Genomic DNA, 54,444 nt, shown 5'->3' on the forward strand with positions numbered 1-54,444 from the left:
TCGAGCTACGTACCAGACGTCCGGGCGATCGGGACCCTCCTTGCCGTACGGACGGAAGAACGGCTGCCGCAACGACTTACCGAGAACGAAGCGAAAGGTGCACTGATACTCCTTCGGCTTCACCGTCACCAGGTCCTCCGCACAGGGGCTGAAGACACCCACTTCGACGCCGAACGAGTACGTGGTGCAGCCGACCCCATCCGCGACATAGCGACTCATCGAGCCCACGACAAAGTGATCGATACCGTTGTCGTGCCGCCGCCACGCCCGCCGCCCGATGAAGCTATGGAATCCAGCAGCACGCAACAGGGGCCGAACATGCTCTCGAACCGCCTGGTCCACCCGCTTGCTATCCATCAGCTCTGTGTAGCGGGTCCGCGTAACAGATGGCCGTAAACGGCGAAATGGCCAAACCGCCGACGCTCGTACGCACCTCAGCATTTGACGGCGACCCCGCCGTACATGTGGACGTGTTCGTCGGGACGGCTCGGGCGGCTGCTGGGCCGGTGGGCGCTATGATCTGCGGGCTGGATCGTGGCATCTATGGGGAAGTCCATGTGCACGTGCTCGACGACCTGGATGGTTTGTCGCCGAGAGCGCAGGCGTTTCTGAGGCGTAGCGGTGACCGGCATCCCGTCGACACCGATCGATTGTCCACCGACTACCTGCGCGTGCAGGACCGGTCGGGGCGACTGATCACCGCACCGGTGGAGTTGATCGTCCGCCGGGAAGGATTCGCCCAGCGCTTCGGCGGGTTGCGGTACTGGGTGCGACACGCCGTGCGGTGGGACGGGGAACCGTACGAGACGGCCCGTCGGTGGGATTTCGTCCTGGAGGACTGGATCCGCTGGGAGCCGGGAGGCTGGTCGTTCGGCTGGGCCGGTGAGCATGTGTCGTCGCCGGTGCGGTACCTGGTGCACACCGACGGCCGGTTCGGAGTGACGCTCGGCGGCTCGTTCCTGGAGGTCAGTCCGTCGATCTACCACCTGATCGAATCCCATGCCCTGATGGATGAGACAGCTGCGTGGGAACCGGTGACCGGGAGCGCCCTGGAGCCGTGGACCGCCAGCTGCGTCGACGGCAGGCTCCTTGAGCAGTTCGGCGACCTGCGGCTACTGCCGGAAGCGTCCGGACCGTGCGAGCGGTGGCTGCGTTCGGACGCCGTGACCGTGCGCCAGATCCGCCGATGGACCGAGGACCACCCTCGTCCGGCCAGCGTCCAGGTGTGGACGCGCAGCACTCATTGACCTCAGCGTTTGAGGGCTACCCCGCCGTACATGTGGACGTGTTCGTCGGGGACCGCGCGGGCGGTGGCGTCCGGGCGCCAGTGGTTTACCAGGACCACGCCCGGGTCGATCAGGTCCAGGCCGCGGAACAGGTCCTGGCACTCGGCCAGGTTGCGGGCCTTCTCGTTGATGCCTCGGGCCACGTACGCCGCTACGCCCTTGTTCACCTCGTCCGGTGCGCTGTCGGCGGTCACCGTCGACATGGCCAGGACGCTTCCCGGCGGCAGTGGGGCCATCAGGGTGTCGATGATGTGGTGCGCTCGGTCGTCGTCGACTACGAACTGCAGGATCGCTATCAGGCTCAGGGCGACCGGCTGGGACAGGTCGAACGTCTGGCGGAACTCGGTCGAGGCGAGGATCGCGGCCGGGTCGTGCAGGTCGGCGTCCAGGTAAGCGGTGTGGCCTCCCGGCGCGCTGGTCAGCAGCGCCCGCGCGTGCACCAGAACGATCGGGTCGTTGTCGACATACATCACCCGGGACTCCGGGGCCACCTCCTGCACCACCTCGTGCAGGTTGGGGGCGGTCGGCAGGCCGGCGCCGATGTCCAGGAACTGCCGGATGCCCAGCTCGGCCGCGATGAAGCGGGCCTGCCGGGCCATGTAGTTGCGGTTGGCGCGCATCGAGATGGCCAGGTGCGGCCAGTCGGCGGTGATGAACGCCGCGGCGTCCCGGTCGGCCTCGAAGTTGTCCTTGCCGCCCAGCAGGTGATCGTAGATGCGGGCGGAGTGCGGGACGTCGGTGTTCAACTCGGAGGGAGACACGCGATCACCATATCGAAGCGCGCCTCCCTCCGAGGGGGTCAGACGGTGCGGGCCCCGGGCCGCAGGTAGACCGCCCACGTCACCAGGACGCACAGGGCGTAGAAGGCGATGAAGCCGAGGTACGCGGCGTCAGCGCTCTTGGTTTCCAGGAAGGACTGGCGGAAGGCCAGGTTGACCAGGACGCCGCCGAGGGCGCCGATCGCGCCGGCGATGCCGATCACCGCGCCGGACAACCGGCGGGCGGTGGGCTCGTCGGCCGGGTGTTTGGACTTGAAGATGGCCGGGATCATCTTGTACGTCGAGCCGTTGCCGAGGCCGCTCAGCACGAACAGCGCGACGAAACCGGCGATATACAGCGGCAAGGACTTCTGCTGGGCGGCAAGCAGCACCAGGGCGGCGCCCAGGGCCATCGCGATGAAATTGACGAACGTGACCCGGGCACCGCCGAACCGGTCGGCCAGGAAACCGCCCACCGGGCGAATCAACGACCCGAGAAGCGGGCCCATGAAGGTCAGATAAGCGGCCTGTACGGGTGTGGAGAACTCGGTGTGGAACTGCACCTGCAGCACCTGGCCGAACGCGAAGCCGAAACCGATGAACGAGCCGAACGTGCCGATGTACAGCAACGACATGATCCAGGTGTGCGGTTCGCGGGTCGCGTCGCGCATGGCGCGTTTCTCGCTGCGAGCCTGGGTCAGGTTGTCCATGTAGAAGGCCGAGCACAACGCCGCGATGACGATCAGCGGGATGTAGATGCCGGCCACGATCCCGGGATGCCCGGCGCCGAAAACCGCAAGAACAAACAGACCCACCAGTTGTACGGCGGCCACGCCCAGATTTCCGCCACCCGCATTGATTCCCAGAGCCCAGCCCTTGAGCCTGTTCGGGTAGAACGCATTGATGTTGGTCATCGAGGAGGCGAAGTTGCCGCCGCCGACACCGGCGACGGCGGCCAGCACGATCAGCGTCGAGTAGGACACCCCGGGCTTGATCAGGAAGGCCGCCAGCACCGCCGGGACCAGCAGCAGCGTGGCACTGAAAATGGTCCAGTTACGGCCGCCGAACCGGGACACCGCGAAGCTGTACGGAATACGCAGCGCCGCCCCGACGAGCGTCGGCACCGCGGTGAGGAGGAATTTTCCGGCCGGGTCGATGCCGTACGCCGGGCCCAGGAAAAGGACGAGCACCGACCAGAGTGACCAGACCGAGAAGCCGATGTGTTCCGAAAGAATGGAGAAAATCAGGTTGCGCCGGGCGATCGGCGCGCCGGTCTCGGCCCAGAACGCCGGGTCCTCGGGGCGCCAGTCGTCGATCCAATGTCCGCGTACCGAAATCGAGGGGCGTTCAAGAGTGGCAGTCATCTCACACCTCTACAAAGAGCTGGTCGTCATCAATACGGACCGGAAAGGAGGTGACCGGCTCCTGGCCGCTCAATGAGCAACCGGTGGAGAGGTCCCAGGCGTACAGGTGCAGCGGGCAGACGACCTGTTTGAGGTCGATCTGACCGTCGGCGAGCGGGCCGCCCTTGTGCGGGCAGACGGCGGAAAGCGCGCGCACCGAACCGTCGCGCAGCCGGAAGACGGCAATCATCCGGCCATCGATTGCGAAGGTCCGGCCCTCGCCGAGCGGAATGTCGTGTACCGATCCGATGGGTTTCATGCCCGCACCGGAACCTGCGGCAGCACGGTCAGCGGGAGCGAGGTGCGGAACTGTCCGGGAGTGGCCGGCTCGGCCCGTTCTTTCCACGGGTCCTTGTAGGCGCCGACCGCCGCGTCCATCGCCGCGTCGAGCGCGGCGGCTTTGCCCTCGGCGTCGTCCACCACCACCGCGCGAATGTGTTCGATGCCGACTCGCGGCACCCACGCATAGGTGCGCTCGAGCCAGTTCCCGCTCTCCCGGTAGTACTGCAGGAATCGGCCGGTCAGCACGATCACTTCCTCGGGCGAGGACACCGTGGCCAGCAGATCACCCTTGCGGACGTGGGCGCCGGCCGCCCCACCGACATAGAGCTCCCATTTGCCACCATCAATGGCAACAACACCGAGGTCTTTGACGTACGCCTCGGCGCAGTTACGCGGGCAGCCGGTGACCGCCAATTTCATCTTGCCCGGCCCCTCGATGCCCTGATAACGCTCCTCCAGCGCGATCCCGAGAGCCGTCGAATCGCCGACCCCGAACCGGCAGAAATCCGATCCGACGCAGGTCTTCACGGTGCGGAAGCTCTTCGCGTACGCGTACCCGCTGGGCATGTCCAGGTCGGCCCAGACCTGCGGCAGCTTCTCCTTCGGGATGCCGAGCAGGTCTATGCGCTGCCCGCCGGTGAGCTTCACCATCGGCACCCCGTGCCGTTCGGCCACCTCGGCGATCCGCTTGAGGTCGGCGGGCGTGGTGACCCCGCCCTTCATCTGCGGAACCACCGAGAACGTGCCGTCGCGCTGGATGTTCGCGTGCACCCGGTCGTTGATGAATCGGGCGTCGCGCTCGTCGATGTAGTCGGCGCCCCACATCATCTTCAGCAGCGACGCGAGGCCCATCTTGCTCTTGGCGTCCTCGTCCCCGCCGAGCGTGGCGAAGACCGACGACACCGACTTCAGCTCGTGCTGCCGGATCGCCGCCATCAGCTCCGACTTGGGCATCGGCACCCCGGGCACGTAGTAGGACGCGGCCGGGTCCTCCTCGACCGAGCCGCCGTTGGCCCACTCGACGATCCGCTGGACGAGCGGCTTGCAGGTGCCGCAGCCCTTGCCGGCCCGGGTGGCGTCCATGCAGCCGCTGACGGTCTTGCAGCCGCCGTCGACGCAGGCCTTGAGGTCGCCCTTGGAGACGCCGTTGCAGTTGCAGACCTGCTCGTCGTCGGGCATGTCGGCGACGCTCTCCTCGGTAGCTGGCCCGCCCAGGTCGAACAGCAGCTCGGCCCGGTTGTCCGGCAGCGGCAGGCCCTTCTCGAACGCCTTGATCAGGGCGAGGGCCTTGCCGTTGTCGCCGACCAGGGTGGCCCCGACGAGGCGGCCGTCGCGGACGATGACGTTCTTGTAGATGCCGCGCTTGGGCTCAGCGAACTCGAGCAGCTCGTCGTCGTCGCGCTCTGGCGCCGACAGCCCCATCGACGCGACGTCGACGCCCGCCACCTTGAGCTTGGTAGCCACTTGCGACCCGTGGTAGGTCGCCCCAACGTTCGTCTCACTAACGTTAGGGCCACTAACGTTAGTCCCGCCAACGTTCGGGCCGCCAACGTTCGTCGGGCTAACGTTCGGGGCGCTAACGTTCGGGGCGCAAACGTTCGTGGCCAGCACCTTTGCCTGCTCCCACAGTGGGGCTACCAGGCCGTACACCTGACCTCGGTGCTGGGCGCACTCCCCCACCACGTAGATGTCCTCTTCGTCCTGGGCGCGCATGTAGTCGTCGACGACGATGCCCCGCTCGACGACGAGCCCGCTCACCGCCGCGACCTCGGTGTTCGGCCGAATCCCGGCCGCCACCACCACCACGTCACAGTCGATCACGGTGCCGTCGGCCAGCTTCACCCCGGCGACCGCGTGCTTACCGAGGATCTCGGTGGTCATGCCGTTGACCACCACGTCGATGCCGAGCTTCTGCTCGATCGTCGTCTGCAGCGTCCGCCCGGCCGCCGCGTTGAGCTGGGTATTCATGAGATGTCCGGCGGCGTGCACGAGGGTCACGTGCCCGAGGTGGTTCTGCAGCCCGCGGGCGGCTTCGAGCCCGAGCAGCCCGCCACCGATGACGACCGCACGCGAGTGCTCCCGCGCATACCGGATCATGGCCCGGGTGTCGTCGAGCGTGCGGAACACGAAGACGCCCTGGTGGTAGCCGCGGCCCGGGACGTGCGCGCCCTTGATCGGCGGCACGAACGCGGAGCTGCCGGTGGCGATGACCAGCTTGTCGTAGCCGGTCGCGCTGCCGTCCGAGCCGTACACCATCCGGGCGTAGCGGTCGATGCGGTTGATGCGTACGCCGGTGTGCAGGGTTACGCCGTTCTCGGCGTACCAGGAAAGGTCGTTGAGAAAGATCCCGGATTCGTCCTCGATGCCGGCCAGCACGTTGGACAGCATGATCCGGTTGTAGTTGCCGTAGGGCTCGTCGCCGAACATCGTGATGTCGAAATCGCCGTTGCGGGCGAGGATTTCCTCGACGGTTCGGGCGCCGGCCATCCCGTTGCCGATGACCACCAGTCGTTGCCGCATCAGACCTCCACCAGTCCCAGGTCGACGATCACCGTTCCGGTGACGCCGGCCGGCGCGGACAGCCACAATTCGACGGTCGTGCCGGCCGGCAGGTCCTCGACGACCCGCAGGGACACGTGCACGTCGCTCTTGGCGCCGATCGGGAAGTAGCGCATCGGCCGCCCGTCGCGGGTCAGCACCGCGCAGACGAGTTCGTCGGCCGCATTGCCGCCCCGAAAGTAGACGGCCTGCGCGGACGCGCCGTCGGGCACCAGATAGGACAGTTCCGGTCCGAGCGGGGCCGGCTGGTCGAGACCCTTGCCCTCGAAGGGAAAGACGCCTTGCAGAAATCGCGGTGTCGAATGCACCTGTCAGTCCCTCCGGTGAGCGGTCGCTGTCTCACCGGGAATGATTCAGGGGCATTGTTTAGCGAATTGACCGGCGCGATTGCGCGAACGTTCGGAAAACCCTACATACCCGCGTGGGCGGTTGTGAGGAGTGCCGATTCATAGCGGCGCAGCACGAGCGGCACGATGGCCGGGTCGAGCGCGAGCGGCGGGGTGACCGAGTCGGCGCCGGCCCGGTGCAGGGTGCGGTAGAACAGGCCCTCGGCGAGCAGGTAGGCGGCGATCGCGACCCGGCGCGCGCCCTGCCGCCGCAGCCCGGCGACCACGTCGGCGACCTTCGGCTCGCTGCCGGAGACAAACCCGACGTGCGCACCCAAATCGGCCGCAAGCGCTTGAACAGAAGCCCGCCAGACCGGATCCGAGGATCCGGCGGCGGCCAGGACCACCGCGTCAGCGCCGGGCAGGTGCCGGGTCAGGCTTTCGGTGAGTACGGGGTCAGGGCCGAGTGGCCTGGTAACCGGGAAGCTGGTCCCGGCGACAGCGTCGGCGATGTCCACCCGCACGTGATATCCGGCCGACAGCAGCAGCGGCACCACCACGGCGTCGCGGACGGCCGGCACGACCGCGCCGATCCGGGGCTGCTGCACGTCGGCGTAGGAGAGCCGGATGTCCAGCCCGGGCCGGCTCCGGGCGACCGCCGCGACCAGGTCGCGGATCTGCTTCTGGCCGGTGGCCGAGCGGGTGCCGTGGGCCACCGCGAGCAAAGTAGGCATGACGGTTCCTCCGATGATGCGAAGAGGGACCCGGCGGCAGTGCCGGTAAAAACGGCCGGTAAAAACGGCCGGTAAAGAGGTCAGACAGCTTCGTCGACCCGCAGGCGGTAGCCGCGCTTGATGACCGTCTCGATCAGCAGGCCGGAGCCGAGCGCGGTGCGCAGCCGGGCCACCGCCACGTCGACGGCGTGCCCGTCGTTGCCGCGCGGCAGCGACGCGATCAGCTGATCCTTGGACACCACCACGCCGGGCCGGGCGGCCAGCGAGGCGAGGATCGACATGGCGGCCGGGGCGAGCGCCCGCGGTTCCCCGTCGATGAGGACGGCGTGCCCGCGTACCTCCAGGGTGCCGCCGGCCACCCGCAGCTTGACCGACCGCTGCGGCAGCTCGTCGGCCACGGTTTTGATCAGCGCGCCGAGCCGGAACCGTTCCGGCATCACCACCGGCACGTCCAGTTCGACCAGCGGGGCGGCGGTGACCGGCCCGACGCAGGCGGCCAGGGTGCCGGACCGGAACCGGTCCAGCACGCAGCCGAGGTCGTCGCCGGCCAGCCGCAGGAACGACTTGACCGCGGGCGCGCTGGTGAAGGTGACCGCGTCGATCTGCCCGGCGGTGACCTGGTCGACCAGGCGGCGCACCGGCGTGGTGTCCAGCGGCGGCACCCAGCGGTAGACCGGCACCTCGACCACGGCGGCGCCGGCCGCGCGCAGGGCGGCCACGAACTCGGTCTGCGGCTCGCCGTGTTCCTGCACGGTGATCCGCCGGCCGGAGACACCGTCGGCGAGCAGCCGTTCCAGGACCTCCTCGGAGGCCTCGGTCTTGGCCGCCCACTCCTCGGTGAGCCCGGCCGCCCGGACCGCGCCGCACGGTTTCGGGCCGCGCGCGATGATCCGGGCCCGGCCGAGCACCTCGCGCAGTTTCTCGCCCAGGCCCCAGCCCTCGGCCGCCTCCAGCCAGCCCCGGAACCCGAAGCCGGTGGTCGCGATGACCAGGTCGGGGGCGAGCCCGATGCAGGCCGCGGTGGCCGCGTGCAGCGCGTCGTCGTCGGCGAGCTGCACGATGCTGATGGTGGACGCGGTGACCACCCGCGCGCCGCGCCGATGCAGCAGGGCGGCCATTTCGTCGCGGCGCCGCTCGGCGGTCACCGCGACGGTGAAGCCGGTCAACACGCCGCCGTCAGTCATTCCGCAAGCGTTCCGACATGTGGTTTCCACCAGAGCGTCATGGGGTTTCGGTGCGGTCAACGCGCTTTCACAACCCGGTTACCGAGGTTGTGAGGATCAAGACCTAGTCGTCATCTTCGACGATCTTGCGGACCCCGGCCAGCATCCGGAACACCTCGAGGCGGCCGTCGAGGAAGCCGATGCGGTAGTCCCGGCCGAACGCCGGGTCGGTGGCCCGGCCGGCGTCGCGGCGCGCGGCCAGACCGTCGGCACGGCCCACCGCGTACGCCTCAAATTCCTGGTCCATCGCTCTTCTTGTCATCGAGCGCCTTGCGGATCGCGGCGACGAGCGCTTGCTCGAACGCGGCGATCTGGCCGTCGACCACGCCGACCTGATAGTCGGCACCGGTCGTCGGATCGCCGGCGCGCTCGCCGTCGTGCAGGCCGGCCATGCCGTCGGAGTGCCCGGAGCCGTAGGCCACCAGTGCGTCGTCCATGCCTGCCTCCCGAGGTGCGTATCGGGTGCAAATCTGTCACGCACCGGGGGCATCGCCCACCGTCCGATCGGGCGGTCCGAAATCCTCAAGTACGAGGTCAACCCCGCATTCAGCCAATCCGGTGTGACCGCCCTCCCCCTCGAAGGGCGGTCACACCATCAGGCCGGCAGGAGACCGGAACGGCGCCAGAGAGGCCGGCCCGGGCCGGCGATCAAATCAAGATCATCGAGGTACGCCACCACGCGCTCGCCCGACCACCGCAGCGTCTCCCGGAAGTGCGGGTTGGCCATCGCCGCCCGATATCCGTCGGCCGGCCGGATGCCCACCGACTTGTAGACGGCCGGGTGGATCAGGCGGCGGCCGCACAGGTACGCGGCGCGGGCGATCACCAGCCTGTCGAAGTGCAGCCGGCCCTTTCCGGCGGTGCGCACCTGCCGGGCCAGTTCCTCGCGGGCGTACCGGACGTGCCGGGCCTCCTCGACCACGTGGATCCGCGACACCATCCGGACCAGGGGCTGGACTTGCTCGTGGGACATCGCCTCGCGCTGCAGCGTGTCGAGGATTTCCTCGCAGATCAGGATCGCGGCGAACATCCGCGGGCCGGTGCCGGTGGCGGCGATCCACTTGCCGAGGAACTCGTTGATGCCCTCGGGCCGGTAGACCGGGGTGCCCAGCTTGTCGATCATCCGGCCGAACATGACCGAGTGCCGGCACTCGTCGGCGACCTCGGTGAGCGCGTACTGCGCGTGCGCGGCGGTCGGGTCCTGCTTGTAGTAGCCGCGCAGCAGCAACTGCATGAGGATCGTCTCGAACCAGACGCCGAGGCCGGCGATGCTGGCCACCTCGTGCCGGGTGAGAGTGATCCGCTGTTGTTCGGACAGCCCGGCCCACAGCTCGGTGCCGTAGAGGCTGCACCGCTCCGGCGGCACGAACCAGAGGCCGTCGACGAACGGCGCGTCCCAGTCGATCTCGACCTCGGGATCGTACGAATGCTCGGCGGACGAGCGCAGCAGGCGGGCGGCGGTGCGATCGCGGTCGGCGGGAGTCACGGTGGTCATGGGGGACGCCTCCTCGGAACGGCCGGTGAGTGTGATGCACTTGACGTTACCCGAGGTAACAGTTACTTCTAATAACATGCCCCGTGAACAAGAGCCGGTCAATACCGATGGTCGTAAAGGTCGCTGGGCCGGCCATCGTGCGCAGCGCCGGGCCGAGCTGACCGCGGCGGCCATCGAGGCGATCCGCGAGCTCGGCCCCGAGGTCGGGATGGACGCGATCGCGGCCCGGGCCGGGGTGACCAAGCCGGTGCTCTACCGCTACTTCGCCGACAAGTCGGAGCTGTGGCTGGCGGTCGGGCAGGAGGCCGCGGGCATGGTGCTCGACGCGATCGTCCCGGCGGTGGCCGCGGTCCGCGAGGAACGCGACGTGATCGCCGCGGCCATCGACGCCTACCTCGCGCACATCGCCGCCGACACCAACCTCTACCAGTTCGTGGTGCACCAGCCCGACATCGCCCGCGGCCGGGACGTGGTGGCCGACGTGGTCGACACCGTCGCGAGCGGCCTGGCCCGGATCTTCGGCGACCGGCTGCGGGCCCGCGGCCTCGACTCCGGGGCGGCCCTGCCGTGGGCGTACGGGGTGGTCGGTTACGTGCAGTCGGTCGGTGACTGGTGGCTGCGCCAGCAGCAGCCGATCAGCCGGGAGGCGCTCGGCGACTACCTGACGACGTTCCTGTGGACCGGGGTGGCCGGCATCCGCCAGGCCGCCGACATCCCCGGCGGCCTGGCCGCCCACCACGAGGAGGTGCGCGGTGCCGGAAACTGACGAGTACGAGGTCGGGAACCTCCCCGACGAGGAATACCGCGGGCCGGCCACGCTGCGGATCGGCGACGACGACCTGGCGGTGGAGATCCGGATGTCGGCGCGGTTCGAGCCGGTCGAGGGCCGTTTCCGGTGGGCCGGCCGCACCAACCCCGACCCGGTGCTGCGCGAGCGGGTCTCCGGCGGCCTGCGCGAGGGCCGGTTGACCATCCCCGGCTTCGCGACCCAGAAGGTCCGGCTCAGCGAGCCCGATCCGTGGGCCGGCGTGCGGTTGTCCGGCACCGGGACGCCGCCGTGGTTTCAGTGACCGGGCCCGCGGCGCAGGTCACGCGGGGAGGTGCCGAACCAGCGGCGCACCGCGCGGCTCAGCGCCGACTGCTCGGTCAGCCCGACCATCGCGGTGACCTGCGTGAACGGCAGATCCGTGGTGGTGATGAGGCGGTGGGCGCGCTCACGGCGTACCTCGTCCAGGATCTGATCGAAGGTCGTGCCCGCCGCCGACAGACGGCGCTGGAGGGTCCGCGGGTGGGTTTGCAGCCGGCGGCCGACGGCGGCGATGTCGGCCGGCGCCGAGCCGAGCGACTGGGTGATCAGCTGCCGCACCTGCTGTTCGAGGGTCTGCTCGGGCGCCGGGAAGTGGGTGCGCATGTAGTCGAGCGCGACCTCGCGCAGCACCCGATTGCCGCCGGCCAGCCGGGTCTGGTGCAGGGCGGCCGGCACCCGCAGCACCGCCGCTTCCTGCGCGAAGCGCACATCCGCTCCGAAGAACTCGGTGTAACGGGCCACCGGCGCGAGCGGACGATGCGTGAGGTGCACCGACCGCAGACCGTAACGGCCGCCGGCCAGCAGCACGATGATCCGGTGCAGCAGGCCGAGGCCGTTGTCGCAGATCTGCGGCGGCAGCGGGTCGAGCTCGGTGCTGGCATAGCGCAGGCCGACCACGCCGGCCCGCCCGGCCGGGTCGGGAACCTGCGCGACGGTGAGCGCCGGCGAGTGCACGAACAGGAACCGGGTCGCGCAGTCGAGGGCCTCGCCCAGGGTGGCCGAGTTCTCGATCGCGATGGCGAGCGGTCCGAGGACCGCGATGTCCTGCCGGGCGGCGAGGCGCAGCCCCAGGTCGGGGCAGTCCAGCGAGGCCGCCGCGGTCTCCAGGGCACGGCCGGCGGACAGCGTCGGGATCACCGCGTCGTCGGTGTCGAGGGCCGCCGCGTCCACCCCGAACCGGGCCATCAGGGCCGGACCGTCACCGCCGAGTTCGCCGATGAGGCCGGGGAGTCCCCGCAGCCCGGCCGCTCTGACCATCGATCCCATGTCGCGAAAGGATAAATGAGTGTCGCGCTCAGGCAAGTCCCTCGCGGGCAAAGATGGCGAGACTGGCGGCATGGCCGAACATTTCGACGTTGTCATCATCGGCGCCGGCCTGTCCGGGATCGGCGCGGCGTGGCGGCTGCAGGAACAGCTGCCCGGCAAGAGTTACGCGATCCTGGAGGCGCGCGACGCGATCGGCGGAACGTGGGATCTGTTCCGTTACCCCGGGGTGCGGTCGGACTCGGACATGTTCACCCTCAGCTATCCGTTCCGGCCGTGGCGGGATGCCGAGTCGATCGCGCCCGGCGAGAAGATCCGGCGCTACATCGAGGAGACGGCGGCGGAGGGCGGCATCCTCCCGCACATCCGCTTCGGCACGAAGGTCGTCTCGGCCGACTGGTCCTCGCTGCTGAGCCGATGGACGCTGCGGTTGGCCGGCGGCACCACGATGACCTGCGATTTTGTGTATGCCTGCGCCGGCTACTACTCCTACGACACCGCGTACCAGCCAGATTTTCCGGGTTTGGAAGAATTTTCCGGGCAACTCGTGCACCCGCAGTTCTGGCCGGAAGACCTGTCGTATGCCGGCAAGAAGGTCGTCGTGATCGGCAGCGGCGCGACCGCCGTCACGCTCGTCCCCGCCATGGCCGCCGACGCCGCGCACGTGACCATGCTGCAGCGGTCACCCACCTACATGACCGTGCTTCCGCCGCGCGACATCGTGGCCGACGCGGCCCGCCGGGTGCTGCCGGCCAAGGCCGCGAACCGGGTCGCCCGGGCCAAGAACCTGCTGATCACGCAGGGTTTCTACCAGCTGGCCCGGCGGCGGCCGAAGCGGGTGCGGCAGATCCTGCGGGCCTTCGCGGTGCATGCGCTGAAGGATCCGGCCTACGTGGACGAGCATTTCAACCCGGCCTACGAGCCGTGGGACCAGCGCCTCTGCGTGATCCCCGACGGCGACCTCTACCAGGCGATCCGGTCGGGGAAGGCGTCGGTGGTGACCGACCACATCGCGTCCTTCGAGCCGGCCGGGATCCGGCTGAAGTCCGGTGAGCTGCTCGAGGCCGACGTCGTGGTCTCCGCCACCGGCCTGTCGCTGATCCCGATGGGCGGCATCCAGGCCTCGATCGACGGCACGCCGATCGACATCGGTGAGCACGCCGCCTACCGCGGCATCATGCTCAGCGGCGTGCCCAACCTGGCCTACTGCATCGGTTACGTGAACGCGTCCTGGACGCTGCGCGCCGACCTGGTCCACCGCTACGTGATGCGGCTGCTCAAACACCTGGACCGGCACGGCTACGCCGTGGCCACCCCCGACAACCCCGAGGAGCAGGGCCGTCCGTTGCTAGATCTCTCTTCGGGGTACGTGCAACGCGCGCTCGACAAATTCCCCCGCCAGGGAAACCGGGACCCATGGCTGGTCCGGCAGAACTATCTGCGCGACGTGCTGGCCCTCCCCCGCGCCGACGTCACCCGCGACATGACCTTCTCCCGTCACCCCGTCCCCGCTTCCGTGGAGGAACTCGCCTCATGACGCCCTACGTGTTCCGCGGCCGCACCGCCGTCCTGACCGGAGCCGCCAGCGGCATCGGTGAACAGCTCGCCTACGGTCTGGCCGACCGGGGCAGCAACCTGGTCCTGGTCGACGTGGACGGCGACCGCCTCAAGCCGGTCGCCGAGCGGATCGGCCGGGTCCACCCGCAGGTCACCGTCGAGACGATCGTCGCCGACCTGTCCGACCGCTCGGCGGTGGACGGTGTTGCCGCTGCGGTGCTCACCTCGTACCCTCGCCTCGGTCTTTTGGTCAATAACGCCGGAATCGCCCTGGGTGGGCGGTTCGACCAGGTCAGCGTGGACGAGTTCGAGACCGTGATGAACGTGAACTTCCGCGCGCCGATGCTGCTCACCCACGCCCTGCTGCCGGCGCTGAAGGCCGCCCCCGGCAGCCACCTGGTCAACGTGTCCAGCCTGTTCGGGCTGATCGCGCCGGCCGGGCAGTCCGCCTACAGCGCCAGCAAGTTCGCGCTGCGCGGGCTGAGCCAGGCCCTGCACAGCGAGCTGGCCGACGACGGCATCGGCGTCACCACGGTGCATCCCGGCGGGATCCGCACCCGGATCGCGGAGAGTGCGCTGGTCGGCAGCGGCGTGCCGGCCGAGGAGGTCGGACCGAACCAGAAGGTCTTCGCCAAGCTGCTGACCTTCCCGCCCCAGAAGGCCGCCCGGCAGATCCTCGACGCGGTCGGTAAGCGCAAGGCCCGCCTGCTGATCGCCTCCTCGGCGAAGGTCCCCGACCTGCTCGCCCGGCTGCTCCCGGTGGCGCACGAGCGCATCGTCCGGGCCGCCACCTCGGCGACGGTGTCCCGCACCCGCGCCCCCCAGGACGCGGCCCGATGAACTACGTGGACGTGCACGGCGCCCGCATCCGCTACCACGAGTCCGGCGACCCGGCGGCACCGCCGGTGGTGCTGCTGCACGGCATCGGCCGCAGCCTGGAGGACTGGGACGCGCAGCACCCGCTCCTCGATGCCGACCACCGGGTGATCAGCATCGACATGCCCGGCTTCGGCCTGAGCCAGCGTCTCCCGGCGTCGACCAACCTGACCGCCCTGTCCGACGGGGTGTGGGCGACCCTCGACGCGCTCGGCGAGACCCGCCCGGTGCACCTGATGGGCAACAGCCTCGGTGGTGCCGTGTCGATGCAGATGCTTGTCGACGACCCGGCCCGGGTGTCCACGCTGACCCTGGCCAACAGCGCCGGCTTCGGCAAGGAGGTGACCATCGCCCTGCGCATGCTGGCGGTACCCGGGCTGGGCCGCCGCCTGCTGGCCCGGATCGACAAGATCTCCGCGCCTCGGCTGGAACGCACGGTCTTCGCCGACCGGGCGATGGTGACCCCCGAGCGCATCGCGATGGCGATCAAGGTGGCCCGGCAGCCCGATTTCGCCGCGGTCTATCTGGAGGTGGCGCAGGCGCTGGGCGGTTTCCGCGGCATCGCGCCGCGCTGGCGCTCGGAGCTGCTCCCGCGGGTGGCGAAGCACGCCAAGCCGACGCTGCTGCTGTGGGGCGACCGCGACCGCATCCTGCCGCACGCCCACCTGGCGGCCGCACGCTCGGCGTTCCCGGAAGCGTCCTGGCACCTGTTCCCGAACACCGGCCACATGCCCCAGATCGAACGCCCGGCGGAGTTCAACGAGCTGGTCCGCCCGCTGCTGGCAAAGGTGCCGGCCTGAGATGTGCCCGTCCCGGCAGGGCGGTGCCGGGACGGGCCACCCCCCGTCAGCCCTCCTGGAACGGCAGTGTTGACCTTGCCACGCGGCAATCTCGTAGCTTGGACGGCATGGGAGCGCGGGAGGCCGGGATGCTGTCGGTGGGAGAGGTTGCCCGCCGGGCGGGACTCACCACGAAGGCGCTGCGGCACTACGACCATCTGGGCTTGTTCGCGCCGCAGGTCGTCTCGGCGGACGGCTATCGGTGGTACGCCGAGGATCAGCTCGCAACAGCCGTCACCATCGCCCGCTTACGTGCCCTCGACGTACCACTGGAAGCTATCCGGGCCCTGCTGGCGGGGGCGGGCGAGGACGAGGCACGACGTCTGCTGACCCGGCATCGTTCCGCGTTGCAGGCTCGCGACAACCGGATCCGGCGGGCCCTGCACTCCCTCGACCATCTGCTCAACCACGAACGAGGAGTCGTCATGGCGATGACGGACACCCAGCCACCGAGCGTCCCCGACGAGCGGGAACTGGCGCGGACGCTGTTCAACCACACCTGGACGCTGCTCGAGAAGGAGTCCCGGTCGGCCGACGAGGACGAGCGAATGATCCATACAGCTCACGCGTCGCGGTTCCATTGGGACAACGTCGGCGACGACCAGAATCGGGCCGTCGGCGAGTGGCAGTGTTCCCGGGTCTACGCCACGCTTGGACGGGCCGAGCCGGCGCTCTACCACGCCCGGCGGTGCCTGGGCTACGCCGACCGCCCCGGGATGGAAGTGTGGCTCATGGCCAGTGCCTACGAGGGCCTTGCCCGGGCCCAGGCCGTCGCCGGCGACTTCGAGGCGGCGCGTGACTCGCGCAGCCGAGCAGTTGCCCTTGCCGAGACCGTCGGTGACGCCGAGGATCGGAAGATCGTCATCGCCGATATCGACACCCTCCCCATCCCCTGACCGATGTCTCAGCCGGGTGCACGGCGTTCGTGTTCGCGCCGGCTGTCGTCTGAGTGCGGCCGGCGCAGGCCGTCCAGCACGAGGGTGATCAGGCCGTCGGCCTCGGCCCGCCAATCGGGGCGGTCGTGGGCCGCGCCGATGCCGTGCAGCGCCATCATCACGGCACCGGCATCCACGTCGTCGCGGACTGCGCCGCTCTGCACGGCGGCGGCCACCAGGTCGGTGACCGCCTGCTCCAGCGCCTGACTTCCCTCCGCGAGCGCACCTGAGCCGGCGGCCATGAGCGTGGCCAGCGTGCGGGCGAGGCCCTCGTGGGCCTGGATGTGGCTGACCATGCCCCGCAGAAAGGTGCTCAGGGCCTCCTCCGCGGGCAGCGTGGCCTGCAGGTGGCGGGCGCGGTCGCACAGCGTGGCGACCTCCTGGTGGTAGACCGCCTCGGCCAGCGCCTCCCGGGTGGGGAAATGCCGGTACAGCGTGCCGGTGCCCACCCCGGCCAGGCTGGCGAAGTCGTCGAAACGCAGGTCGAAGAAGCTGCCGGCGTCGAAGACCTCCCTGGCCTTGGCGAGCAGTAACTCACGGTTGCGCCGGGCGTCGGCCCGCAGTGGCTTTGACAAACGGAGACTACCTCCATATATTCGAAGTGGAGATCACCTCCGATTAAATCACACCCCGGGGTGCGCCTTGAAGATCCTGATGTTCGGCCGAGGCGTGATCGCCACCGTGTACGGCTGGGCCCTGGAACGGGCCGGACATGACGTCGAGTTCTACGTGCGGCCGGGCCGCGCGGCGGCGTACGGGGAAGGGATTGATCTTGATCTGCTCGACACCCGGCGGCGGGTGTGGGGGCAGCCCGTCGTGCAGAAGTGGCCGGTGCGCTACCGCGAGGAGCTGGCGCCGGACCACGACTTCGACCTGATCGTGCTCAGCGTGTCGCACCATCGCCTGCCGGAGGCAACGGCCTTCCTGGCCCCGCGCCTCGGCAAAGCCACCGTGCTGGTCTTCGGCAACATCTGGGCCGAGCCGCTGGCCGCGATCGGCGCCCTCCCCGTCGACCGGGTCGCCTGGGGCTTCCCCCAGGCCGGCGGCGGCTTCGGCGCCGACGGCGTGCTCCGCGGGACACTGCTGCCGTCGGTCATCTTCGGCACCCTCGACCAGCCCCTCACCGCACGGGAGCGGGCCGTACGCCAGGCGTTTCGCGAGGCCGGCCTCCGACCGCGCGAGCAGTCCGACTTCCGCGGCTGGCTGTGGCTCCATTTCGGATTCAACGCGGGCGTGCACTCGCAGGGCCTGCGGCTGGGCTCACTGGCCAAGCTGATCGGGGCGACGGGCGCCCTGCGCGAGGCGCTGCTGACCAGCCGCGAGCTGCTCCCGCTCATCGAGGCTCGCGGCGTCGACCTGCGCCGTCACCGCGGCAGTGTGCTGCCGCTCCGCGCGCCCACCTGGCTGACGGCCCCGGTGATGGCGTGGATGATCGCTCATTTCGCCCCGCTGCGCGTGAACTTCGAGGCGCACTCCGACCCGGGCACCGAGGAGCCGCGCGCAATCTGCTCCGACACCCTGGCCGAGGCACGGCGGCTGGGAGTAGCGGTACCGCGACTGGAGGCGGCAGAACCGACCTTCGCCGGCGAGGGAAAGCACTGAGTAAATCCGTCTCGCCGGTCAGCTCAGCGATCGAGGTCGCGTAGCAGCGGCCGAGTTTCCGGACGGGCGGATTCCGGTCCGCTTCCCGGTTTCTCACCGGTAGGCGGTTCAGACCGCCGCCCGGTGGCGATGCTGCGGTTCGTCGCCCCATCCGTGTAGATCCAGGAGAGTTGCTGTCAGGAGCTGACAGCAACTCGGCAAGGTCGACACCGCACCTGCCGGACCTCCACTGTGTCTGCTGGAGCCGGTATGACCCGACGGTCACTGATGCCTCAGCCGGTGGTGACCGAGGCTTCCCGTCGTGCCCTCTGCGACGTCAAGGTATGACCCACCAGGGATGTGGAAGCCCATTGTTCCGTAATGACGGTCATATAAATTGATGCACGTGATTTTAACGCATTGATATCCGTCTTTCGCCTGTATCTAGCAGGCGGCAACGGGGTCGATGCCCGGGAAAGGAAACCACGTGCGCAAATCTCGACGTCCACTCTGGGCGGCGTGCCTCGCCGTCGGGATCGCGGTCCCGACCGCAGTCGCCGCCGGGGCGAACGCAGCGGCGGCCGGCACCCCCTCCGGTCTCACCACGACCGTCCAGATCGGCCAGGCGACCAGCGACGCCCTCACCGTGCGTTTCACGGTGCGCAACACGTCAGCGGCACCGGTCAGCGTGCTCTCCCGTGACCTGCCGCAGGCGCACGACTCCGGAGCGACCCTGGCCGTGACCAGGGACGGTGTGCCGGTGGCCTACCGGGGCAAGTTGGTGAAGCCGGCAGCGCCGACCGCGGCCGACTACACCAGCATTCCCGCTGGTGGCACCTACACCGCGACCATGGACCTGGCCGACGAGTATGACCTGTCGCAGCCGGGAACCTTCACGGTCGCCCTGGCTTCGACCCAGGTGCGGGCCTCCGCGGGCACGCTGCGGGTCAACGCCGGTCGCGCCACCGTGCGCACCAGCGCCGGCATCCGAGGTGCCGCCAAGGTGTCCGATGCCGCGCCGACAGCCACCGAGCAGGTGAGCGTCGCCGGCGCCGCGGCAGCAGTCACCCTCACCTACCGTGGTTGCACCACGAGTGAGAAGACCACGCTGAAGACGGCCATCAGCAACGCCACGACACTCTCGCAGAAGTCCCAGACCTGGCTGGCGGCGAACACCTCCGGCGGAGGCGCCTACACCACCTGGTTCGGCACGTACAGCTCGTCGCGGTTCTCCCGGGTGACCTCTGCCTACAGCAAGATCACCAGCGAGCTGACCAGCAAGACCGTGACGCTCGACTGCACCAGCAACGAGGACTACTACGCCTATGTGTACCCGGACGAGCCGTACATCATCTACCTCTGCAACGCGTTCTGGTCGGCGCCGGCCACCGGTACCGATTCGAAGGCCGGAACACTGATCCACGAGTCGAGCCACTTCACCGTCAACGGCGGCACCGACGACCACGCCTACGGTCAGACCGCGGCCAAGCAACTCGCCGTGTCGAGCCCGGCCAACGCGGTCGACAACGCCGACAACTACGAGTACTTCGCCGAAAGCCGCTGATCCAGCCGTCGGCTCGCCCCTGCTGGCCGCCGTCCGTTCCCGTGCTCTTCGGACACCCTCCGGTGAGTGCCGCACTCGCCGGGGCGGGAGCGAGCTGCCGCCGGGGATCGGCCGAGGTGTCCCGCCGGCTCAGGGCCGGCGGGACACCGGATTAGGCGTCCAGCGCCGGGCATTCGGCGTAGCCCTGGTGGCCGCCGCCGCAGATCGCTTACGCCTTGCTGGGCATAGCGTGAGTTTGGGTACCGGGGTCTGCCCGCAGGTTTAGTTGGGCGTGACTTTGGGACCCGGCCTGGCCACCGACCCGCCGGTGACGGCGCGTTGATGTTCAGGCGCGGGTATTCCGCATCGCTTCCACCAGCGCCGGGCCCATACGTTCGTGGGCGAGCGGAGGGACCTCCTCGGGACGGAACCAACGAATCTCGTCGTGTTCGTCGGGAGCGGCGTTTGCCGGTGTCCCTTTCCACTCGTCGACGAGCCAGGCGCTGAAGCGCACGGATTCCTCTCCGTGGCCTGCCCCCAGCCGGCACAGGTGGATCGCCGAGACTGTTGCTATCTGCACGCCGAGTTCTTCGTGCATTTCCCGGGCGAGTGCAGCCAGTTCTGTTTCTCCTGGCTCGATGTGCCCGCCGGGCAGATCCCAAACGTCCGGGTAGGCGTGGCGGTTCGGACTTCGGTGGACGAGTAGGACTCGGCCTGCGCGAACCAGCGCCGCCGTAACGATCTCGTGCATGGCCGGGGATTGTGGCATGACCATCCGACAAGAACGTCCGAGACCGCCACGCTGAAGGGCCGTTCGCGTGCCATAGCAACGCACTAGTCTCGGCCCGGTGGATGACAGCCTTCTCCGCCGGCTCCGGGTCGAACAGGCTCGGTCGCTTCTCTACGACGCCGAACCTCATCACGCGGTGATGCTGGCCTGCGACCTGCTGGTGGCCGGGGTCAACGGCGACGCAGTGGTGGCGCTCGCGGCGGAGTCGGCTCGGACCCTGTCGGCGCATGAGGCGAACCGGCGCCTGGCGGCGGTCACCGCCGAAGTCGGCCTCGCAGAACCAGACCTGGCGACTGCCGTGGAGCTGATCACGGCCGACACCTGCGAGCGGATCCTCGACCGGACCGTCCTCGCCGAGGAGGGAACCCATCGTCTCTACGTGGTGGGACATGAGGGCAGCCCGCTGGACGACCTGCTCCCGGCGGTCGCCGCACTGGCCGAGCGCCTCGAAGACGACCTCGGTGGACGCGCTGACCACGACCTGCAAGCCCGGCTCGACGCGATGGCCCGGACAACTCTGAGCCGCTTGGCGCCCCAGTGAGTACCTCAATAGACCCGGCGCCATGGCCGACCGACAAGCTGACCGCACTGCGCCTCGGACGACGGCTGGTCACCGAGGTGGCCGGATCCCGACCAGGCAGGCGAGCCTTCGTCGATATCCGCCCTGTCGCCACCGACGACGACCAGAATGCCGGCCGAGAGGGCTGAACCCGGGCTGATCGTGAGCGCACCTTCGAGTTGAAGCACTGGGACTACGACGCCGACCGAATCGACGGCTTCGACTACGACATCGGCGCGATCCTCGTGAAGGCCGCCACCGTAATCGGCGAGAGCGAGCTCACCGGAACCCTTCGGACTTGGGGCCTTGGGCCGGAGCAGTTCCTTCATCCGTGGCAAACCGCTGATCCGCGGTAGCCGCATCACCGGCCCGGGGCGGGGTGTGGTCGCCGCATAGTGAGGGTGTCCGGCCGAAGGTCGATACCGCCAAGCTGTGGTCGGCCGCCCGCAGCCCTCTAATGGCTGAAGTTGCTCATCTCGGGAGTCGGCGCGGGTCGACGACCCGGGAATCTGATCGTTATGAAACCTCGCCGTTCCGTCCCGTTTCTGGTTGCGGCCGTCGCCGCGACGTCCCTTTCCGGCTTCGGCCTGCTCACCTCCATGACGACCAGCGCCGCAGCTGCCGCGACCGCCGAAGCGACTGGTGGCTTCACCTCGGTGACGAAGCGCCGCCTGCCCGACCCGTGCACGCTGCTCAGCCGGCCCGAGGTCGTCGACCTGACCGGGCGCGACATCACCCAGATCGACGAGGACGGCGCCAGACCCGGCGCGTCGACTCGTTACTGCCAGTGGCAGCAGGACGGTGGACAGCTCGCGCTCTTCCTCACCCGTACCACCAGGTCTGGTTTCGCCAGTCAGATCGGGCCGGACGCCGAACCGGTCGGCGGGGTGGGCGACGACGCCTTCCTGCTCGCCGGACACCTCTACGTCCTGCACGGCACCGTGCAGATCGACGTCTACTCCTATGGGGACGACGACGAGCAGAACGTCGCCGTCGAACAAGAGGTGGCCACCGTCGTCATGTCGAAGCTCTGAGGTCATCGACGCGCCCACCGTTCCGATGGAGCGGTGGGCGAAGGGGCTACCGGCCGTACTTGTCGAAGGAGACTGTCCAGTCGCCGATGCCGTTGCCGATCGGGAGGTCGCGTGGGGAGTTCTTGACGTCGACGATGTCGCCGACCAGGAAGGTGTTGTAGACCCATTTGGCGTCGGCCGTGCTGAGGTTGATGCACCCGTGGGACAGATTCGCCCGGCCCAGTGAGCCGTTCCACGGAGCGGCGTGCAGGTACTCGCCGGAGTAGGTGATCCGGGTGCAGAACTCGATGTTCTCCGACACGTAGTAGTTCGGGTCCTCCGGGTCGGTGATGCCGTAGGTCGCCGAGCTCATCGTGTGCTTGCGCTTCTTGCCCAGTACGACGTGGGGTCCGCCCGCCGTCCAATAGCTGATGCGCTCGCCGTTCGACCCGGTCGTCCCGCCGCCCTTGCCGAGGCTGCTCTTCATCGTGCGGACCAGCTTGCCGTCGATGTAGACCTTCGTCAGGTGGGTCCGGTTGTCACTGAGCGCGATCAGCTGCCGGCCGATCCGGAAGCGGGTCGTCGAGTTCTTCGCGCCGTACGTCGTCTTGCCCAGCTTGGCCCCGAAGATGTTGACGGACACGTCGATCCTCGTCCCGGCGGTCCAGTACTTGGCCGGCCGCCAGTGCACCGTCCGGTCGTCGCGCCAGTAGAACTTGCCCGTCACCGCCGGCGAGGTCTTGATCTCGATGGCCTGCTCGGCCGCCTTCTTGTTGACGGCACGGCTGAACGAGACGATCACCGGCTGTCCCGCGCCGTACGTGCTGTCCTTCTTGAGGGAAAGCATGGCGTTGGCCTGGAAGGCGGCCGTGACGGTGTTCTCCGGCTTGATCGTGGTGAAGGTCGTGTTCTCGGTGGTCGGCACGCCCGCGGAGTCGGCGGCCACGACGGTCACCGTGTACTTCTTGCCGTACCCGAGGTCCTCGGTCGACCGCCAGGTGCCGTCGCCCTGCATCGCGCCCTCGACCGTCACCTTGCCGGCGGTGACGGTGACCGACTGTAGGGCGCCGTCCGCGGCGCTGACGACGATCGGCTTCACCGGCGACACCTCGGTGTTTCCGTGCGTCGGCGTCACGGTCAACCGGACCGGCGCGACGACCGCCTTCTGCTCGGCTTCCGCCGCCGTCCCGACCCAGGAGGTGGCGTCGCCTCCCTTCCGGCCGGATGTGGAACACCCAGCAGCAGTGGCGGCCGCTACCGCGCCCACCGCACCGACGATCACCTTGCGTCGCTGAATCATGACTCTCACATTCGAGGGGGAAGCCAACCGGCGCCGATCATGGCTCTGCTAGAGAGACGCACGCGGGACCCCGAAACGTTGCAGCTATTTCGAGGGAGATCATCGTGACAGATGTAAATCCCGGTGGGTAGACGGCATCGACCGTGAACACGGCGCCGGCCGGACCAACCACGAGACCATCTAGCCTGAGGGCATGGCACGCCCCCGCAAGTTCGTCGAGCGCGACGTCGTCAGCAGCGCCGGTGAGGTATTCGCCGTCCATGGTCTCGCCGCTACGACACTGGACGACCTGGTGCAGGCGACCGGACTCGGGAAGCAGAGCCTGTACAACGCGTTCGGCGGCAAGCGGGAGCTGTTCCTGCGGGCGCTCTCGGAGGACCGCGAGGAAGCGGCGCGGGCCGTCTCGGAAGCGCTCCAGCACGGCGACGCCTCTCCGCTCGAACGGATCCGCGGGCACCTACTTCGGATGGCGATCGAGTTCAGCCGCAGCGACAACCGGGTCTCGCTCACCACGCGCGCGCTTGTCGAGTCGACCGGCGAGTCGGATCAGCTCGCGGCGGTCACCAAGGCCGGCATCGAGGAACTCGCCGGGATCTACGCGCATTGCCTGGAGCTCGCGCGGGCGAGCGGTGACCTGCCGGCGGACGCGAATGTGTCGTCGCTGGCGATGTACTTCGTCGCCATCACCCGGGGCATGGAACTGCTCGGCCGCTCGGGTGTCGGTCGCGGCGCCCTCACCGCGGTCGCGCTCGACGCGCTCCGCGTCTTCCACGCTTAGGGCTGCGTTTCAAAAAGGATGCCGCGGGTCACAGCGCTCCCCTAGTTATTGACTACACGGTCCATAACCGGTGTTATAGACCGTGTAGTCAATAACTAGGGACGGGGTATTCCATGGGAGTGCTGGAAGGCAAGGTCGCGGTGGTTACCGGGGCGAACGCGGGCATCGGGCTGGCGATCGCACGGGCCTACCACGCCGAGGGCGCGCGCGTCTTCGTAGCCGGCCGCCGCCAGGCGCAGCTCGACGAGGTCGAGGCCGAGCTCGGGCCGCGGGCGACGGGAATCCGTTGCGACGTCGGCCGGCTCGACGACCTCGACCGGCTCTACGCGACGGTGTCCGAGCAGGCGGGCCGGATCGACGTCCTGGTCGCCAACGCCGGGATCGGGATCAGTGCCCCGTTGGGCAAGATCACCGAAGAGCAGTTCGACGCCATGTTCACCACCAATGTCAAAGGCTCGCTGTTCACGTGCAGAAGGCGCTGCCGCTGCTCTCCCCGGGCGCATCGATCATCCTTACCGGATCGACGGCGGCCACCCGACCGCAGTCGGATCTCCCCGTGTACGGGGCGACCAAGGCCGCGATCCGGAACCTGGTCCGCGGGTTCGCCCACGGCGCCGGGGCGGGGCAGTACCGCATCAACGTGCTCTCCCCGGGCGGAACTCGTACCCAGGGTCTGATCGACCTGGTCCCGGCCGACCAGCTGGTCGCCGCCGGCGCGATGATTCCCCTCGGCCGCCTGGCCGAACCCGAGGAGATCGCCGCGGTGGCCGTCTTCCTCGCCTCGGACGCGTCCAGCTATGTCAACGGCGCCGACCTTGCCGTCGACGGTGGCTTCGCCCAGATCTGAGCAAAGCGCTGGGCGTCAGGTCAGGAAGGTTTCGCGCATTTCGCGGCCCGGGTTGATGCCGGCGACGATGCGGTGGGCGTCCGGGGCGTACACGTCGATGGTGTTGTTGTTGCGCATCAGCTCGCGGACCGGGAGCGGCAGCGGCGGCTCCTTGCTCATCGTGGTGCGCAGGTCGTGCGCGGTGCTGATCAGCAGGCCGGCCAGCGCCGCGCCGTCGGTGTCGACCCGGACCGAGGCGAACTCCCAGCCCGCGATGGTCAGGTCGAGGATCTCGAAGAGATGAGCGTGCAGCCGGCTCTGGTCGGTCGTGAGCTTCACCTGGGTGCTGATCGCCTGGAGGGCCCCGGCGACGTGGATGTAGGGGAACAACCCGCACGGCAGGTTGAACAGCGGCCACCGCAGGTCCGGCTTGGCCTCGCGCCACATCGGCCGGTAGTTCTCCCGGTCCACGGCGAACTGGTAGCCGACCTGGCGGGAGAGCGCGGCGGCCAGCCCGTGGATCTCCGAGTACGCCGAATCGGCGAACTCGTGCACGATGCCCGCCGCCGCGGCGACGCCGCCGGGGCCGGTCAGCGCCTCGGCGACCGCGGCCGCCTGATCGTGGAACGATCCCGGGCGATCGACACCGAAACGCTCCCGGACACCGTCGATCATCACCCGCCGGGCCGCGTCCTGCTGGTCGGTCCGCTCGTCACGTGTCCGCCGGAACCATCGCATGTCGCCTCGTCTCGCCGCCGCCTCAACCGCGGACATAGTAGTGGGCGGAATCTGGCGTCAAGCGGCCATCAGGTCGGGTAGACCGTTCCCGGGCGTGCCGCGATCAGCACCTCGGCCACCGGGCGCCAGCCCAGTGCCGAGTACAGGTGCTGGCCGTCCTCGCTGGCGATCAGGATGCCGTTCTCGGCACCCTCGGCGATCGCGGCGCCGGCCAGTGCGCTCATGACCACGCTGCCCAGTCCGCGACGACGGTGCTCGGGCACGGTTCCGATCTTGTCGGCGGTCGCGTCGGGGCCGGACAGGCCGGCCGTGCCGCTCGCGCCCACCGCACCCTCGCCGTCGATCACCTCGACCGCGATCCGGCCGTCCTCAACCTGGGTCTCGACCCGGTAGGGCGCGGGCGGCTCGCGCCGCGGATGCGCTCGCAGGTCCACGGTCATCAGCTGTTCCGCCCGCTTGAGCAGGACCAGGCCACCGGCTTCGAGCGCGGCCGCCGCCCGCGACGGCTCGTCGGACACCACGGTCAGCCAGGTGACGACCTCTTCCTGGAGCACGAGCTTCGCCAGCCCGTCCAGGTCGGCGCCGCCGTGCGCGAAATACTCGACCTCGCGCCCGTTCTGCCGGCAGTGCACCCGCAGCCCGCCACCGACGTCCGAAGCCGGCGCTACCCCGCGCGCCACTCCCCACCCGCGCTGCCACCGGACGACAAGCCCCCGCAGATCAGTCATCCATCAAGTAGAGCTGATGGCACCTCGATGACCGCGAGCACCGCCCCCACCGGCGCGGTCACCCCCTCGGCGGCGTCGATCCGCCACAGCACTCCGGACACGGCCGCCGGCACCTCGGTTTCCACCTTGTCGGTGGAGATCGCGAATAGCGGCTCCCCGGTTGCGACGTCGTCACCGACGGCCTTCAACCACCGGATCACAGTGAGCTCGGTGATCTCCTCCCCGAGCGACGGCATCACCACCGCGACAAGATCATCCCGGTCCGGTACCGACATCGCGACGAAAGGGTCAGCCGTTTCTTTCCGGGCGCCACCACCCCGCCGCAACCGGTACCGCTTCCAGAAATGGACGATGAAGGCCAGCCCGAGCAGCACCGCCACGGCCCCCTTCCACTGGCGCTCTACGCGCGGGGTTCCGTCGCCGAGCACCGCCGCCCCGGCCAGGCTCAGCCACACGAAGGCGTAGATGAGGCCGGACCGCCAGGACGTCGGGCCGAGGCCGTCCCGGTCCCAGATCGCGGAAGCCAGAGCCCCGATGCCCGACAACACCATGACGACCGGAAAGGCGACGTCCCACACCGCGCCCATCAGGCGGGGTAGCCGATCGCCTCGATGTCGGCCGTCAGCTTCTCGACGGTGCGGGCCGGGTTGAGCCGCTGGACCAGGTCGTCGGTCAGTGGGGTCATTGCGAAGACCGAGTTGACCACGTCCGGGTCGACCGGCAGCTCGTAGTAGTTCTCGGCGAACGACCGATAGCTCGCCGGGGTCTCATCCAGCAGGACCGCGAACAGGTGCCCGGCGCCGTCCGGGTCGTCGCCCGGCGGGTAGGCGATCTCCCCGGTGTGCCAGCGGTCGTCGCCGGTCTCCCGCCACACGCACACGGTGGCGTAGAACTGGGCGCCCCAGCCGAACGCCGGCTCGTCCAGCTGTGACCGGAACGCGGCCGGCACCGTGTCGACCAGGCCCGGCCACAACTCCTCGTCGTGGGCGGCCGGGCTCATCGCCGAGTCGTGGTCGTAGCCGCGCACGAACACCCCGGCCGGGGTGAACACGATGTGGTACTCGTCGCCGGAGCCGTTGTTCATCTCGGCGATCTCCGCGCCCGGACCCCACGACGTGTTGAACCCGTAGTACCGCACCGTCTCATCCGGGCTGAGGATGGCGTCCAGCATCGCGAGGGCTCGGCAACGGCGGCGCAGCGTCGCGACGTCCGGCAGTGCGCCGGCCAGATCTTGTGCACTCACGGCGCACATCAAACCTGATCAACCACGCTTCTGTCAGACCCGAAGTCACGCCGGCAGCACGATGGTGAATCTGGTTCCCCCGTCCGGGGCCGGCCCGGCCGAGATCGTGCCGTCGTGCGCCTCGACGATCGCCTTGGTGACGGCCAGTCCGAGACCGGTTCCCTTGATGCCGGCCTGGGTGGCGTTGCTGGCCCGGAAGAAGCGGCTGAACAGATGCGGGTACTGCTCGGCCGGGATGCCGATGCCGGTGTCGCTGACCTCGATCTGGAACTGGTCGTCCCGGGCGAACGCGGTGACCGTCACGGTGCCGCCGTCGGGCGTGTACTTGATCGCGTTGGAGATCAGGTTGTCCATCGCCTGGCGGAGCCGCTGCCGGTCGGCGCGCACGGCGAACTCGGACTGCACCCGGTCGACGATGGTCAGGTGCTTGGCGGCCGCGCTCGGCATGTGGTTCTCGATCACGTCGCGCACCAGCCGGCCGCCGCTGAGCGGCTGCGGGTCGACGCTGATGTGGCCGGCCGCCAGCCGGGCCAGGTCGAGCAGGTCGTCGACGAGCCCCTGCAGGTGCAGGGTGGTGCGCTCGATGACGTCGGCGTGCCGGCGGTCGGCCTCGCCCAGTTCCGGGCTGTCGATCAGCATCTCGGCGAACCCGCGGATCACTCCGACCGGGTTGCGCAGCTCGTGGATGACCAGGGCGGCGAGTTCGTCCTTCATCCGGTCCAGGGTGCGCAGCTGCTCGACCTGCAGCTGCTCCTTCTCGAGGAGTTCCTCGCGCTTGTTGGCCAGTTCCCGGCGCTCGGTGACGTTGGTGCTGAGGCCGTCGACCAGGAACTTGTCGTTCTCCCAGCGGCCCATGGCCCGGGTCCAGATCCAGCGGATCTGGTCGTCGTAGCCGACGATGCGGCATTCGAGCTCGGACTGGGCGCCGTCGAGCAGGGCGGCCTGGAAGTTGCTGAGCAGTTCGGCGTCCTCCGGGTGCAGCCGGTCGGTGAGGGTCGGGTGCACGCCGTCCGGGACGGGACCGAACACGCCGTACGCGTTGGGGCTGCCGTAGTGCAGCTTGGGCGGACCGTCGTTGTCCACCTCGACGGTCCAGACGTAGTCGTTGACCTGCTCGACGACCCGGTTGAAGCTGCGCCGGGCGGCGGCCAGGGCGAGGGACATGTCCTCGGCCCAGCGACGCTCGAGGAACTGCCCGAGGTGGGCGCCGACGGCGTCGAGCATGCCGGCGGTGTCCGAGTCGTAGGGCAGGTCGGCGTCGGTGTAGAAGGCGAGCACGCCGAGCACCCGGCGGCCGGAGCGCACCGGCACGCCGACGGCGACCCGGATGCCGACCTGCTGGAGCTCGCGACGCCCGTACGAGACCATGTCCTCCGGCATGATGCCGGTGTTCCACCACACCTCGCCGTTGCGGGACCAGACCAGCCCGGGCAGCCCCTCGCCGATCACGAAGGTGAGCTCGTGGTCGCCGGTGAAGGCGGACAGGTCCTGCTCGCCGGGGGTGTGCGAGCTGTGCCGGACGATCTGCTTGCGGTCGTCGGTGACCTGCCAGTACTCGCCGCAGAGCCAGCCCAGCTCGTCGGTGATCGCGGCGATCGCGGCGATGCTGGCGTCCCGCGCGTTCGTCGCGTCGGAGAGGACCTGCGCGACCGCGTGCCGGGCCCGGCGCAGTTCCTCGGCGCGGTGCGCCTCGGTGATGTCCCGGGTGACCGCCACGGCACCGAGCCGGCGCCCGTCCGGGGCGTCGATCGGCCGGGCGTTGGAGACGAGCCGGCGCCATTCGTCGTCGCGCCAGACGAGAACCTGCTCGCCGCGGACGACCTCGCCGCTCTGGGCGCGGGCCAGCGGCACCTGGTCCATGACGGTCCGGCCGTCCGGGTTGTAGATCTTGTAGTGCTGCGGCCAGTCGTCCATCGACAGGGTGGGGTCGGCGTCGCCGCCGAGCATCTCGCGCAGGCTGCGGTTGAAGAAGGTCAGCCGGCCCTCGCTGTCGCAGGCCGCGACGCCGGTGTCCAGGCTGTCCAGCAGCGCCTGCAGGAACGCGGTGTCCGGCGCGAACGAGTAGTAGCGGACGTCGCCGACGTCCTGCAGGGTCATCTCGGCCGGGAACTCCTGGCCGGTAGCGCCGGTCAGGGTGACGCGAACCGGCTGGTCGAGCACGCGCGGCAGGTCCCGGAAGCGCTCCGGCACGATCAGTTCGGCCACGTTGCGGCCGGCCGCGGCGCCGGCCCGGTGGCCGAACATCCGCTCGGCGGCCGCGTTCCAGGTGAGCACCTCGCCGGTCGGGCCGGTGGTGATGAAGGCGTCGTGGGTGCCGTGCAGGACGGCTTCGAGACGCTGGTTGGTGCCCCGCTCCCGGGCGGCGGCGAGCCGGATGGCGACCTCGGACGAGGCGATCTCGGCGAGGTCGCCCAGCGTGGCGAGCTCGTCGGCGGTCCAGTCGCGGGGCTGGGAGTCGACGACGCAGAACGAGCCGAGCACCTGCCCGTTGGGCGCGCGCAGGGGGAAGCCCGCGTACCCGATGGCGTCGGGGCCGCCGATCCCCCGCAGTCGCGGGTCCTCGCGCGCGTCGCGCACGATCACCGGCGCCTCGTCCGCCACCACGAACTGGCAGTACGTGTCCGCGCGGTTCCCCTCACCGAGGAAGTCCGGGCGGCTGGCGCAGCTCACCACGAAACTGCGATCGGCCCCGATCAGGGTCACCAGCGCGTTGCCGCCGAGCAGCCGCCCGGCGAGCGCGGTCAGCCTGTCGAGGGTGGGCAACGGACCGGCCTGCATCAGGCCGGTGTCCCGCAACGTCTGAAGGCGCTGCTCCTCAGCCGGTGACTTCACGCTCTGCAACATGTTGAGAGCTATCGGTAACCGCTCGGGGCAGTTAAGCAGAACTTCCCGGCCGCAACAGGGCCGGGTGCAGCAGGGTTGCCGAGCCCCGCCGGAAGAGCTGCGCGGGCCGTCCCCGCTCCCGGATGACCGTCTCCCCGGTCGGTTCGATGAAGCCCTCGGCCGAGGTCACCTTGCGGTGGAAGTTGCGCGGGTCGAGCCGGGTGGTCCACACCGTCTCATAGACCTCGCGCAGCTCGGCGATGGTGAACGAGGGCGCGCAGAACGCGGTGGCCAGCGGTGTGTACTCGAGTTTCGACCGGGCCCGCTCGAGCCCGTCGGCCAGGATCGTGTCGTGGTCGAAGGCCAGCCCGGTGGCCGGCACCGGCTGCCAGGACGCCGAGGCGGCGTCGCTGCCGGCCACCGGCACCGGCAGGTCCGGCACCAGGGCCAGGTAGGCAACCGCGAACACCCGGCCGCGCGGGTCGCGCCCCGGAGCGCCGTAGGTGGCCAACTGCTCCAGATGCCCGGCCCCGGCTGAGACACCGGTCTCCTCGCGCAGCTCGCGCTCGGCCGCCACGAACAGGTCCTCGTCGGGCAGGACGAACCCGCCGGGCAGCGCCCACTGGCCGAGGAACGGCGGTATCCCGCGCCGGACCAGCAGCACGTGCAGCGCCGCCTGCCGGATGGTGAGCAGCACCAGATCCACGGCAACCATTGACGTCATGTTGACGATAATACCCGAGACCCTTTATCGTCAGTGTGACGACAACGATGGAAGGACGGCCACCATGGCTGATGTGACCCGGCGGCTGAACATGCGGCACCTGCGAGCGGCCCCGACCAGCTGGGTGAGCCAGGCCCGCGGCGGCAAGCTGCGCCGGCAGGGCACCGGCCTGTCTTTCTGGTACCGGCCGCTGACCGCGGTGCTGTCCGAGGTGCCGGTCGACGACCGGGAGCTGCCGCTGCTGTTCCACGCCCGCACCGAGGACTTCGCCGACGTGACCGTGCAGGCCACGGTCACCTACCGGTTCAGCGACCCGGCCGCCGCCGCGACCCGGCTGGACTTCTCCATCGACCCCTACAAGGGCCGCTGGCAGGGTCAGCCGCTCGACCAGGTGGCGACGCTGCTGGCCGAACTGGCCCAGCAGCCGGCCCTCGACCTGCTCGCCCGGGTCCCCCTCGCGGAGGCGCTGACCACCGGCATCGCCGCGGTCCGGGCCGGCGTCACCGACGCCCTGGCCGCCGACCCCCGGCTGACCGAGACCGGGGTGACGGTGGTCAGCGCCCGGGTGGTGGCGCTGCGGCCCGAGCCCGACCTGGAACGGGCCCTGCAGACGCCGACCCGCGAGCAGGTGCAGCGCGAGGCCGACCGGGCGACCTACGCCCGCCGGGCCGACGCCGTGCAGCAGGAACGCGCGATCGCCGAGAACGAGCTGCAGAGCAAGATCGAGTTGGCCAAGCGGGAGCAGAACCTGGTCGAGCAGCGCGGCGCGAACGCCCGCCGCCGGGCCGAGCTGGACGCCGAGTCGCAGCTGGTCGCGGCGAAGGGCCAGGCCGAGCAGGCCCGCACGACGGCGGCGGCCGAGGCCGACGCGACCCGGGCCCGCGACGACGCCCGGGCGACCGGTGCGCGGGTGGTGGGCCTGGCCGAGGCCGAGGCGGAGGCCGCCCGGCTGGCCGCCTACCGGGACCTGCCGCCGGCCGTTCTGCAGGCCCTCGCGCTCAAGGAGCTGGCCGGTCAGCTGCCCCAGATCGGCGAGGTCACGGTCACCCCCGACCTGCTCAGCAAGCTGGTGGGACGGCTCGGATGAGCACGCTGACCCCGCGGGTGGTCGTGGTTACGCGCCGCAGCGAGCTGGAGGAATTGCTCGCCCGGCACGGCACCCGCGGCGCCGCCGCGTACTTCCTGCGCCAGCGGGGCCGCGACCTCGACGAGGTGACGGCCCGGCACGAGGCGCTACGGCAGGCGATGACCGAGGTCAGCGCGGCCGTCCCGGCCGAATGGCGGCGCGGCCACGTCGAGCGCGCCGACCTGCCGCGCTTCCTGTTCGCGCCGGAGGACGTGATCATCGCGATCGGCCAGGACGGCCTGGTCGCCAATGTCGCGAAATATCTGGACGGTCAGCCGGTCATCGGCGTCGATCCGGAGCCGGGCCGCAACGCCGGGGTGCTGGTCCGGCACCGCGCGGCCGACATTCCGACGCTGCTGAACCACCGAGATGACGCCCAACCCCGCACGATGGTGGTGGCGCGACTCGACGACGGCCAGGAGCTCTACGGCCTCAACGAGATCTATATCGGACACGCGAGCCACCAGTCGGCCCGCTACGTGATTCGCACCCCGCAGGGCGAGACCGAACGCCAGTCCTCCTCCGGCCTGATCGCCGGCACCGGGACCGGCGCCACCGGCTGGTGCGCCTCGATCGCCCGGGAACGCGCGACCGCTCCCCCGGTCCCGTCCCCCGAGGAACCAATGCTGTGCTGGTTCGTCCGCGAGGCCTGGCCGTCCCCCGCCACCGGCGTCACCTGCGACGCAGGCCTGTTGAAAGACGGCGATCAATTGGAAATCACCAGCGAATCGGAACGCCTGGTGGTCTTCGCCGACGGCCTGGAAAACGACGCCATCGAGCTTTCCTGGGGCCAAAAGCTCCGCGTCGGCGTCGCAGCCCGGCGACTCAAACTCCTTTAAAAAATCGGAAAATACGGGCATGAACAGTCCCGTGGTTTTCCGGGCGGCCTGAGCGATGGGTTGCGGCCGTAAGGCCGCCATCGCGTGTGGCGCGGCAACACCGCACGCGATGGCGGCGCTACGGCCGCAACCCACCGCCCGGCTCGCCCGGAAAACCAGGGGACACATCCATGCCCGTATCTTTTAATTGCGGAGGCCGGCCACCCGGACGCGGAAGTTGAGCGACGGGCCCGGGGTCGGTGTGGTTTTCATCTTGAGTTCGTAGCCGGGTGGGTCGAGGCGCAGATCGAGCCGGTGGAACAGGCGGGCCGTGGTGACCAGCATCTGCACGTCGGCGAGGGTTTTGCCGAGGCAGACGTGCTGGCCGCGGCCGTACGGCGAATAGGCGCCGGCCCGCAGATGCTCGGCGCGCGGCTTCTCGTAGCGGTCGATATCGAACCGCTCCGGGTCGGGGAAGAACTCGTCGAGGAAGTGCGGCACGGTGGTGCCGATGTAGAGGGTTTCGCCGGCCGCGATCCGATGCCCCTGGAAGGCGAAGTCGCGGGTGGCCGTGCGCATCTGCACCACCGCGATCGGATAGAGCCGCATGGTCTCCATCAGGGCGCCGCGAATGGCCGGGATGCCGCGCAGGTCCTTCTCGGTGATGCTGCCTTTGGCGAACAGATCGTCGGCCTCGGCCCGCACCCGTTCCAGCACGTCAGGGTGCTTGAGAACGGCGTAGACGAAGGCCGACATGGTGTTCGCGACGGTGTCCAGCCCGGCCACGTAGGGGCCGGTGACGCTGATCATCAGGTCGGAGTCGGGCATCGCCTCGGGTCTTTCCCGATTGGCCCGCATCAGGTCGTCGATGAGGACCGCCGGTTTGGCGCCGGCCTCGGCCCGCGACCGGTCGTCGATCATTTCCTGGCTGAGTTGCAGGACCCGGGTCTTCGCCCGCCGATAGCGCGGATCGCGCAGCAGAACCCGCGGCCGGGAGCGGGTGACCAGAACGTTCAGCAGGTACATGGTGGCGATCCGGATGTCATTGACGTATTCCGGCCGGGACGCCCCGGTGAGCAACTCACCGAGCTGATCGGTGACCAGAGATTGCATCGAGCGGAGCACCGGAACCGGCCGCCCCGGCTGCCAGACGCGGTCGATGTTGCGATCGGTGATCGCGACGACCTCGTCGAGCCGGTCGGCGATCGCCTCGCGCGAATAGCCGCGGCGCATGATGTCGCGCAGTTCCTTGTGGCTGGCCCCGTCCTCACCGGGCAGGGTGCGGGTGGCGCCGTATTCGTCGACCAGCCCGCGGAAGAATTCCTTGGAGCGCAGGCTGTCGCGCCCCTCCTGGGTGCCGAGGAATTCGGCCGCCTCGGCCCCGGCCAGAACCGCGTGCTCGCGGCCCAGCATCCGCACCCGGAACACCGCACCATGTTCGCGATAGCAGTCCACGAAGAACCGCGCCGGATTCTTCGCCATCCGCAGGGCATTGCCCAGCACCGGCAGCCCCCGCACCAGCGGGGTTCGCACGCTCTCGGCCGTCACGTAACCGATCGTATTTACCCCGGTGACTTTCCGCGACCCCTCAGCCAGTCGGCAGCGCGCCGCTTCGACGCGCGGGACAGCCAGGCGTCCTGGACGATCTCGGCCAGCTCGGCCCGGGTCAGCTCGCCGATCCGGGCAGCCCGCAGCAGCACCGACGGATGGCCGTCGAAGTGCGCAGTGGTGAAGAACGGCGTCGACGGGTCCTGGACCAGGGCCTGCTTATCGTTTTCGGACTCGACCCAGAAGACGATCACGTCGGTGTACCGCTCGCCGGTGTCCGGGTCGACCGCGTCCGGGCGCGGCGTCCGGAAGAACACGAACGACTTGCGGCCGACCTGGTAGACCGGGTTCTCGGCACCGCCCTCCTCGACGGTGACGTACGGCATCGCCTGGGCCAGCTCGTGGACGTCCTCGACCCGCGCGCGGTCGGTCATGCGCTGAGCTTACGGCGGCGTGGTGCGGTCGGGGGTGAGGGTCTCGGTGGTGACCGCGGTGAGCGCGCCCGACGCGCCGGTCCAGGTCAGCGACGCCGTGTACATCGACTGGAGCAGGGCGTGGTCGGTGGCGCGGATCTGCAGGTCGCCCTTCACCCCGCCGAACTTCAGCCCTTCCAGCAGCGAGATCATGCCGTCCGGGTCGTCCGCCGCGGTCTGCAGCGCCTCGGCCATCAGCGAGCCGGCGGTGAAGCCCTCGACGTGCCCGGTGTCGGTGCGCCCGGCCCAGACCCGATTGCGCAGCACGTTGTAGAGGGAGCCGCGGGCGGCCCCGTCGACGTAGCCGGTGGCGAATTGCATCGAGCCCAGCTGGCTCGGGGTGTAGGCCGGCCAGGTGCTGCGCGCGCCGAGAATGCCGACCACCGGCAGCCCGTCCGGAATGCCGCGCATCAACTTGCGGGTGGGCGCCGGCCAGTCCACGAACAGGACGTCCGGCTTGGTGCGGGCGATCCAGGCCGGGTCGCGCACCGTCCCGACGGCGCCGAGCACCTGGGCGGCCGCGTTGTCCGGGCCGTAGACGACGACCCGGGCGCCGGCCGGGATGAGCGTGCGGGCGGCGGCGAGGTCCTGGTAGGTCTGCCGGCCGGTGCGGAACGTGTACCGGTTGAAGCCGGTCAGCCGGTCATCGGGCGCGTTGGACAGGAAGACCATCCGGTGGCGTTCGGCGATCGCGGCGATCCGCAGCGCCGACGCCGAGGTGGTGCCGCCGGCGATCAGCCGGATGCCGCGGCGGTGCAGCTCCTCGGCCCCGGCGGCCGCCCGGTCCGGGTCGCTCTGATCGTCGATCCAGGTCACCATGATGGTGCGGGCGCCGATCTGGCTGGTGTAGTTGGTCGCGACGATGAAGCTGGCCCGCAGCGCCTTTTCGAAGCGCTCGCCCTCGGCGGCGAAGACACCCTTGCGGGACCGGATCACCCCCACGTTGAGCGGGGTGGACGCCCGGGCGCCGGCGGTCAGTGGGCTCTCGACGGGGCCGCACCCGGCCGCGGCGGCCGCGAGGGCGCCACCGAGCAGGCTCCGGCGGGTGAGGGTCAGGGCTCGCATAGCGGCCCGAAAGGTACCGCACACCGGCAAGCCCGGCGGTATGTGGGGCGCGCACATGTGCGGTGGGCCTCGAAGGCTCGTAAGTTCACGGACATGACGACGGCACATGTGGTCGACCTGGACCTGTCCGGAAAGACCGCCCTGGTCACCGGCGGCGGCAGCGGCATCGGGCGGGCCTGCGCGGAGCGGCTCGCGGCGGCCGGGGCGAAGGTCGTCGTGGTCGATCTGCAGGCCGGCCCGGACACCATCGTCACCGATCTGAGTGACCTGGACGCGATCGGGGCGCTGCCGGCCGGGGTGGATGTGCTGGTCAACAACGCCGGGTTGCAGGTCGTGTCGCCGCTGCACGAGTTCCCCGACGAGCGGTTCTCGCTGATCCAGAAGGTGATGGTCGAGGCGCCCTACCGCCTGGTGAAGCACGTGCTGCCCCACATGTACGAGCGGGGCTGGGGCCGGATCATCAACATCTCCTCGGTACACGGCCTGATTGCCTCGCCGTACAAATCCGCTTATGTCACGGCAAAGCATGGCCTGGAAGGCCTGTCGAAAGTCACCGCACTCGAAGGGGCGCCGCACGGGGTCACCTCCAACTGCATCTGCCCGGCGTTCGTGCGTACCCCGCTTGTCGACAAGCAGATCGCCGACCAGGCGCAGATCCACGGCATCTCCGAGTCCGAGGTCGTCGAGAAGATCATGCTGGACCGGGCGGCCATCAAACGCCTGATCGAGCCGGCCGAGGTCGCCGAGCTTCTCGCGTACCTCTGCACCCCACCCGCCGCCCTGATCACCGGATCGTCGATCACCATCGACGGCGGCTGGACGGCGCATTAGTTTGGCGATCGTGCTCAACCCGCTCGAATACCTCGACCTGCTGGCCCGCGAGGCCACGCCGGTCGAGTTCGAGCGCCCGATCCTCGCCGCCCGGCAGTCCGGGGCCACCGCCGACGACCTCGCCGAGCTGGCCGAGATCAAACTCGCGGCGCTGCGGGTGCGGGCCCTGCTGGAGCGCCGCCGGCGCCGCGAGGAGGAGCTCTCCGCGCTGTACGACACGGCCGGCGACCTGGCCGGGCTGCGCGATCTCGACGCGGTGCTGAGGGCCATCGTGCACCGGGCGCGCACCCTGCTCGGCGCCGACGTCTCCTATCTGACCCTGGACGATCCGGGGCGCGGCGACACCTACATGCGGATCACCGACGGCTCGGTGGCGGCCAGCTTCCAGACCCTGCGGCTGCCGGCCGGGGCCGGGCTGGGCGGTCTGGTCGCGGTCTCCGGCACCCCCTACGCCACGTCGAACTACGGCCAGGACCCCCGCTTCCGGCACACCACGGAAATCGATTCGGGCGTACGGGATGAAGGTCTCGTCGCCATTCTCGGCGTACCCCTGCGGTTGGGGTCCGCCGTTATCGGCGTGCTTTTCGCCGCGGACCGCACCGAGCGGCCGTTCGCCCGCGAGGAGGTGGCCCTGCTCGGCTCGCTGGCCGCGCACGCGGCGGTGGCCATCGACACCGCCCGGCTGCTCACCGAGACCCAGGCCGCCCTGGCCGAGTTGTCGGCCGCGAACACCGTGATCCAGGAGCACAGCGCGTCGGTGGAGCGGGCCGCGGCCGCCCACGACCGGATGACCGCCCTGGTCCTGCGCGGCGGCGGCGTCGAGGACGTGGCCGCCGACCTGGTCGACGTGCTCGGCGGCGCCCTGCTGGTGCTGGACGCGACCGGCCGCGAACTGGCCGTGGCGAAGTCCCCGACCTGGTCCGGCGGACTGCCCGAACTGGACGCCGCCGACATGGCCGAGGCGGTCGCGGCGTCCCGCGGCGCGGGCCGCAGTGTCCAGCGCGGCGACGCGTACGTGGCCGCGGTGGTGGCCGGCGCCGACAACCTGGGCGCCCTGGTCTTCCACCCGGCCGAGCCGCTGGCCGGCGCCGACCAGCGCATCCTGGAACGGGCCGCGCAGATCACCGCGCTCCTCCTGCTGTTCCGCCGCACCGTCGCCGAGGCCGAAGGACAGGTGCGCGGCGAGCTGCTGGACGACCTGATCGGCCGCCCGATCCGCGACGAGCAGGCGCTGCGCTCCCGGGCCCGGCGCCTCGGCGTCGACCTGGACACGCCGCACGTCGTGGTGGCCGCCGCCGACCGCACCGAGGGCGGCCTGCGTCAGCGGGCGGTTTCCTGGGCACGCACGTTCGCCGCCACCCGCTCCGGCCTGGCGGTCGGCAAGGACGGCCGGGTGGCCCTGATCCTGCCCGGCACCGATCCGGCCGCGGTCGCCCGTACGGTGGCCAAGGAATTGTCCCGGACCTTGGGCCGCCCGGTGACGGCCGGCGCGGCCGGCCCGGCCTCCTCCCCCGCCGCGATCGCCCCCGCCCACCGCGAGGCCGACGCCTGCGCGACCGCCCTGATCGCGCTGGGCCGGGTCGGCGAAGGCGCGAGCCACATCGAGCTGGGCTACGTCGGCCTGCTGCTCGGCGACCGCCAGGACGTGCCCGCGTTCCTGCGGTCGGCGATCGGCCCGGTCCTGGACTACGACACCCGCCGCGGAACCGCCCTGCTCAAGACCCTGGAGGCGTACTTCGGCGCGGGCGGCAGCTTGTCCCGCGCCGCCGAGACCCTGCACGTGCACGTCAACACGGTCACCCAGCGCCTGGACCGGATCGCCAACCTGCTGGGCGCCGACTGGCAGTCCCCCGCCCGGGCTCTGGACCTGCAGCTCGCACTGCGCTTGCATCGTCTGAGTGGTCCTCCGGCCGGCTGACTCGACAGGGCCGCGCGGTGCCGGGGAGACTCGGGGCGTGGCGCTGGCGGGGCGAGCCGCGGAGACCCCGGTCGTGGCAGGGTGCGTCGGCGAGGCCGTGGCGGGACGGGCCTCGACGCTGCTGGTGCGCGGCGAGCCGGGGATCGGCAAGACCTCGCTGGTCGCGGCGGCGTGCGCGGCCGCCGGTGACGTCGAGACCATCTGGGCGACCTGCCTGCCGCTGACCTCGATGACCAGTCCGCTGCTGCCGTTGCGCGGCGCCCTGCGCCGGGCCGGGCTCGACGCGGGCGTCACGGTGGTGGAATTCGACGCGTGGCTGGACCACGCCGCCGCCGAACGCCCGGTGGCGCTGGTCGTCGACGACCTGCAGTGGGCCGACCAGAGCTCCCTCGACGTCCTGCTCTACGTCATCGCCGGCCGCCCGGACCGGGCCGTCGCGGTGATCGCCACCCTGCGCGCGGGGACCGGCGGTGACCGCCTGGCCGGGTGGCTGGCCGATGTGCGGCGTCTGCCACGGGTTGCCGACCTGATGCTGGACCGGCTGGACCGGGTCGGCACCGGCGAACAACTCGACCTTGTGCGCTGCGGCCCAGGCCCGGATCGCCGGGGTGGACGTATCGGAGGTCGCTCTCCTGCTTGGCGCGTACACCCAGGCCGCATCCGGGCCTGAGCAGAAGTCGCACTCAATGATCGGGGTCTCGGTCTCGGTGACCGGCGTGGGCCGAGCCTGATGGTCAACGTCGCCGCCGAGGGCGTCGGCTGGATGCAGAAAGGTGAGCATCCCACCGCGGCACGCCCCAAGTAGCCCCGTGGAGCGCCGAGTGACACACATGGCGTGCATGCCCAACAATGGGGACGGTGAGCCCCTGGAACCGCCAGCGTGTCGGCCGATCCACCGGAACCCAACCACCGAGGCGGCGAACACCACTGCCAGGCTTAACCAACCGCCCCAAGCCCGGACTGCGCCCGAGACGGCCAGCAGCCGCAAGGGAACCACGCCCCGACTGGTGGCAACGGGGCACAGCGATCGGCGGCCTCGTGTCCGTGCTCCTGGTCGCCGTCGGGCTCTACCTGACGAACAACTTCAACCGGGACCAAATCCGCCTGCAACGCGACAGCACCAATGCGCAACGGGACCTGGCGCTCAAAGGACAGCGGGCAGACCGGTTCGTTGCGGCCGTCGACCAGCTCGGTCAGGAGGGCACCGACAGGCTCAGCATCCGACTCGGCGGCATCTACGCTCTGGAAACGCTGATGAAGGACTCTCCAGAGGACGAGAACACCGTTATTGAGGTGCTGTGCGCGTTCGTGCGAACCCATTCACCGCGCCCGAGAACGATCCCTAGGCAGGTACCTGACTCGCCGGCGGATGTCCGGGCAGCGATTAGCGTCCTCGGCCGCCGCCCGAACCCCTATAGTCACGCATACCTCGACTTTAGAAATGCTCTACTCGGACTGCACGACGCGGACCTGCAAGGCGCTGACCTGAGTGGCACGAACCTGGCCGACGCGAACCTGACGGGCGCATTCGTGATCGGCGCGAACCTGCGGTTCGTATCCCTGACCGACGCAAACCTGACCGGCGCGTTCCTGACCGACGCGAACCTGACCGACGCGAACCTGGCCGGCGCGAACCTGACCGACGCTGGCCTGAACAAAACCTACCTGACCAGAACGAAGCTGATCAACGCGAACCTGACCGGCGCAGCTCTGTACCTCGCGAAGCTGACCGAGGCGAACCTGGCCGGCGCGAACCTGACCGGCGCGACGCTTTTCTATGCAGACCTGACCAACGCGAACCTGACCGGAGCGAAGCTGACCAGGGCGAACCTGACCGGGGCGAACCTGACCCGCGCGAACCTGACTTCGGGCCAGGTGGCCTGTTCGCGGATGGATGCATCGACACGACTGCCGAACGGCGTCGTGCGCCCAGCCGAGGGTGCCTGGAATTCGACCGAATGCAAGAACAAGTAGTCGTTCGTTTGCTTTCAGCACGCCCTGACCGGCAGAAAAATCGCACAACGTTCAGGCCCCAAAGATCAGGCCGGAGACGCGGACCGGGGCGTGATCAGCGCAGATGTCCTTTAGTATTTGGGACTCCGCCACCGGCGCTCAGGATTTTCGAGTCAGCCGCGTCGCAGCCTCTGCGAGCCGAAGCCCTGGGCAAACATGAAGACGCGGTGCGCATCAGCCTTGAGCGCGCCGCACGCCGGTACCGCGGACGCTGTCGTGAACGCCCCGGCGCACCAACCGGAGCAGAAACTGGCCCTCCTCCTCGGTCAACCGGCGAGCCCGCACAGGTGTGGACATGATGTACCTCGATCCGCCCTGCCAACTCCAGCCTGAACCGAAACATCCCAAACCTCACGCACCGGAACGGCATGTCGCAAACCGGGAATCCGTCAAGGTCAACGCACTAGCGCGCCCGGGATTGCCGTTCCAGGGATCGAATGCGCGGCCTCCAGCAGCCGCTCCGGGGATAGCAGATCCACGGACCGCGAACGCGCGGCCTCCGGCAACCGCTCCACGGACAACCGATTCGGGGAGGGAGTGGGTCGGCCACACCGGCCGGGTGACGGGTCGATGTGGGCCTGGAACATAGGCGGGCGGCGGGGAGGTTCGTAAGGTGGCAGGCATGGAGGAATTCGACGTTGCGGTCGAGGGCGGGCTGCTTCGGTGCGTGGAGTGGGCGGGTGACGGGCCTGCGGTCATCGCGGCGCACGGGATCACCGCCAACGCGCTGTCCTGGGCGGCGGTGGCCCGGGCGCTTGACGGAGGCGTACGGCTGATTGCTCCTGATCTTCGGGGTCGGGCCGGCAGTGCCGGCATCGCCGGGCCGTTCGGGATGGCCGCGCATGCGGCCGATGTGATCGCGATAGCGGATCATCTCGGGCTGGAGCGGGTGGCGCTGGCCGGGCATTCCATGGGTGGGTTCGTGGTGACCGAAACCGCCCAGCGCTACCCATCGCGGGTCTCGTCGGTGCTGCTCGTTGACGGTGGGCTGCCGTTGCCGGTGCCGCCGGGGATCGACGTCGACACCGCACTGCACGCGACGATCGGGCCGGCCATGCGGCGGCTGTCGATGACGTTCGGGTCGGTCGACGAATATCTCGACTTCTTCCGGGCCAATCCGGCGCTGGGGAAGTATTGGTCGGAGGATGTTTCGGAATATGTCCGGCGGGATTTCACCGGGACCGGGTCGTCGTGCGTGCTCGATGCGATCCGGGCGGACGCGCGCGACATGCTCACCGCGCCGGCTCCGGCCGGGTTTCCGCTGCTCGGAGCGGTGCGCGGGATGCAGGACGAGGAGACCGGGATGTACCCGGCGGCGGTCCTCGAGGCGGCCGGCGCCGAGATCGTCCCGGACGTCAACCACTACACGATCCTGCTCGGTAAGGGGGCCGAAGTGGTGGCCGACCGGATCCGTTCAGGCCTGGAATAAATCCACTTTTTGTGGTATATTGTGGACAGTGTCGGATTATCTTTGCCGGCATGTCGGATTCCATTCGCGCGTTCTTTCACACCTTCGCCTGCGCCAGCCTCCAGCCCGAGCAACTCGGCGCCTGCTTCGCCGACTCGTTCCTGGCCGCTGATGGCACCGGGGCCCGCCCGGTGACCCGCGACGACTTCCTGCGTGCCCTCCCCCGGCGGGCCGCCGCGTTCGCCGACGCCGGCCTCGGACCGACGGTGCTGACCGCGCTCACCGAGACCCGCTTGGACGACCATTACTGGCTGGTCCGCACCGAGTGGTCGGCGCTGCGCCCGGCCGGCGGCGACCCGCTGCCGCTGGCGTCGTCGTTCGTCCTGCACGACGACGGCGAGAGCCTGCGGATCGTCCTCTATCTGAACCACGAGGGCCTACCTTGAGTACTCGCACTCATTCGCCCGGGTGAGCGTGGCGGCAAGGATGACCGCCATGGACATCAATCCGCAGCCGAAGGTCACCACCGCCTTCTACGCTCAGGCGGCCGCCTCATTTGTCATCTCGCTGTTCGCCCTCGCGGCGGGCATCTTCTACCTGCCGGTCGGCGGCTGGATCCGCGCTTTCCTGGCGGTCGGCCTGCTCTACGTGGTCACGTCGAGTTTCACGCTGGCCAAGTGCGTGCGCGACTCCCAGGAGGTCGGCACGGTCGTGCGCCGCGTAGACCAGGCCCGCATCGACAAACTGATCAGCGAACACAACCCGTTCAAGGACCCGGCCGGCGTGTAGCGCTCGCCCTCGGCCTCGCGGTCGCGCTCGCCCGCGCGGTCGCCCGCGCGCTCGCTCTCGCCAGCACGTCGAAGACGTGCCAGTGCTTGGTCCCGCAGTAGGCCGGGCCCTCGGCGTCCTCCTCGTCCAGCCGCACCAGCTCGAGGCCGTCCACGAGGCCCGCACCTCGCTCTCCGCCAGAAACGTCCCGCCGGGTGTGCCGGCCCACTCCTCCCGGTCCCCGAGCAGGTTGACCGCGAGCCAGCCACCCGGCGCGAGACTCCCCCGCATCAGTTCCCACAGCGGACGGCCGCCGCAACTGGCCGGGGCGGCTTCGGTCAGGCGTACTTCTTCACCGTGGCGTCCCAGCCGGCTAGCTCGGTGGCTGGGCGTTCGGGTGGGCCTACGTAGTCGGCGGAGGGGCGGATGATCTTGCCTAGGCGCTTCTGTTCGAGGATGTGGGCGCTCCAGCCGGCCGTGCGGGCGCAGGTGAACATGGACGCGAACATGTCTGACGGGACCTGGGCGAAGTCGAGCACCACGGCGGCCCAGTACTCCACGTTGGTCTCCAGGACTCGGTCGGGCTTGCGTTCGCGGAGTTCGGCCAAGGCCGCCTTCTCCAGCTGCAGGGCTACCTCGTAGCGCGGGGCACCCAGCTCGCGGGCCGCCTCGCGCAGGATTGCGGCGCGCGGGTCCTCCGCCCGGTAGACCGCGTGACCGAAACCCATCAGGCGTTTGCCGCTGTCCAGCAGGCCCTTCACGTAGGTGCGTGGGTCGGCGCTGCGCTCCACGTCCTCGATCATGCTGAGTGCCCGGGCCGGCGCGCCGCCGTGCAGCGGGCCGGACAGCGCCGCGACCGCGGCGGACATGCAGGCGGGCACGTCGGCGCCGGTGCTGGCCACCACCCGGGCGGTGAACGTCGAGGCGTTCATGCCGTGCTCGGCGGCGCAGACCCAGTAGCGGTCGATCGCCGCGACGTGCCGCGGGTCGGGGTCGCCCTGCCAGCGCAGCATGAAGCGTTCGGTCGCGTTGCGGCCGCCGTCGACGATGCGCTGCGGCACCGCCGGGCGATGGGTGCCGCGGGCCGACTGGGCCACGTACGACAGGGTCATCACCGAGACCCGGGCCAGGTCGTCGCGGGCCTGCGCGTGGTCGATGTCGATCAGCGGGCGCATGCCCCAGTACGGAGCGAGCAGCGTGACCGCGGCCTGCACGTCGACCCGGGTGTCGCCGGAGTGCACCGGGATCGGGAACGGCTCGGCGGGCGGCAGGCCCTGGGTCAGGTCGCCGTCGGCGAGCAGGCCCCACACCTCGGCGAAGGTGATCTTTCCGGCCAGCTCGCGGACGTCCACGCCGCGGTATCGCAGGGCGCCGCCGTCGCGGTCCGGTTCGGCGATCTCGGTGTCGAACGCTACGACACCGGCCAGTCCTGGGTTGACAGTCAACATGTCATCAACATGTTCCGTCAACATGTTGATGTCAACATTGATCCAGTCAATATGAGAGCATCTCCACATGCCCCCGGATCCCCATCTGATGACCACCGAGCAGGTCGCCGACCGCCTCGGCATCAAGCCCGCAACCGTCTACGCCTACGTCAGCCGCGGCCTGCTCACCAGCCGCCGCAACGCCGACGGCAAGAGCAGTCTTTTCGAAAAACCGGACGTCGACGCCTTCGTGGCGAGCCGCCGCCGCCCGACCACTCCCGGCATCCAGACCGGCATCACGCTGATCAAGGACGGGGGTCTCTATTACCGCGGACGCGACACCTGCGTGCTGGCGCGCACGGCGAGTTATGAGGCGGTCGTGACCCTACTCTGGGCCGGTGATCTCGAGCATGTGGCCCTTGAGCCCACCGCCGAGTTGCTCGATCTCGCCGTGCGGGTGAGCATGCAGCTGCCCCGGACGGCACGCACCACCGACCGGCTCCGAGTCATCGTCGCGGCGGCGGCCGCCGCCGACCCGCTCCGTTTCGACACCACCCCCGCCGCCGTCCTGACGACCGGACGCACCTTGCTCGCCACCATGGTCGCGGCACTCCCCCACGCCCGGCAGGTCATCGACGGCTACCTCGAGGTGGTCCCCGTCGCCGCGACCGCGGCCGCCCACCCGGGAGCGAGCCTCGCGCAGACCCTGTGGCCGCGGCTGAGCACCGCGGAACCCGACCACGACCTGCTGAACGCCGCCCTGATCCTGCTGGCCGACCACGACATCGCGGCCTCCACACTGGCCGCTCGGGTGGCGGCGTCGACGCGGGCCCACCCCTACGCCGTGGTCAGCGCCGGCCTCGCCGCCCTCGACGGCCCACTGCACGGCGCGGCCAGCGGGCTGGCCCACGCGATGGTCGCCGACGCGATGGCGTCCAAGGACCCGGTTGGCACGATCACCGACCGGCAGCGTTCGGGGGCGCCGGTCCCGGGCTTCGGGCATCCGCTCTACCCGGACGGCGACCCCCGCGCGACCACCCTCATGGAGATGATCGCCGACGGCCCGGTGCGCGACACCGCCGAGCTGATGATCGACGCGATGCGCACCCGCGCCGGCATCCACCCCAACATCGACTTCGCGCTGGCCGCGCTCACCCTCACCCACGGCATGCCGGCCGACGCCGGCGAGACAATCTTCGCGGTGGGGCGAACGGCCGGCTGGTTGGCGCACGCCCTCGAGGAGTACGGCGACCGCCCGAGCCGTTTCCGCCCAACCGGCCAGTACGCGGGCCGCAAACCGACCGCCTGACCGGCGTTATCGGGGCTGAGAGCCGCACCCGGCGGACCAGCCAGTCAGGACATAGGCCACGCCCGGCCGACGGGCCTGCAATACGGGGGCCGGGAAGCCCGACCGGCCAGCCAGGACCACAAGCAACACCCGGACGACCGGCCCGCTACACCGAAGGCTGGAAGCCCGGCCCGCCAGGACGTAAGCCGCAAACTGGCCAGCTGATCTGCGCTAACGGGGCCTGGGATCCACTTCCGGCTCGGCGAGCGTCGGCGATCGGTCCGTCGTCGTTCGGCAATCGTCGCGTGTGCGAGAGCGAACGGGGGCGCTGCACGGAGGGTCCGCGGCGGTCGCCGCCGGCCCTCTCGTATCTTGGGTGGTCAGGCTGACGGGAAGAGGTGGCCATGCGGCGTGTGGTCGGCGCGGTGGGTCAGCTTGTGCTGGGTGCGGTGCTGCTGTTCACCGGCATCGCGCACCTGACCTTCGCCCGGGTGGAGTTTCGGGCGCAGGTGCCGTCCTGGCTGCCGATCGACGCGAACGTCGTGGTCATCGTGTCCGGTGTGGTCGAGCTGTGCCTGGCGGTGGCCCTGCTCGCCGTCTGGCGGCAACCCGCGCGCGGCATCGTGGGTGCCGTCACTGCGGCGTTCTTCGTCGCGATCCTGCCGGGCAACATCGCCCAGTTCGCCGAGCACCGCGACGGCTTCGGCCTCGACACCGACGCCGCCCGCGCGATCCGGCTTCTCGGGCAGCCGCTGCTCGTCGTCTGGGCACTCGCCGTCACGGGTGCCATCAGCGCCCTGCGCGCGCTACGCCGGCGACGCACCGAGATCGCCTGACCAAGCGGACTGCCGGGTGATCCCCCGGCCCGGCCGCCACGCCACAGGAGAACGACCCCGCCACAACGCCGAAGAAGGACGGCCCGGCCGCTACGTCGCAGGCGGCCGGCCCAACCGCAACGCCTCAGGACGGCGCGCGTCCCGCCGCTACAGCGGGTGGGTGCCGGTGCCTACTACGCGGAACGGGACGGTCTGTTCCAGCACTCGGGGCTGTTCGGTCTCCGCGCCGCAGAGCAGGACCACCGGCTGGCGGGGAAGGCCCGAGTCGCGGTCCGGCAGCCAGCCGATCACCAGCCAGGTCTGGTTGCCCGGCTCGGTGATGTAGAGCGGGAAGTTCTGCGGGATCACCGTGCCGACGCTACGCGAACGGCCGAAACCGGCGCGGCGGTTTGCTGTTCTGGCAAGGAAACTCGGCGTGGGGGCGCGGGCGTCGCATTCTGGGGGCATGAGTGACGAGGAAGCTTGGGACGCCCGCTACCGCGAGGAAAACCGGATCTGGAGTGGCAACGCCAACGTCGAGTTGGTGGCCGAGGTCGGTGATCTGCCGCCGGGGCGGGCCCTCGATCTGGGGTGCGGGGAAGGGGCCGACGCGGTCTGGCTGGCCCGCAACGGCTGGCAGGTCACCGCGGCCGACATCTCCGGCGTGGCCCTGCAGCGGGCCGCCGCGCATGCCGCCGAGGCGGGTGTGTCGGTTGATTTTCAGCAGCACAACCTGGAGAAGACGTTCCCGGACGGGGAGTTCGACCTGGTGTCGGCGCAGTTCCTGCACTTCTGGGAGGACTTCGACCGGGAGAAGATCCTGCGCCGGGCCGCGCAGGCGGTGAGCCCGGGCGGGGTGCTGCTGATCGAGGGACACATGGATCACGGGCCGTTCCGGCACGAGGGGCACCAGGAGATCCACTTCCCGGCGCCGGACGAGGTGATCAAGTCGCTCGACCTCGGGGACGGCTGGGAGGTGCTGACGGCGGTCGTTCACCCCCGCCAGCAGAAGGGCCCCGACGGCGACCTGATCGAACGCACCGACAGCACCGTCAAGCTGCGACGGAAAGCCGGCTAGCCGGCGCGGCGGCGGGCCCGGCGGGCCGCCAGCTCGTCGCCCGCTGCTGGTTCGGCGGGGACGCCCACGGGGGTGGGGCCGGTGGCCGGCTCGGCGGGCAGGTGGGACAGGGAGCCCTGGATCTCCTTGAAGGCGCCGCCGATGGCGATGCCGAACACGCCCTGGCCGCCCTGCAGCAGATCGACGACCTCTTCCGGCGAGCGGCACTCGTAGACCGTGGTGCCATCGGAGATGAGGGTGATGCCGGCCAGGTCTTCCACGCCGCGGGAGCGCAGGGTCTCGATGGCGCGGCGGATGTTCTGCAGGGAGACGCCGGCGTCCAGCAGGCGCTTGACGACCTTGAGGACGACCAGGTCGCGGAACGAGTAGAGGCGCTGGGTGCCGGAGCCGGAGGCGTCGCGGACGCTCGGGATCACCAGCGTCGTGCGTGCCCAGTAGTCGAGCTGGCGGTAGCTGATGCCGACCGCCTGGCAGGCCGTCACCCCTCGATAGCCAACTGTTCCGTCCTCGCCGACGAGTGGGCCCTCTTCCGGCTGCTCGTGCACGCGACTACCTCCCCGCTGCGCGGTGCCGCTTCACCTGGACTTCACGAGCGTATATCTCAGTGGTCGCCGAAACAGTCAGGTAATGCGGCGACACGCCGCGTATGGAGGAAGACGAAACTATCCGGCAAAGTCTTCGGGGCGGACCTGGTCGAGGAACTCGCGGAACTTCTCGACCTCGTCCTCCTGCTCGTCGGGAATGACGATACCGGCCTCGGTCAGCACCTGGTCGGCACAGCGGATCGGCGCGCCGACCCGCAGGGCCAGGGCGATCGAGTCGCTCGGCCGGGCCGACACCCGCAGGTCTTCGCCGATCAGCAGGTCGGCGTAGAAGACGTTGTCCTTCAACTCGGTGATCTCCACGGCCCGCAGGGGTGCCTGCAGGGCCGCGAGGATGTCCCGGAGGAGGTCGTGGGTCAGGGGCCGGGCCGGTTTCACGCCCTGCTGCTCGTACGCGATGGCCGTCGCCTCCACGGCGCCGATCCAGATCGGAAGATACCGATCACCGTCGACTTCCCGCAGCAGGACGATCGGCTGGTTGCTCGGCAGTTCCACCCGAACTCCGACCACGCTCAGCTCGCGCACCGCCCGCCTCCGTGTGTCGTTGTTTTTCCGGTCGCCGCGACTGCACGGCCCCCACATCCTGCACGGTACACGCCTTGCGGGCGCCCGCCGGAACGGCTCAGCGGCCGAGTTCCCCGCGTAGTCCGGCGCGCACCAGCGCGGCGTGCAGCTTCTGCGACAACGCCTGCAGATCGCGCGCGGTCTCGCCGGCCCGGGCCTTCGCGGCCGGGTCGTTCTGCCGCACCAGCGGCGCCAGAAGCTGTGTGAACAGGCCAACCTCGCGGTCGGCCGCGGCCCGGAACGCCCGCAGGTGGCGCGCCTCCAGGCCGTAGTGGGTCAGCCCGACGACAGCCTCCACGATAAGTACGGCGTCACCGTCGTACCACCCCGGTGGTTTGGCCGTCACGAGACCGATCTGCTCGAGTTCGTCGAGCAGCTTCGGCGAGACCCCAGTGCGTTCGATCACATCCTCCCGGGGGACCCGGGTGTCGGACGGATCGGTCGCCTTCTCGCTGCCGACCGCGACCAGCGCCGGCCGCGCGGGGGCGGCCGGCTGCTCTTCCATCCGGTCGAGCTGCTCGCGGATCACCCGCAACGGAAGATATTGGTCCCGTTGCGCGGTCAGCACGAAGCGCAGCCGGGCCACGTCGTTCCACGAGTACTTCCGGTAGCCGGAGGCGGTGCGTTCGGGATCGACAAGCCCTTCCGCCTCCAGGAACCGCAACTTCGAGATCGTCGTGTCGGGGAACTCGGTGCGCAGATGGGCCAGCACCTCCCCGATGCTCATCAGCGCAGCCTCGCGCTGACCCGAATGGCGTGGCCCTGGGTCGCGCGCGGCCGCCCCCGACGCATTCACGATCAGTTACCCTCGCCCTCCGGCCGCGGGCCGGCGATGAACACCAGGCGGAACTTGCCGATCTGCACCTCGTCCCCGTTACTCAGGGTTGCCGCCTCGACCCGCTCACGGTTCACATAAGTGCCGTTGAGCGAGCCGACGTCGCGCACCGTGAAGGTGCCGCCGTCGCGGTGGAATTCGGCGTGCCTGCGGGAAACCGTCACATCGTCCAGAAAGATGTCGCTGTCGGGGTGCCGGCCGCTGGTGGTCACGTCGTGGTCCAGCAGGAACCGGGCGCCCGCGTTGGGGCCCCGGCGCACGACCAGCAGCGCCATTCCCGGCGGGAGCGAACCGGACATCCGGCTCGGCACCACGTCGGTGTCGGGACCCTCCAGTACCTCATCGAGCGCACCGAGGTTCAGCGTGGACGTGACGTCGAGTGGGGGGAACTCGTCGTCTGGGCGCGTCATCGGACCACCTCACGGATCAGTTGGTCGTCGCCAGGCGGCACGGGCAAAGATCCCCCGCCGCAGCCGTCAGGCCCGGACGCACGACTATCGGTCTTCAATTACAGAGTTTTCGTCAAAAGCAAAGGCGAGCCTAGTCAGCGCCAATATCAGCGAGCAACCGGACGCGCGGCTAGCCTTCCGTCAAAGATTGATAAGCGCCCGCGTCCAGCAACTGTCCGACCGACGCCGGATCGTCCGGCGCGATCTCGACGAGCCAGCCCGCCGCGTACGGCTCGGCGTTGATCAACTCGGGCTCGTCGGCCAGCGAGGCGTTCCTCGACACCACGGTGCCGGCGATCGGCGCATAGATCTCCGAGACGCTCTTGGTCGACTCGATCTCGCCGAGCGAGTCGCCGGCCGCGACCGCCGTGCCCTCCTCGGGCAGCTGCACGAAGACGATGTCGCCGAGCGCGTCCTGCGCGTAGTGGGTAATGCCCACCCGCACGGGCCCGCTGCCGTCACCGGACACCCACTCGTGTTCCGCCGTGTACCGCAGGTCCTCAGGAATCACGCATCTCTCCCGTATGTCTGACCGAACCGGCCCACCCTCATGAAGCCGGCCGCGCGTACTGCAAAGTCTTGGCCTGGCGCACCGCGGTCACCTCGACCTCGGTTTGCTGTTCCATCGTCACGCTACCGCCGTTGCTGTTCACCGACGCGACCACCCCGCCCGGGATCTGCAGCGCGGTCTGCATAGTCTGGGGAGATCCGATCACGGTCAACGTGTACGGGGCACTGAGCTTGGCATTGTCGGCGATGATCCCGCCACCCTCCGCGTCCACGAAGTAGCTGGACGCGACGATCCGCACGGTCTGCCCGTTGGAACCGCCCAGCTGCAGCACCTCGCCGCCGGCCCCGCGCAGCTCCTGCACCGCGTTGAGCAACGCCGATGCCTTCACCTTGTCCATCGTGATCACCAGGCCCGGCCCACGACCCGGGAGGGTGCCCGCGAGCAGGCCGAGTTCATCGGCGCGCTTCTCCGCCTCGGCCAGGGCCGCCTGCCGGCCGGCCACACCCGAGCTCAGCTGCCGCTGACTGTTCTCCAGCGCGCTGATCTGGCTCTGCAACCGGCTGTCGCTGGAGTCCAGGTCCGACAGGATCCGCACCAGGTCCTCCTGGCGCATCGTGGCCAATCCCTCGTCGCCGTCGTTGCTGCGCAACTGCACGACCAGGGTGAAACCGAACAACGCCAGCAAGACCAGGATGAGCGTGCCGGCCGAGGTGAGCCGGCGCGGCGATGCCGCTTTCGCGGCCGTCGGTGCTTCCGGCGCTGCCTCCGCCTCCGCTTCCTTCGTGGGTACGGCGGGATCAGGCGCTTCCGGTACGGGCTCCGCAGACGGTCCCGTGGCACTCGGCTCCGGCGCTTCCGCTTCCACCGTCACCGGTTCGAGTGACGGGGTGATCCGCCGGGTCTCGCCGCCCGGATCCCGGGCCGGCCGCTCCAGGCGGGTGGTCGGCCCCTCCCCGATCGGCTCGTCGCGCCGCACCGGCGGCAGCGCGGCCGGCGGGCTGAGTCGCTCGGTCACCTCGTCGTCGCCGGCGCGCTCCACGGTGGGCGCGGCCGGCCGGGCCATCGGCGCGGTCACCTCGTCGTCGGGCGCCGGGAATGGCGGCCGGGTCACGGGCGCGGTCGCTTCACCAGGGGACGGGGTGCTTTGCAGCCGGTGCGCTTCTGGGGCGGGCGTCGTGCTTTCGGGGGCGGGGTGGCCCGTACCTATATCGGTTTTATCGGGTTTTTCGGCGTGCGGTGGACGGCGGCCGGCGGTGGGCAGGTCCTGGTTGCGGTCGTCGGTCATGATCAGGCCCGGAAGAGGTGGCGGCGGATGGCCGCCACGTTGCCGAAGATGCGCACGCCGAGGACCACGACGACGCCGGTGGAGAGTTGCCCGCCCACCCCGAGTTGATCGCCGAGATAGACGATCAGGGCGGCGACCAGCACGTTCGAGATGAACGAGATGACGAACTGTTTGTCGTCGAAGATCCCGTCGAGTTTGGCGCGCACCCCGCCGAACACCGCGTCGAGCGCGGCGACCACGGCGATCGGCAGATAGGGCAACAGCGGAGCCGGCACGCTCGGGTGGAAAACGATGCCCAGGACGACACCTGCGACGAGGGCGAGTACGGCGATCATCGGCCGCCTTCCGATGCTTTCGGGTCGGCCGACACCGAGCCCGAGGGGAACGAGGAGCCCGAGGGAGCGGGCGGAGGGGTGGATGGCACGGCCACCCGCAGTTTCAGTTCGGTGGCCGCCGCGAGGGTGACGTTCTTGGCCTCGCGCGCGTTGAAGGACATGCCGTACTTGGACACCAGCTGCTTGAAGAAGTGGCCCGCGTAACCGTCCTCGAAGTCCTTGTCGAGGTCGTCGGGCCCGATCGCGATCACCTCGTAGGGCGAGCTCACCGGCCGGAAGTCGACCAGGATCGCTTCGCCCGCCTGCCGGATCGTGGAGGTCGCGGTGAGGCGCTGGCCGTTGATCGCGATGGCCTCGGCGCCCAGCGACCAGAGCGCGTTGGTGGCCAGCTGCAGGTCGGTGTCCTTGACCCGGGCCACGGTGTTGCGCTCGCCGGTCACCGCGTTGATCGGGGTCGGCCCGTCGACCAGGGTGACCTTGGCGCCCGAGCCGGTGACCGCGGCCAGGCCGGTGGCCGCCTCGAGGTCGCGGAGTTTCGCCACGGTGGCCCCGCCGAGCTCGCGTTCGCGCAGCTCGTTGACCTCGTCGGTGAGCTGCTCGGCCCGGGTCTGGAGTTGGACCGTTTCATCGCGGCGCTTCTGGACCTGTTCGACCAGGCTGGCCCGGGCGGTGGTGCGGGCCGGCTCGTCGGCCATCGTCTGCTGGTAGGCGACGACCAGCAGGAAACCCAGGGCGACCAGGGTGAGCGCGAGGACGCCGCTGGTCAGATGTCGGCGCGGGCCGGTGGGCTGGCCCTCGACGGCCTTGCGGGCCGCGGCGGCGGCATAGCCGGGTTCGAGGGGATTGCGGAACAGCTCGGTGAGGAAGTCGGGGGTGAAGACCCGCTTGGGCGGGGTCTCGTCCGGCGTGGTCATCCGGTGGCCGCCGTCGGCTGGACCCGGTCGGCCCGCAGCAGCTGGGCGATCTGCATGAGGTAGAGGGCGGCGGCCGCCCAGTACAGGTAGAGCGCCCACCAGGCCAGACCCCAGCCGATCGGGGTAGCCCACGCCGAGGTGGCGTCGACGGCGTGCGCGAGCAGCAGGATCGGGAACGCGCCGAGCAGCACGAACGTGCCGGTCTTGCCGACGTAGTGCACCGGGAGCGCCCCGCTGTGCCCGTGCCGGCGCAGCACCAGCAGCGCGATGCCCATCACGACCTCGCGCAGCAGCAGCGCGCCGGTCAGCCACCACGGGACGACGCCGCGGATGGTGAAGCCGATCAGGGTGGCCAGGATGTAGAGCCGGTCGGCGAACGGGTCGAGCAGCTCACCGAGGCGGCTCACCGAGTTCATCCGGCGGGCGACGAAGCCGTCGACCCAGTCGGTGGTGCCGCCGACGGCCAGCACGATCAGCGCGGCCACGTCGTGGTGCGGGCCGAGCAGGAGATAGAGGAACAGCGGCACGCCGAGCAACCGGATGAAGCTGATCACGTTGGGGATCGTCCAGATCCGGTTGGAGGCGGTGATGGACGGCGCAGGCTGCTGCGACATCGCGACTTCCTCTCCCCCTCCGGAGACGGCGCAGGCCGGACTCCGGGCAAGCTTGCCCCCGACCGGTTTGGTACCGGTCACTCGCCGAGCCACTATAACCAGCCCTGAGCCTGCAACCCGTCACCCGTCGCGTGCCGCACAGCGTGTCCGGCGTCCTAGGAACCTAGTTCATCGGCGTCCCCGGCGTGCGCGCACGTAGTCGTCCACCACGTAGCGGCCCAACTCCTCGGCGTCCGGGCTGAACACCCGGCCGCCGTTGCGCTCGGCCACCCGGCCCACGAAACGCTGCAGGCCCGGGTCCTCACCCAGCATGAAGAAGTTGAGGGTCGCGCCGAACCGGGTCAGGTGATCGACCTCGTGGACCGTGGCCCGGATGGTCTCCGGGGTGGGCGGCCACCAGAAGTAGGAATCGCCGTCCTCCAGGTGCGCGGTCGGCTCGCCGTCGGTCACCACCATCACCACCGGCTCGGCCCCCGGGTGCCGGCGCAGGTGCCGGCCGGCCAGGTTGAGGGCGTGCTGCAGGTTGGTGCCCTTCTCGGCGGTGGGGTCGATCGCCGCGAGTTGCCCCTGGGACAGCACCGAGGCGTACTTGCCGAACCCGATGATCTGCAGCGAGTCCTGCGGGAACTGGGTCGCCACCAGGTGCGACAGCGCGAGGGCGGTCTGTTTCATCGGTCCCCAGCGGCCGTCCGCATACATCGAGTACGACAGGTCGACGCACAGCGCGACCACGGCCGAGGCCCGGTGCTCTGTCTCGGCCACCTCGAAG

At 69.8% G+C, this 54,444-nt stretch carries 62 protein-coding genes and 1 pseudogene (1 of these 63 only partly in view); 25 read left to right on the forward strand and 38 right to left on the reverse strand.

Annotated features, from left to right (window positions below; translation table 11 throughout):
* The coding region (locus Ate02nite_RS42205) for a hypothetical protein (RefSeq protein WP_203813578.1) at positions 1–357 on the reverse strand (357 nt) is incomplete at its 3' end.
* 200 nt (positions 358–557) lie between these two features.
* Between Ate02nite_RS42205 and Ate02nite_RS42210 the strand changes: the two genes are divergently transcribed.
* Complete coding sequence (locus tag Ate02nite_RS42210; RefSeq protein WP_203813579.1) at positions 558–1,247, forward strand: hypothetical protein; 690 nt, start codon at positions 558–560, stop codon at positions 1,245–1,247.
* A gap of 2 nt (positions 1,248–1,249) precedes the next feature.
* On the opposite strand, the gene Ate02nite_RS42215 is transcribed toward Ate02nite_RS42210, so the two are convergent.
* The 10 genes from Ate02nite_RS42215 to Ate02nite_RS42260 all read right to left on the reverse strand — a co-directional run bounded on the left by Ate02nite_RS42215 (position 1,250) and on the right by Ate02nite_RS42260 (position 10,066).
* The gene (locus Ate02nite_RS42215; RefSeq protein ID WP_203813580.1) at positions 1,250–2,047 is read right to left on the reverse strand and encodes an SAM-dependent methyltransferase; all 798 of its coding nucleotides are present in this window, start codon (positions 2,045–2,047) and stop codon (positions 1,250–1,252) included.
* Positions 2,048–2,085: 38 nt separating this feature from the next.
* Positions 2,086–3,408, reverse strand: coding sequence for a nitrate/nitrite transporter (locus Ate02nite_RS42220; protein WP_203813581.1), 1,323 nt, complete (start codon positions 3,406–3,408; stop codon positions 2,086–2,088).
* A 1-nt stretch (position 3,409) separates the two neighbouring features.
* Entirely contained in the window at positions 3,410–3,706 is a 297-nt protein-coding gene (locus Ate02nite_RS42225; RefSeq protein ID WP_203813582.1) for a Rieske (2Fe-2S) protein, read from the reverse strand.
* The gene (locus Ate02nite_RS42230; RefSeq protein ID WP_203813583.1) at positions 3,703–6,249 is read right to left on the reverse strand and encodes an FAD-dependent oxidoreductase; all 2,547 of its coding nucleotides are present in this window, start codon (positions 6,247–6,249) and stop codon (positions 3,703–3,705) included. Before Ate02nite_RS42230 ends, Ate02nite_RS42225 begins: the two co-directional genes overlap by 4 nt.
* Positions 6,249–6,596, reverse strand: coding sequence for a molybdopterin oxidoreductase (locus Ate02nite_RS42235; protein ID WP_203813584.1), 348 nt, complete (start codon positions 6,594–6,596; stop codon positions 6,249–6,251). The genes Ate02nite_RS42230 and Ate02nite_RS42235 overlap by 1 nt, the downstream gene beginning before the upstream one ends.
* A 101-nt stretch (positions 6,597–6,697) precedes the next feature.
* Positions 6,698–7,348 carry a sirohydrochlorin chelatase gene (locus Ate02nite_RS42240; RefSeq protein ID WP_203813585.1) on the reverse strand — a complete coding sequence of 217 codons (651 nt, stop codon included), beginning with the start codon at positions 7,346–7,348 and terminating at the stop codon, positions 6,698–6,700.
* 80 nt (positions 7,349–7,428) lie between these two features.
* Positions 7,429–8,532: a uroporphyrinogen-III synthase gene (locus Ate02nite_RS42245; RefSeq protein WP_203813586.1), complete on the reverse strand. Its 1,104-nt coding sequence runs from the start codon at positions 8,530–8,532 to the stop codon at positions 7,429–7,431.
* 103 nt (positions 8,533–8,635) lie between these two features.
* Complete coding sequence (locus Ate02nite_RS42250; RefSeq protein WP_203813587.1) at positions 8,636–8,818, reverse strand: hypothetical protein; 183 nt, start codon at positions 8,816–8,818, stop codon at positions 8,636–8,638.
* Complete coding sequence (locus tag Ate02nite_RS42255; protein WP_203813588.1) at positions 8,802–9,008, reverse strand: hypothetical protein; 207 nt, start codon at positions 9,006–9,008, stop codon at positions 8,802–8,804. Before Ate02nite_RS42255 ends, Ate02nite_RS42250 begins: the two co-directional genes overlap by 17 nt.
* A 158-nt stretch (positions 9,009–9,166) precedes the next feature.
* Positions 9,167–10,066: an AurF N-oxygenase family protein gene (locus Ate02nite_RS42260; protein ID WP_203813589.1), complete on the reverse strand. Its 900-nt coding sequence runs from the start codon at positions 10,064–10,066 to the stop codon at positions 9,167–9,169.
* Positions 10,067–10,142: 76 nt separating this feature from the next.
* Here Ate02nite_RS42260 and Ate02nite_RS42265 point away from each other — a divergent pair, with 76 nt between their 5' ends.
* Together Ate02nite_RS42265 and Ate02nite_RS42270 are read left to right on the forward strand one after the other, a co-directional pair.
* Entirely contained in the window at positions 10,143–10,832 is a 690-nt protein-coding gene (locus Ate02nite_RS42265; protein ID WP_203813590.1) for a TetR/AcrR family transcriptional regulator, read from the forward strand.
* Positions 10,819–11,136, forward strand: coding sequence for a DUF4873 domain-containing protein (locus Ate02nite_RS42270; RefSeq protein ID WP_203813591.1), 318 nt, complete (start codon positions 10,819–10,821; stop codon positions 11,134–11,136). The genes Ate02nite_RS42265 and Ate02nite_RS42270 overlap by 14 nt, the downstream gene beginning before the upstream one ends.
* Here the strand turns inward: Ate02nite_RS42270 and Ate02nite_RS42275 are convergent.
* Positions 11,130–12,140 carry an AraC family transcriptional regulator gene (locus Ate02nite_RS42275; RefSeq protein ID WP_203813592.1) on the reverse strand — a complete coding sequence of 337 codons (1,011 nt, stop codon included), beginning with the start codon at positions 12,138–12,140 and terminating at the stop codon, positions 11,130–11,132. The two genes, Ate02nite_RS42270 and Ate02nite_RS42275, sit on opposite strands and share 7 nt — an antisense overlap.
* Positions 12,141–12,210: 70 nt before the next feature.
* On the opposite strand from Ate02nite_RS42275, the gene Ate02nite_RS42280 reads away from it, so the two are divergent.
* The 4 genes from Ate02nite_RS42280 (at position 12,211) to Ate02nite_RS42295 (ending at position 16,305) form a co-directional block, all read left to right on the forward strand.
* Entirely contained in the window at positions 12,211–13,674 is a 1,464-nt protein-coding gene (locus Ate02nite_RS42280) for a flavin-containing monooxygenase (RefSeq protein ID WP_203813593.1), read from the forward strand.
* Positions 13,671–14,534, forward strand: coding sequence for an SDR family NAD(P)-dependent oxidoreductase (locus tag Ate02nite_RS42285; protein ID WP_203813594.1), 864 nt, complete (start codon positions 13,671–13,673; stop codon positions 14,532–14,534). Before Ate02nite_RS42280 ends, Ate02nite_RS42285 begins: the two co-directional genes overlap by 4 nt.
* On the forward strand, positions 14,531–15,370 hold the full coding sequence (locus Ate02nite_RS42290) for an alpha/beta fold hydrolase (protein WP_203813595.1): 840 nt from the start codon (positions 14,531–14,533) through the stop codon (positions 15,368–15,370). Before Ate02nite_RS42285 ends, Ate02nite_RS42290 begins: the two co-directional genes overlap by 4 nt.
* A gap of 107 nt (positions 15,371–15,477) precedes the next feature.
* Entirely contained in the window at positions 15,478–16,305 is an 828-nt protein-coding gene (locus tag Ate02nite_RS42295) for a MerR family transcriptional regulator (RefSeq protein ID WP_203813596.1), read from the forward strand.
* Between the two features lie 8 nt (positions 16,306–16,313).
* On the opposite strand, the gene Ate02nite_RS42300 is transcribed toward Ate02nite_RS42295, so the two are convergent.
* A complete protein-coding gene (locus Ate02nite_RS42300; protein WP_239148113.1) occupies positions 16,314–16,919 on the reverse strand; it encodes a TetR/AcrR family transcriptional regulator in 606 nt (201 codons plus the stop codon).
* A gap of 67 nt (positions 16,920–16,986) precedes the next feature.
* Here Ate02nite_RS42300 and Ate02nite_RS42305 point away from each other — a divergent pair, with 67 nt between their 5' ends.
* Positions 16,987–17,946 (forward strand): ketopantoate reductase family protein, encoded by a 960-nt coding sequence (locus Ate02nite_RS42305; RefSeq protein WP_203813597.1) that lies wholly within the window; start codon positions 16,987–16,989, stop codon positions 17,944–17,946.
* A gap of 466 nt (positions 17,947–18,412) precedes the next feature.
* Positions 18,413–19,489, forward strand: coding sequence for a M35 family metallo-endopeptidase (locus Ate02nite_RS42310; RefSeq protein ID WP_203813598.1), 1,077 nt, complete (start codon positions 18,413–18,415; stop codon positions 19,487–19,489).
* Between the two features lie 325 nt (positions 19,490–19,814).
* Here the strand turns inward: Ate02nite_RS42310 and Ate02nite_RS42315 are convergent, their stop codons facing one another.
* Complete coding sequence (locus Ate02nite_RS42315) at positions 19,815–20,219, reverse strand: NUDIX domain-containing protein (protein ID WP_203813599.1); 405 nt, start codon at positions 20,217–20,219, stop codon at positions 19,815–19,817.
* Positions 20,220–20,316: 97 nt separating this feature from the next.
* Between Ate02nite_RS42315 and Ate02nite_RS42320 the strand changes: the two genes are divergently transcribed.
* Entirely contained in the window at positions 20,317–20,799 is a 483-nt protein-coding gene (locus tag Ate02nite_RS42320) for a hypothetical protein (RefSeq protein WP_203813600.1), read from the forward strand.
* 5 nt (positions 20,800–20,804) lie between these two features.
* On the opposite strand, the gene Ate02nite_RS42325 is transcribed toward Ate02nite_RS42320, so the two are convergent.
* Positions 20,805–21,146: a hypothetical protein gene (locus Ate02nite_RS42325; protein ID WP_203813601.1), complete on the reverse strand. Its 342-nt coding sequence runs from the start codon at positions 21,144–21,146 to the stop codon at positions 20,805–20,807.
* 189 nt (positions 21,147–21,335) lie between these two features.
* Here Ate02nite_RS42325 and Ate02nite_RS42330 point away from each other — a divergent pair, with 189 nt between their 5' ends.
* Complete coding sequence (locus Ate02nite_RS42330; RefSeq protein WP_203813602.1) at positions 21,336–21,851, forward strand: hypothetical protein; 516 nt, start codon at positions 21,336–21,338, stop codon at positions 21,849–21,851.
* A gap of 46 nt (positions 21,852–21,897) precedes the next feature.
* On the opposite strand, the gene Ate02nite_RS42335 is transcribed toward Ate02nite_RS42330, so the two are convergent.
* Positions 21,898–23,130, reverse strand: a complete 1,233-nt coding sequence (locus Ate02nite_RS42335; RefSeq protein ID WP_203813603.1) for a L,D-transpeptidase — start codon at positions 23,128–23,130, stop codon at positions 21,898–21,900.
* A gap of 193 nt (positions 23,131–23,323) precedes the next feature.
* Between Ate02nite_RS42335 and Ate02nite_RS42340 the strand changes: the two genes are divergently transcribed.
* A complete protein-coding gene (locus Ate02nite_RS42340; RefSeq protein WP_203813604.1) occupies positions 23,324–23,908 on the forward strand; it encodes a TetR/AcrR family transcriptional regulator in 585 nt (194 codons plus the stop codon).
* Positions 23,909–24,021: 113 nt separating this feature from the next.
* Positions 24,022–24,755: pseudogene (locus tag Ate02nite_RS42345) on the forward strand (SDR family NAD(P)-dependent oxidoreductase).
* Between the two features lie 15 nt (positions 24,756–24,770).
* On the opposite strand, the gene Ate02nite_RS42350 reads toward Ate02nite_RS42345, so the two are convergent.
* From Ate02nite_RS42350 to Ate02nite_RS42375, 6 genes are all read right to left on the reverse strand, one after another.
* Complete coding sequence (locus Ate02nite_RS42350; protein WP_203813605.1) at positions 24,771–25,472, reverse strand: hypothetical protein; 702 nt, start codon at positions 25,470–25,472, stop codon at positions 24,771–24,773.
* 68 nt (positions 25,473–25,540) lie between these two features.
* Entirely contained in the window at positions 25,541–26,200 is a 660-nt protein-coding gene (locus Ate02nite_RS42355; protein WP_203813606.1) for a GNAT family N-acetyltransferase, read from the reverse strand.
* The gene (locus Ate02nite_RS42360; RefSeq protein WP_203813607.1) at positions 26,197–26,787 is read right to left on the reverse strand and encodes a biotin/lipoyl-containing protein; all 591 of its coding nucleotides are present in this window, start codon (positions 26,785–26,787) and stop codon (positions 26,197–26,199) included. Before Ate02nite_RS42360 ends, Ate02nite_RS42355 begins: the two co-directional genes overlap by 4 nt.
* Positions 26,787–27,452, reverse strand: a complete 666-nt coding sequence (locus tag Ate02nite_RS42365) for a hypothetical protein (RefSeq protein ID WP_203813608.1) — start codon at positions 27,450–27,452, stop codon at positions 26,787–26,789. Before Ate02nite_RS42365 ends, Ate02nite_RS42360 begins: the two co-directional genes overlap by 1 nt.
* A gap of 36 nt (positions 27,453–27,488) precedes the next feature.
* Positions 27,489–30,275, reverse strand: a complete 2,787-nt coding sequence (locus tag Ate02nite_RS42370; protein WP_203813609.1) for an ATP-binding protein — start codon at positions 30,273–30,275, stop codon at positions 27,489–27,491.
* 43 nt (positions 30,276–30,318) lie between these two features.
* Positions 30,319–30,990, reverse strand: coding sequence for an NUDIX hydrolase (locus Ate02nite_RS42375; protein ID WP_203813610.1), 672 nt, complete (start codon positions 30,988–30,990; stop codon positions 30,319–30,321).
* Positions 30,991–31,054: 64 nt separating this feature from the next.
* Between Ate02nite_RS42375 and Ate02nite_RS42380 the strand changes: the two genes are divergently transcribed.
* Together Ate02nite_RS42380 and Ate02nite_RS42385 are read left to right on the forward strand one after the other, a co-directional pair.
* Positions 31,055–32,077 carry an SPFH domain-containing protein gene (locus Ate02nite_RS42380; protein WP_203813611.1) on the forward strand — a complete coding sequence of 341 codons (1,023 nt, stop codon included), beginning with the start codon at positions 31,055–31,057 and terminating at the stop codon, positions 32,075–32,077.
* Positions 32,074–32,955, forward strand: a complete 882-nt coding sequence (locus Ate02nite_RS42385) for a diacylglycerol kinase catalytic domain-containing protein (RefSeq protein ID WP_203813612.1) — start codon at positions 32,074–32,076, stop codon at positions 32,953–32,955. The genes Ate02nite_RS42380 and Ate02nite_RS42385 overlap by 4 nt, the downstream gene beginning before the upstream one ends.
* A 183-nt stretch (positions 32,956–33,138) precedes the next feature.
* On the opposite strand, the gene Ate02nite_RS42390 is transcribed toward Ate02nite_RS42385, so the two are convergent.
* The 3 genes from Ate02nite_RS42390 to Ate02nite_RS42400 are packed head-to-tail and all read right to left on the reverse strand — an operon-like array spanning position 33,139 to position 36,020.
* Positions 33,139–34,482, reverse strand: coding sequence for a cytochrome P450 (locus Ate02nite_RS42390; RefSeq protein ID WP_203813613.1), 1,344 nt, complete (start codon positions 34,480–34,482; stop codon positions 33,139–33,141).
* Positions 34,483–34,496: 14 nt separating this feature from the next.
* Positions 34,497–34,916, reverse strand: coding sequence for an MmcQ/YjbR family DNA-binding protein (locus Ate02nite_RS42395; RefSeq protein ID WP_203813614.1), 420 nt, complete (start codon positions 34,914–34,916; stop codon positions 34,497–34,499).
* 9 nt (positions 34,917–34,925) lie between these two features.
* Positions 34,926–36,020, reverse strand: a complete 1,095-nt coding sequence (locus Ate02nite_RS42400) for an ABC transporter substrate-binding protein (RefSeq protein WP_203813615.1) — start codon at positions 36,018–36,020, stop codon at positions 34,926–34,928.
* Between the two features lie 93 nt (positions 36,021–36,113).
* Between Ate02nite_RS42400 and Ate02nite_RS42405 the strand changes: the two genes are divergently transcribed.
* The 7 genes from Ate02nite_RS42405 (at position 36,114) to Ate02nite_RS42435 (ending at position 42,979) form a co-directional block, all read left to right on the forward strand.
* Positions 36,114–36,851, forward strand: a complete 738-nt coding sequence (locus tag Ate02nite_RS42405) for an SDR family oxidoreductase (RefSeq protein WP_203813616.1) — start codon at positions 36,114–36,116, stop codon at positions 36,849–36,851.
* 1 nt (position 36,852) lies between these two features.
* Positions 36,853–38,769, forward strand: coding sequence for a helix-turn-helix domain-containing protein (locus Ate02nite_RS42410; protein WP_203813617.1), 1,917 nt, complete (start codon positions 36,853–36,855; stop codon positions 38,767–38,769).
* A gap of 37 nt (positions 38,770–38,806) precedes the next feature.
* Entirely contained in the window at positions 38,807–39,439 is a 633-nt protein-coding gene (locus Ate02nite_RS42415) for an ATP-binding protein (protein ID WP_203813618.1), read from the forward strand.
* 368 nt (positions 39,440–39,807) lie between these two features.
* Positions 39,808–40,743 carry a pentapeptide repeat-containing protein gene (locus Ate02nite_RS42420; RefSeq protein ID WP_203813619.1) on the forward strand — a complete coding sequence of 312 codons (936 nt, stop codon included), beginning with the start codon at positions 39,808–39,810 and terminating at the stop codon, positions 40,741–40,743.
* Positions 40,744–41,404: 661 nt separating this feature from the next.
* A complete protein-coding gene (locus tag Ate02nite_RS42425; protein ID WP_203813620.1) occupies positions 41,405–42,211 on the forward strand; it encodes an alpha/beta fold hydrolase in 807 nt (268 codons plus the stop codon).
* 50 nt (positions 42,212–42,261) lie between these two features.
* Positions 42,262–42,636 (forward strand): hypothetical protein, encoded by a 375-nt coding sequence (locus Ate02nite_RS42430; protein WP_203813621.1) that lies wholly within the window; start codon positions 42,262–42,264, stop codon positions 42,634–42,636.
* A gap of 49 nt (positions 42,637–42,685) precedes the next feature.
* Positions 42,686–42,979 carry a YiaA/YiaB family inner membrane protein gene (locus Ate02nite_RS42435; RefSeq protein WP_203813622.1) on the forward strand — a complete coding sequence of 98 codons (294 nt, stop codon included), beginning with the start codon at positions 42,686–42,688 and terminating at the stop codon, positions 42,977–42,979.
* On the opposite strand, the gene Ate02nite_RS42440 is transcribed toward Ate02nite_RS42435, so the two are convergent.
* Together Ate02nite_RS42440 and Ate02nite_RS42445 are read right to left on the reverse strand one after the other, a co-directional pair.
* A complete protein-coding gene (locus tag Ate02nite_RS42440) occupies positions 42,957–43,133 on the reverse strand; it encodes a hypothetical protein (RefSeq protein WP_203813623.1) in 177 nt (58 codons plus the stop codon). The two genes, Ate02nite_RS42435 and Ate02nite_RS42440, sit on opposite strands and share 23 nt — an antisense overlap.
* Positions 43,134–43,296: 163 nt before the next feature.
* On the reverse strand, positions 43,297–44,406 hold the full coding sequence (locus Ate02nite_RS42445) for a citrate synthase 2 (protein ID WP_203813624.1): 1,110 nt from the start codon (positions 44,404–44,406) through the stop codon (positions 43,297–43,299).
* A 67-nt stretch (positions 44,407–44,473) separates the two neighbouring features.
* Between Ate02nite_RS42445 and Ate02nite_RS42450 the strand changes: the two genes are divergently transcribed.
* On the forward strand, positions 44,474–45,694 hold the full coding sequence (locus Ate02nite_RS42450; RefSeq protein ID WP_203813625.1) for a citrate synthase family protein: 1,221 nt from the start codon (positions 44,474–44,476) through the stop codon (positions 45,692–45,694).
* A gap of 383 nt (positions 45,695–46,077) precedes the next feature.
* Positions 46,078–46,509 carry a DoxX family protein gene (locus Ate02nite_RS42455; RefSeq protein ID WP_203813626.1) on the forward strand — a complete coding sequence of 144 codons (432 nt, stop codon included), beginning with the start codon at positions 46,078–46,080 and terminating at the stop codon, positions 46,507–46,509.
* Between the two features lie 147 nt (positions 46,510–46,656).
* On the opposite strand, the gene Ate02nite_RS42460 is transcribed toward Ate02nite_RS42455, so the two are convergent.
* Positions 46,657–46,857, reverse strand: a complete 201-nt coding sequence (locus Ate02nite_RS42460) for a hypothetical protein (protein ID WP_203813627.1) — start codon at positions 46,855–46,857, stop codon at positions 46,657–46,659.
* Positions 46,858–46,954: 97 nt separating this feature from the next.
* Here Ate02nite_RS42460 and Ate02nite_RS42465 point away from each other — a divergent pair, with 97 nt between their 5' ends.
* Positions 46,955–47,566 (forward strand): class I SAM-dependent methyltransferase, encoded by a 612-nt coding sequence (locus Ate02nite_RS42465; RefSeq protein WP_203813628.1) that lies wholly within the window; start codon positions 46,955–46,957, stop codon positions 47,564–47,566.
* On the opposite strand, the gene Ate02nite_RS42470 is transcribed toward Ate02nite_RS42465, so the two are convergent.
* From Ate02nite_RS42470 to Ate02nite_RS42515, 10 genes are all read right to left on the reverse strand, one after another.
* Complete coding sequence (locus Ate02nite_RS42470) at positions 47,563–48,111, reverse strand: MerR family transcriptional regulator (RefSeq protein ID WP_203813629.1); 549 nt, start codon at positions 48,109–48,111, stop codon at positions 47,563–47,565. The genes Ate02nite_RS42465 and Ate02nite_RS42470 overlap by 4 nt on opposite strands.
* A gap of 117 nt (positions 48,112–48,228) precedes the next feature.
* Positions 48,229–48,693: a bifunctional nuclease family protein gene (locus Ate02nite_RS42475; protein WP_020514441.1), complete on the reverse strand. Its 465-nt coding sequence runs from the start codon at positions 48,691–48,693 to the stop codon at positions 48,229–48,231.
* A gap of 97 nt (positions 48,694–48,790) precedes the next feature.
* Entirely contained in the window at positions 48,791–49,459 is a 669-nt protein-coding gene (ftsR, locus tag Ate02nite_RS42480) for a transcriptional regulator FtsR (protein WP_203813630.1), read from the reverse strand.
* Positions 49,460–49,530: 71 nt separating this feature from the next.
* Entirely contained in the window at positions 49,531–49,977 is a 447-nt protein-coding gene (odhI, locus tag Ate02nite_RS42485; protein ID WP_203813631.1) for an oxoglutarate dehydrogenase inhibitor Odhl, read from the reverse strand.
* A gap of 169 nt (positions 49,978–50,146) precedes the next feature.
* Positions 50,147–50,527, reverse strand: a complete 381-nt coding sequence (gene gcvH / locus Ate02nite_RS42490) for a glycine cleavage system protein GcvH (RefSeq protein WP_203813632.1) — start codon at positions 50,525–50,527, stop codon at positions 50,147–50,149.
* Positions 50,528–50,564: 37 nt separating this feature from the next.
* Positions 50,565–51,638 carry a DUF881 domain-containing protein gene (locus tag Ate02nite_RS42495; RefSeq protein WP_239148114.1) on the reverse strand — a complete coding sequence of 358 codons (1,074 nt, stop codon included), beginning with the start codon at positions 51,636–51,638 and terminating at the stop codon, positions 50,565–50,567.
* A 176-nt stretch (positions 51,639–51,814) separates the two neighbouring features.
* Positions 51,815–52,147: a small basic family protein gene (locus Ate02nite_RS42500; protein WP_203813633.1), complete on the reverse strand. Its 333-nt coding sequence runs from the start codon at positions 52,145–52,147 to the stop codon at positions 51,815–51,817.
* Positions 52,144–53,061: a DUF881 domain-containing protein gene (locus Ate02nite_RS42505; RefSeq protein ID WP_203813634.1), complete on the reverse strand. Its 918-nt coding sequence runs from the start codon at positions 53,059–53,061 to the stop codon at positions 52,144–52,146. The genes Ate02nite_RS42500 and Ate02nite_RS42505 overlap by 4 nt, the downstream gene beginning before the upstream one ends.
* Positions 53,058–53,675 (reverse strand): cardiolipin synthase ClsA, encoded by a 618-nt coding sequence (gene clsA / locus Ate02nite_RS42510; RefSeq protein WP_203813635.1) that lies wholly within the window; start codon positions 53,673–53,675, stop codon positions 53,058–53,060. The genes Ate02nite_RS42505 and clsA overlap by 4 nt, the downstream gene beginning before the upstream one ends.
* Positions 53,676–53,843: 168 nt before the next feature.
* Positions 53,844–54,444, reverse strand: the end of a protein-coding gene (locus Ate02nite_RS42515; protein WP_203813636.1) for a vWA domain-containing protein. The gene runs 1,352 nt beyond the window's last position; the window shows 601 of its 1,953 coding nt (coding positions 1,353–1,953); its start codon lies beyond the right edge, outside the window; it ends in the stop codon at positions 53,844–53,846.

This window comes from Paractinoplanes tereljensis (assembly GCF_016862435.1).
In the GTDB taxonomy this organism is placed as follows: Bacteria; Actinomycetota; Actinomycetes; order Mycobacteriales; family Micromonosporaceae; genus Actinoplanes; species Actinoplanes tereljensis.

Bases quoted from the DNA above. Each gene is read 5' to 3' on its own strand.
- Ate02nite_RS42380 (WP_203813611.1), top strand. From the start codon at position 31,055: ATGGCTGATGTGACCCGGCGGCTGAACATGCGGCACCTGCGAGCGGCC.
- Ate02nite_RS42260 (WP_203813589.1), bottom strand. From the start codon at position 10,066: ATGACCACCGTGACTCCCGCCGACCGCGATCGCACCGCCGCCCGCCTG.
- Ate02nite_RS42280 (WP_203813593.1), top strand. From the start codon at position 12,211: ATGGCCGAACATTTCGACGTTGTCATCATCGGCGCCGGCCTGTCCGGG.
- Ate02nite_RS42430 (WP_203813621.1), top strand. From the start codon at position 42,262: ATGTCGGATTCCATTCGCGCGTTCTTTCACACCTTCGCCTGCGCCAGC.
- Ate02nite_RS42290 (WP_203813595.1), top strand. From the start codon at position 14,531: ATGAACTACGTGGACGTGCACGGCGCCCGCATCCGCTACCACGAGTCC.
- Ate02nite_RS42435 (WP_203813622.1), top strand. From the start codon at position 42,686: ATGGACATCAATCCGCAGCCGAAGGTCACCACCGCCTTCTACGCTCAG.
- Ate02nite_RS42505 (WP_203813634.1), bottom strand. From the start codon at position 53,061: ATGACCACGCCGGACGAGACCCCGCCCAAGCGGGTCTTCACCCCCGAC.
- Ate02nite_RS42220 (WP_203813581.1), bottom strand. From the start codon at position 3,408: ATGACTGCCACTCTTGAACGCCCCTCGATTTCGGTACGCGGACATTGG.
- Ate02nite_RS42450 (WP_203813625.1), top strand. From the start codon at position 44,474: ATGCCCCCGGATCCCCATCTGATGACCACCGAGCAGGTCGCCGACCGC.
- Ate02nite_RS42455 (WP_203813626.1), top strand. From the start codon at position 46,078: ATGCGGCGTGTGGTCGGCGCGGTGGGTCAGCTTGTGCTGGGTGCGGTG.
- Ate02nite_RS42250 (WP_203813587.1), bottom strand. From the start codon at position 8,818: ATGGACCAGGAATTTGAGGCGTACGCGGTGGGCCGTGCCGACGGTCTG.
- Ate02nite_RS42325 (WP_203813601.1), bottom strand. From the start codon at position 21,146: ATGAAGGAACTGCTCCGGCCCAAGGCCCCAAGTCCGAAGGGTTCCGGT.
- Ate02nite_RS42285 (WP_203813594.1), top strand. From the start codon at position 13,671: ATGACGCCCTACGTGTTCCGCGGCCGCACCGCCGTCCTGACCGGAGCC.
- Ate02nite_RS42385 (WP_203813612.1), top strand. From the start codon at position 32,074: ATGAGCACGCTGACCCCGCGGGTGGTCGTGGTTACGCGCCGCAGCGAG.
- Ate02nite_RS42275 (WP_203813592.1), bottom strand. From the start codon at position 12,140: ATGGGATCGATGGTCAGAGCGGCCGGGCTGCGGGGACTCCCCGGCCTC.
- Ate02nite_RS42405 (WP_203813616.1), top strand. From the start codon at position 36,114: ATGACGACGGCACATGTGGTCGACCTGGACCTGTCCGGAAAGACCGCC.
- Ate02nite_RS42330 (WP_203813602.1), top strand. From the start codon at position 21,336: ATGAAACCTCGCCGTTCCGTCCCGTTTCTGGTTGCGGCCGTCGCCGCG.
- odhI (WP_203813631.1), bottom strand. From the start codon at position 49,977: ATGACGCGCCCAGACGACGAGTTCCCCCCACTCGACGTCACGTCCACG.
- Ate02nite_RS42295 (WP_203813596.1), top strand. From the start codon at position 15,478: ATGGGAGCGCGGGAGGCCGGGATGCTGTCGGTGGGAGAGGTTGCCCGC.
- Ate02nite_RS42230 (WP_203813583.1), bottom strand. From the start codon at position 6,249: ATGCGGCAACGACTGGTGGTCATCGGCAACGGGATGGCCGGCGCCCGA.
- Ate02nite_RS42335 (WP_203813603.1), bottom strand. From the start codon at position 23,130: ATGATTCAGCGACGCAAGGTGATCGTCGGTGCGGTGGGCGCGGTAGCG.
- Ate02nite_RS42500 (WP_203813633.1), bottom strand. From the start codon at position 52,147: ATGATCGCCGTACTCGCCCTCGTCGCAGGTGTCGTCCTGGGCATCGTT.
- clsA (WP_203813635.1), bottom strand. From the start codon at position 53,675: ATGTCGCAGCAGCCTGCGCCGTCCATCACCGCCTCCAACCGGATCTGG.
- Ate02nite_RS42425 (WP_203813620.1), top strand. From the start codon at position 41,405: ATGGAGGAATTCGACGTTGCGGTCGAGGGCGGGCTGCTTCGGTGCGTG.
- Ate02nite_RS42465 (WP_203813628.1), top strand. From the start codon at position 46,955: ATGAGTGACGAGGAAGCTTGGGACGCCCGCTACCGCGAGGAAAACCGG.
- Ate02nite_RS42240 (WP_203813585.1), bottom strand. From the start codon at position 7,348: ATGCCTACTTTGCTCGCGGTGGCCCACGGCACCCGCTCGGCCACCGGC.
- Ate02nite_RS42265 (WP_203813590.1), top strand. From the start codon at position 10,143: ATGCCCCGTGAACAAGAGCCGGTCAATACCGATGGTCGTAAAGGTCGC.
- Ate02nite_RS42255 (WP_203813588.1), bottom strand. From the start codon at position 9,008: ATGGACGACGCACTGGTGGCCTACGGCTCCGGGCACTCCGACGGCATG.
- Ate02nite_RS42355 (WP_203813606.1), bottom strand. From the start codon at position 26,200: ATGACTGATCTGCGGGGGCTTGTCGTCCGGTGGCAGCGCGGGTGGGGA.
- Ate02nite_RS42445 (WP_203813624.1), bottom strand. From the start codon at position 44,406: ATGTTGACTGTCAACCCAGGACTGGCCGGTGTCGTAGCGTTCGACACC.
- ftsR (WP_203813630.1), bottom strand. From the start codon at position 49,459: ATGAGCATCGGGGAGGTGCTGGCCCATCTGCGCACCGAGTTCCCCGAC.
- Ate02nite_RS42225 (WP_203813582.1), bottom strand. From the start codon at position 3,706: ATGAAACCCATCGGATCGGTACACGACATTCCGCTCGGCGAGGGCCGG.
- Ate02nite_RS42340 (WP_203813604.1), top strand. From the start codon at position 23,324: ATGGCACGCCCCCGCAAGTTCGTCGAGCGCGACGTCGTCAGCAGCGCC.
- Ate02nite_RS42350 (WP_203813605.1), bottom strand. From the start codon at position 25,472: ATGCGATGGTTCCGGCGGACACGTGACGAGCGGACCGACCAGCAGGAC.
- Ate02nite_RS42360 (WP_203813607.1), bottom strand. From the start codon at position 26,787: ATGGGCGCGGTGTGGGACGTCGCCTTTCCGGTCGTCATGGTGTTGTCG.
- Ate02nite_RS42400 (WP_203813615.1), bottom strand. From the start codon at position 36,020: ATGCGAGCCCTGACCCTCACCCGCCGGAGCCTGCTCGGTGGCGCCCTC.
- Ate02nite_RS42365 (WP_203813608.1), bottom strand. From the start codon at position 27,452: ATGTGCGCCGTGAGTGCACAAGATCTGGCCGGCGCACTGCCGGACGTC.
- Ate02nite_RS42315 (WP_203813599.1), bottom strand. From the start codon at position 20,219: ATGCACGAGATCGTTACGGCGGCGCTGGTTCGCGCAGGCCGAGTCCTA.
- Ate02nite_RS42245 (WP_203813586.1), bottom strand. From the start codon at position 8,532: ATGACTGACGGCGGCGTGTTGACCGGCTTCACCGTCGCGGTGACCGCC.
- Ate02nite_RS42375 (WP_203813610.1), bottom strand. From the start codon at position 30,990: ATGACGTCAATGGTTGCCGTGGATCTGGTGCTGCTCACCATCCGGCAG.
- Ate02nite_RS42395 (WP_203813614.1), bottom strand. From the start codon at position 34,916: ATGACCGACCGCGCGCGGGTCGAGGACGTCCACGAGCTGGCCCAGGCG.